The organism is Labrys sp. (in: a-proteobacteria) (genome assembly GCF_047605565.1).
In the GTDB taxonomy this organism is placed as follows: Bacteria; Pseudomonadota; Alphaproteobacteria; order Rhizobiales; family Labraceae; genus Labrys; species Labrys neptuniae.
Genome location: NZ_JASGFM010000051.1, coordinates 1 through 44667, shown reverse-complemented (window position 1 = coordinate 44667; position 44667 = coordinate 1). Strand labels below are relative to the sequence as shown.

Sequence of the window (44667 nt, the reverse complement as noted above, 5' to 3'; positions counted from 1 at the left end):
TCAGTTGGTAGAGCATGCGACTGAAAATCGCAGTGTCGGTGGTTCGATTCCGCCCTCAGGCACCATCAGCCCTTCCGCTGATTTCCAAATTCTTCGAAATCGTCGAAAAAATCAACGCTTTGACACCAAAGCGCGCGTTGTTATGGGCTTAGTCTATCCGCTCGCAGATGTGAAAGTCTGCAAGGATCTGCGCGCTGCGACGTTCTCCAGGGTCACGGCGAGGCTCCAGTCGAAACGAATAGCCTGATAGTCGCGCGGGCCAAAGAGCGCCTCCACAACCGAACATTAACCCCATGCCGCGAACACTGTGCCGGAAGGCATAACGGTGGGGACTGATATGGACTTACGCGACACGGCGAACGTGATTGATGCGCGCCAGGCGTTTCTCGATGCGGAGTTCGATTTCATCTGCCGCCTCCCGCCAGGATATGCTGCCCCGACCTCGGGCGGCTCGCCACCGGCAGATCTGTCCGCCTTTCGCCAAGCCAAGGCCGCTGCGAGCCAATCAAGCGTTGAAACGATCACACCGCCCCGATCGCAACAAATCTAGCTGGTCACACGACACAAGCAGTTGTGACCATAGCCTATCCGCACCCACGATCCTCTCATCGCCGGCCCGTTTTCGGCCCATGCCCCGCGCGACGCGACGGAATCCCGGACCGCCCCACTCCCGCGCATTTCCGTCATGGAAGCGTTCAACAAAGCCCCGGTCAGAAAGAACTCTGCCCTTCTGATCGGGGAGCGAAGTTTGGTTAAAGCGTTTTTCGATTTGGTTGAACCACCAAGAATCGTAAAAACGCGTCGTATCAAAGAGTTAGAGCAAAAAAGCGTTCACGCTTGAACGCGCTTTGCTCTGGGGGTCATCGGCCCGGGCGCGTGGGCCATGGGCGGATCCATGCGCTCGGGCCTAACCGACAATCCGATAAAAGCCGAGGATTGCTCTTCGCAGGCCTCGCGGACGCCAGCCTGTCGTCTGCTTAGCACGGGATCAGGGCAAGAGTTTGAAACGCCCGGGTCCGCCCCCTCTGAGCTGCCCCCCTGCCCCGTCGCGGCTATTGCCAGGTCCAACGATTGTTCAGACCCTGGCCACGTTCCAGCGTTGGATTGTCTCCCCATTTGCGCTCGGCCCAGGTTTCGTAGAGGGCCAGGTCGAGCGCATTGTCCTGCAGGATCTTCTGACGCAGTGCCTCGCCAATATCCTGGCTGCGCAGCGCATTGGTGGGCGCGGCATTCTCATGGGGCAGTTTCTCGAACTTCCAGCCGATATCCTGGGTCATCTGCTCCATCACCGCATCGCAATTGCGATAATCGCCGACGAACCAGAACGTCTCGAACTGCCTGGACAGGAACTCGAACCTCTGGCGCTGGCTCATCTTGCGGATGCCCAGGGAGGACAAGCCGAAATAATGCCTGAAATAAAAGCGGCTGATACGGTTGTGCTTGTTGGTCGGGTACCATTGCTCGAAGGACATGCCCACGATCCGATGTCTCTCGGGCGTCTTCTGCAGGAAATTATAAAGCGAGACATAGAAGGACACCGGTTCCCGGAGCAGGCCGACCTCCCGGATGACGCGGCCCTCGAACCCCCGGGCGGCCGTGCGCGGCAATCTGTGGCCGAACAGGATGCGGATTTCGTCGCGGTCGGCTTGGGGCACGCGGTTCACGGGATCGAGCCAAGGCCGTTGCTCGGGCTTGGAATAGATCACGGCGGAACCGCGCGGCGGGACATCGTGCAGGAGATAGTCCCTGACGCTCAGGCCGGCGCACTTCAGGATATGCGGAAAGAGATAGACGGTGGTGTTGCTGCTCATCAAGTCTCGCCAGGCTCAACCTCCTGCCGGCACCGGCCGGAAGAGTTGACCCCCTCACCCCTCATTTCTTGGCCAGGGGAACATTCGTACCGCATTGACCATGGTGTCATTCGATCTTCTGGCTGCCCCTGCCCGACAATCACTAGACCGACAAGCCATCAGCAGTCACTACAAGGATCGACTACATATAGTAAGTCGGCGGCGAGGCAACGGGCCTGTTCGCGAGGGCACGCGTGATTGCAACCAATCGTGTATGCCTCTGCAAGGGCGACAGGCCTGGAAACGACACCGGCCCGTCCTCGCGAACGGGCCGTTCGATCGCGGTACCCCTCGCCTCAGACCTTCCGGCGCCGGCGATACTGGTCGATCACCACGGCACCCACGATGATGGCGCCGAGCACGATCTGCTGCAGGGAGGCGGGAACGCCGAGGAAGGTGAAGCCTGAGGTCACCACCGAGAGGATGAGGAGGCCGATCACCGTGGAGGTGATGCGCCCCACGCCGCCGGAGAGCGAGGTGCCGCCGATCACCACCGCTGCGATGGCCTGCAGCTCATAGCCGAGGCCTGCGCCGGCCTGGCCCGAGCCGGCACGGGCGATCTGCACCACGCCGGCCAGCCCCGAAAGCAGGCCGGCAAAACCATAGACCTTGACCAGGTGCCACTTCACGTCGATGCCCGAAACGCGAGCGGCCTGCATGTTAGAGCCGATGGCATAGGTGAACTTGCCGTAGCGCGTGTAGCACATGGCGATATGGAAGATCAGCGCCACCACCAGGAAGATCACCGTCGGCACGTCGATGGAGAAGCCGAAGAGTTCCACGGGCGAGCCGATGACGCGGAAGGAAGGCGTGAAAGTGCTGACGGGCTGGCCATTGGTGTACCAGGTGGCGAAGCCGCGCGCCGAGACCATCATGCCGAGCGTGGCGATGAAGGGCGGCACATTGGCGTAGGCGATCAACGCGCCGTTGATGACGCCGGCAAGCAGCCCCGTCGCCAGGCCCGCCAGCACGGGAATGATGAAAGGCAGGTCGGTGAGGTGAGGATAGACCACGGAGCGCGCCGTGCTCACCTGCGCAAGCGAGGCGGCGATCATGGCGGTGGCACCCACCACGGAGCCGGAGGACAGGTCGACGCCGCTGGTGATGATGGTCTGCGCCACGCCCACCGCGATGATGCCGATCACCGCCACCTGCAGGAAGATGATGCTCAGGCGCCCCGCATTGAAGAAGAAGCTCTGGCTCTTCAGCGGCCAGCCGATGAGCTCGAATATCGCCACGATGACGGCGAGAACCGCCAGGATGCTCAGTTCCTGCGGCAGCCGGCGATGCGGCTTGACGCTGGATATCTGCGGCGATTTGCCGGCAGCCTCATTCGCGGACATGGGATCCTCCAATTCTATCGCTAAGCGCCTCACGGCGCATCGTATCGGGGTTCTTCCAATTCCAGGGCCTCGCGCCTCAGCGCGCGGCCAGTTCCATGATCTTGACCTGGTCCGCCTCGGCGCGGTCGAGGATGCCGGTGGCATGGCCGGCATGCATGACGAGGATGCGGTCGCTCATGCCCAGCACTTCGGGCAGTTCCGAGGAGATCATGATCACAGCCACGCCCTCGCCCGCCAGCTTGCTGATGAGGCGGTGGATTTCGGCCTTGGCGCCGACATCGATGCCGCGCGTCGGCTCGTCGAGGATGAGGATGCGCGGATTGGTCAGGAGCCAGCGGCCGATCAGCACCTTCTGCTGGTTGCCGCCCGACAGGTTCTCGATGCGCTCATGCAAGTTCGGCGTCTTGACGCGCAGCGCCGCGCTCATCTCGGTGCAGGCCGGCGTCACCTCGCCCGCGGCGACGAAGCCGGCCTTGACGTAGCGCTGCGTCAGCACCGCCATCTGCATGTTCTCGAGAATATCGAGGATGAGAAAGCAGCCCGTATCCTTGCGGTCCTCGGTGAGAAACGCCATGCCCTGGCGCATGGCGACCGCAGGCGAGGAGATGGAGACGGGCTTGCCGAAGACCTCGATCGTACCGGAGGAGGCCGGCGTCACGCCGAACAGGGTCTCCGCCACATTGGAGCGCCCTGCCCCGACCAGCCCGGCGAAACCAAGGATCTCGCCGGAACGCAGGTCGAAGGAGACATCGTGGAAGACGCCATCCAGCGTCAGGTTCTTCACGGACAGGACCACGTCACCGATCGGCACCGTCTCCTTGGGGAACATCTGGGTGATCTCGCGGCCGACCATGCGGCGGATGATCTCGTCGCGCGTGAGATTGGCGGCTAGGTCCGTGCCGATATATTTGCCATCGCGGAAGATCGAGACTTCGTCGGCGATCTCGAAGAGCTCGTTCATCTTGTGCGTGATGTAGACGATGCCCTTACCCTGGGCCTTGAGATCGTGGATGATCTCGAACAAATGCGCGACTTCCGTCTCGGTCAGCGCCGACGTCGGCTCGTCCATGATCAACACGTCGGAATTGTAGGAAATCGCCTTGGCGATCTCGACCATCTGGCGGTTGGCCACCGAGAGCGAGCCGACGGGCACGGTGGGGTCGATCTTGATCTTGAGCTGCTCGAACAGCTTGGCGGTGCGGCGGTTGAGCTCGCCATGGTCGACGAAACCCAGTCGGGTCAGAGGCTCGCGCCGGATCCAGACGTTCTCCGCCACCGTCATGTACTGCATCAGGTTGAGTTCCTGATGGATCATGGCGACGCCTTGCTGGAGCGCATCGAGAGGCCCGGAGAACTGCACCTCCTGCCCGCGCAACTTCATCACGCCGCCGTCGCGCTGATAGACGCCGGCAATGATCTTCATCAGCGTCGACTTGCCGGCGCCGTTCTCGCCCATCAGGGCATGCACCGTGCCGGGACGCAATTTGAAGGAAACATTGTCGAGCGCCAGCACGCCGGGAAAGCCCTTGCGTACGCCCTCCACCTCGATGAGACAGGCAGAGTCCGAGGTACCGCGGCTCGGCGCCGCCGATTGCACTACAGCCATCCTTGTTCTCCCTCATGCCGGCGCCGGGGCTGGCGACGTGTTTCATCGGTCCGGAACCGAGGTCCGGACATTGTCGCGTCTGGCGAGAAGATCGTGAGCGCCTCCGGCCCTTCAGCCGGAGGGCTCTTATGCAGTCCGATCAGTTCTTCTTGAGGTAGTTGTCGATATTGGCCGGGGTCACCAGCTCGAAAGGCACCCAGACCATGGCGTCGACCTTCTCGCCCTTGGCAAGCTTCAGGGCCGTATCGACGGCACCCTGGCCCTGGCCGGCGGCGTTCTGGAACACGGTGACCTGCAGGTCGCCATCCTTCATGGCGCCGAGGCCGTCCTGCGTGGCGTCCACGCCGCCGACAAGGGTCTTGCCGCCAGCAAGGCCGGCCTGCTTGAGCGCCTGGATGGCGCCGATCGCCATTTCGTCATTGTTGGAGATCACGGCAGCCGGCTTGATGCCCGAGGTCAGCCAGTTGGTCATCAGGTCGATCGCCTGGGTGCGGTCCCAGTTGGCCGTCTGCTTCTGCAGGATCTTCATGCCCGTGCAGGGCTCCTTGGCGATCACGTCCTCGACGTCCTGCGTGCGCTGGCGGGCGGCCTGGTTCGACAATTCGCCCATGATCACCACGATATCGCCCTTGCCACCGAGAAGCTTGCAGATCTCCTTGGTTTCGAGCGTACCGGAATCAACCTCGTTCGAACCGACGAAGGCGACCTTTTCGGGCAGCTTCTCTTCGGAGGGCATGCGATTGACATAGACGAGCGGGATGCCGGCATCGGTGGCGAGCTTGGTCATCTGCGGGGTAGCATCGGTGTCGACCGGGTTGACGATGATGGCGTCGACCTTCTGGGCGATGAAGTTCTGGATCTGGCTGAGCTGCTTGTTGACGTCGTTCTGCCCGTCCTCGATCTGAAGGTTCACGCCGGACTTGGTCTTGGCATAGTCGGTCATGCCATTGCGCAGCACGGTGAGGAAGTTGTCGTCGAACTTGGCCATGCTGACGCCGATATTCTCGGCATAGGCCGTGCCGCACAGCAAGACCGTTGCGGCGAGCGCGAAAAGGGTCCGTTTCATCGTGTCTCCTCCCTGGGTCGGATGTCCGGCAGCACCCGTCATTTTCCGGATAATTCCCTTTCGGGGAATTGGTCGATCGTTCAAGCGTTTGCGGTTCGCCGGGATGGCCCGCAATCACAAAGACGCGTAGAAACAAAGAGCTGGAAAAGCGCGTCCACGGATGAACGCGCTTTGCCCTAGGAAACCAAGCCTGCCGCAATCAGCGCCATGCTCGCGGCAAGGCGAGCCTGGACCTGTTTGGCGTCCATCTGCTGGATGCTTTCGGCGAAAGGCTCGAAGGAGAGCGCACCGGCATAACCGCCAGCGCGCAACGCCTCGATCTGAGCGACATTGCCCAGACGATCATCCGCTCCCACGAGACCGCGATGGCTGTCCCGCATCTCCCCCACTGCCACGGACGCATCGTCCACGCCGGAGATATGAACCAGCCCTGTGCGGTCCGGGAACAACGCCGCCTCGCCCGCGAGATGATGATGGAAGGTATCATGCACCAATTTGAAGGTCCGCGCACCATCGACAGCATCGATGGCGGCAACGGCTTCCGACTTCAGGCGCAGGGAGCAGATCTCGAAACCCAAGGGCTCGACGAGGCCGGTCAGCCCGCGCCGAGACAGGATTGGCCCGAGTGCCTGCAACGCCTCGATCAACCGGGGCAGGCGCTCGTGATCGCCGCGCCCCTCGCCGTCGTTGCGCGGCACCAGCACGAGAGCCTTGGCGCCCGCACCGGCCGCATAATCGGCGAGTTCTTCGGCTTCCGACGCGCGTGCCGCGCCCCAATCGTTGAAACGCTGCAAGGCATTGATCGACAGGATTTCGACGCCGGCGCGCTGCGCCTCCTCCCTCACCGAGGCTGCCGGCGTTCCGTCGAGGATGGCGTTGCCGGTGAGGTCGTTGCGGATCTCGACCCTGTCGATCCCCAGATTGCGGGCAAGTGCGAAGAATTCGGCAGGCCGCAGCTTCGGTGCGGTCATATGGTTGAGAGCGAAGGGTTCGGCTCCGCTTGTCATGAAACACTCCTTGCAGGCGCAAGCGCCCTATTTCCAACCTCGCCGGCGCCGTTTGCGGCGCCATGTGCTCCGATACCGATCATCAAAAATAGAATGATTGGACCGTTTTTGAACTTAATTGGAATTAATATTCTATTTTTGCACTGCGCTGTCAAGTGCGCATTTCAGTCGCGCGCGGCCGCCAACGGGCCCGAGCGCGCGCCTTGCAAGATCAAGCAAGCACCGGCCTTCTCAGATATTTTCGGGAAGATAGAGATTGAAAGGCAGGAAGGTCTGTCCGGTTCCTTCCACGCTGCCGGCGAGGCAGGCCTGGGCCATGACGCGGACGAGCTCCACGGGCAGTTGCGGCAGCGGTGTCGCAATGACGAAGGAAATCACCTCTTCGCTCAAGGCAAGGCGCGAATCCGGTGTCAGTTCCGGGCAGACAGCCACCAGCCCCTTCGCCTTTTCCTCCCGCAAGGCGGCTATCACTCCCTCCATGCCGCCTCCGGCCACATAGAGACCGGCCAGGTCCGGATAGCGCCTGATGAGCCCGAAAGTCGCTTCATAGGCTATGCTCGACTCTTCCAGATTGACACGGCTGTCCAGCACCTCGAAATCCGGGGCATGTTCGCGGAAATAGCTGCGCAGCCCGATCTCGCGCAGTTCATGGCCATGGAAACGGTGACTGCCGAGAATGATGCCGATCTTGCCGGGCTGGCGAGCGGTGCGGGCGATGAGCCAGCCCGCGGTGCGCCCGGCCTTGCGGTTGTCGAGACCGACATAACCGGCGCGGTGTTCGGCGGCAAAATCGGACAGCAGCGCAAAGACGGGCACGTTGCGGGCCTTCAGTTCCGCCACCGCCACGGTAATCAGGGGATGGTCCACGGATACGACAGCAAGAGCCTGGCACCTCTCGCCGAGACTATGCATCCGCTCGGCCACGGCTGCCGGCGAGGTATCGCCATGGTGCTCGATCACAGCGGAGATGCGGAAGCCGGGCGCCGAAGCTGCGGCCTCCGCAATGGATTGAGCCAGCAGGCTGTAGAAAGGGGACGCGGATTTGAGCAACAGGAAACCCAAGCGCAGATGCGGCACTTCGCGATCGAGGCGTTGCTGGATCAGCCCGGCGGCGTAGTAGCCAAGCGTCTTGGCCGCCTCGGCTACGCGTCGGGCCGTTTCCGGCCGAACCGGAAGCCGGCCGTTCAGAACGCGGTCGACCGTTGCGGGGCTGACGCCCGCCTCCTTCGCGACATCCTGGATCGTCGGCCTGGCCATGGTGGCTCTGATGGAATTACATCATGATGATAGTTGTTTTGACGTGTTTTGATAGAAACTGTCAACGCCCCATTGAGCCCCGAACCGGTGCGACATAGCATCCGGATCAAGGATGAGGCCTGATCGGAACCAGGCCATAGCGTTTTGCGATTTGACGGTGTCAGCAGGAATCACAAAGACGCATCCAAACAAAGAGTTAGAGCAAATAGGCGTTCACACTTGAACGCGTTTTGCTCTAGATATAGGGAGCTCGCGATGAGGCCGACCCGGCGCGACTACAGTCTGATCGGGCGTGATGCCCAGGCCGCCGTCGAGAGCGGCCTCGCCGCTGCCGAATGGTATCGCTGCGACATTCCCCGCAAGCGCATGAAGGAGCTCATGCAGCGCAAGGACGGCCCGGCGATCCGAGACACCGCGCTTTGGCTGGCCGGGTTGCTCGCCAGCGGCCTCGCCGCCGGGCTGCTCTGGGGAAGCTGGTGGTGCCTGCCGTTCTTTGCGCTCTATGGCATTCTCTATGGTTCGGCCTCGGACTCGCGCTGGCACGAATGCGGGCACGGCACTGCTTTCCGTACGCGCTGGATGAACGACGTCGTCTATCACATCGCCTGCTTCATGATCATGCGCGAGCCGACGATCTGGCGCTGGAGCCACACGCGCCATCACACCGATACCATCATCGTGGGCCGCGACCCCGAGATCGCGGCAATGCGGCCGCCGGCAATCCTGCGCCTCATCTCCAATATCTTCGCGATCGCCTCGACCTGGGCCGCCCTCAAGGGTCTCGTGCTGCATGCCACCGGCCGGCTCAGTGAGGAGGAAGAGACCTTCGTGCCGGAGATGGAACGCAGCAAGGTCTATCTGGTCGCACGCATCTGGCTTGCCATTCTCGCCGCCACCATCGCCCTCTCGCTGGCGCTGCAGTCCTGGCTGCCGATGATGTTCGTGGGCGTCCTGCCCACCATGTATGGCGGCTGGCTGACCCTCTATTTCGGGCTGACACAGCATGCGGGCCTGGCCGAGAACGTGCTCGACCATCGTCTGAACTCCCGCACCGTCTACATGAACCCGTTCTTCCGCTTCGTGTATTGGAACATGAACTATCATGTCGAGCACCATATGTTCCCGATGGTGCCCTATCACGCACTGCCGGAACTGCATAAGGCCATGCTCGCCGACACACCGACGCCCTATCGCAGCACGATCCAGGCCTATCGGGAGATCATCCCGGCCCTGCGCCGCCAGATGAAGGATCCTGAATATTTCGTGCGCCGGATGCTGCCCGCGAGCGCCCGCCCCTATCGCCCCGATCTGCATGGCGAAGTGGTCATGCCCGACGATCCGCGCGCCCGCTTTGCCGGCCAGCATCACTGACAGACACAAGACGCAAAACCACATCGGGAGGAAAAAATGAGCAACTGGATCGATGCCTGCGATGCCGACGACATCGAGCAGGAAGACGTCCTGCGTTTCGATCATGCCGGTCGCACCTATGCACTCTATCGCAGCCCGGACGATGAATATTTCGCGACCGACGGGCTGTGCACCCACGAGCAGATCCACCTCGCCGACGGCCTGGTGATGGATGACATCATCGAATGCCCCAAGCATAATGGCCGCTTCAACTACAAGACCGGCGAGGCCAAGGGCGCTCCCGTGTGCATCAATTTGAAGACCTATGCCGTCCGGCTCGCCGACGGCAAGGTCCAGATCCAGCTGGGGTGATCCGATGCAGCCGGGCATGGTCATCGTCGGCGCCGGCGAGGCAGGCGCCAGAGCCGCCTTCGCTCTTCGCGAAAAGGGTTGGGCCGGCGCCATCACCCTGATCGGGGACGAGGTCCACGCCCCCTATGAGCGCCCGCCCCTGTCGAAGGCGACGCTGCTGGACGAAGCCGGTCCTTCCCCGCGTTATATCGTGGCGGAGGAGCGGTTCGAGGCCGAGGCCATCACCCACCTGGCCAAGCGCAGCGTGGTGGCGATCGATCGGGACCAGCGGCTGGTGCGGCTCGATGACGGCAATGCCCTTGCCTATGACAAGCTGCTGCTGGCCACCGGCGCGGCACCACGCCGGCTGCCACTGCCCGGCGCGAACCGGCCGGGATGCGTGACGCTGCGGCGCTTCGAGGATGCCCTGCATCTGAGGGAGCGCTTTCGCCCGGGCGCGGAGATCGCCATCATCGGCGGAGGCTTCATCGGATTGGAACTCGCGGCGAGCGCTCGCCAGCGCGGTGCGGCGGTGACCATCATCGAGGCCCTTCCGCGCCTGCTCAGCCGGGGGGTGCCGGCCGCTATCGCGGAAGTGGTGCAGGAGCGCCATCGCGCCGCCGGCTGTACCCTGCTGTGCGGCGAAGGCATCACCGCCATCGAGGAGGAACCCGATGGCCTCGCCGTCCGCCTCACCAGCGGCAAGCTGGTGCTCGCAGACCTCGTCGTTCTCGGCGTCGGCGCATCGCCCAGCACGGCGTTGGCGGAGGCCGCAGGCCTTGCCGTCGACAATGGCATCGCCGTCGATGCCAGGCTGCGCACGAGCGACGAAGCCATCTTCGCCGCCGGCGATTGCTGCTCCTTTCCCCTGCCCGTCTATGGCGGACGCCGGGTGCGCCTGGAATCCTGGCGTAATGCCCAGGAACAGGGTGCCCACGCCGCAAGCGCCATGCTGGGGGAGGACATCGCTTTCGACGCCGTTCCCTGGTTCTGGTCGGATCAGTATGACCTCTCCCTGCAGGTCGCCGGACTGGTGGACGAGGGGCGCCACACCATTCGCCGGGACGGGGCAGAAGGATCGTTCATCCTCTGCCATCTCGACGAGGACGGGCGTCTAGTCGCCGCCAGTGGCATCGGCGCCGGCAATACGATCGCCCGCGATATCCGGCTGTGCGAAATGCTGATCGCCAAGCGCGCTCATCCGGACAGGGGCAGGCTCGCAGACCCCAACACCCGCCTCAAATCCCTTCTCTCAGCCTAAGCCACCTTTGCGCCTCGACGACTCGATCGAGCCGCGGGGCACCCTGGAGACCGTCATGGCTCGCCTTCGCCCGACCGTTGCCGACCTGCTCGCCCTTCGCGGCAAGAAGCAGATCGCCAAACTGAGAGTCACCACGCTCGAGGAGGCGGAAGCCGCCGAACGCGCCGGCATCGGCATGCTCTCGGTTCCGCCCGCGCTGATCGCCGAGCCTGCTTTCCGCGACGCGGCACCGACGACCTTTGCAGTGACCGGGCTGGAATATGGCAACTACGTCACGGCAGAGGATTACCTGCGGGCCGCCTTCCTCGCCCGGCAGCAGAGTTCGGATGCCGTCTATTGCGCCGCCAGCCTAGCCACCATCCGGCGACTTCGCGACGAGAAGGCATCCCGGTGGTGAGCCATGTCGGCCTGATCCCCTCGCATCGGACCTGGACGGGCGGCTTCAAGGCGGTGGGCAAGACGTTCGAAACCGCCTGGCAGGTCTGGCAGCAGGCCAAGGCCCTCGAAGAGGCAGGCGCCTTCGCAGCGGAGATCGAAGTGGTGCCCGTGGAGGTCGCCACCGCGATCAGCCGGCGCACCAGCCTGTTCATGATCTCCATGGGCGCCGGCGGAGGGTGCGACGCACAATATCTGTTCGCCGATGACGTTCTAGGCGCCCATGGCGGGCATTATCCCCGTCACGCCAAGGTCTATCGCAATTTCCGTGGCGAATATGACCGCCTGCAGAAGGAACGCATTGCGGCCTTTTCCGAATACAATGCCGACGTCACCAATGGCGCTTTCCCGGCCCCGAACCAGGTCGTCGGTATTGCGGGCGATGAGTTCGCACGCTTCCTGAAGGCGCTCGATGCCGCCTGATCATCCCGGATGATCAGGCGATCGGCGGGGCCGACGCAATATCCTTGTCGAAGCAGCGATCGATCACGCGCTGGAGGTTCGCGGCGTGGCGGAAGCTGGGTTCGGCATTCTCGCCGCTCTGAACGGCCGCGATGAAGCGCTGGTAGTTGGTCTTCACTGGATCCGCATGCAGATCGCGCCAGGCCTGGCTGTGGATCCCGTCCCCGGTGCAGATGCGCAGGCTCGTATAGGGACCGTGATTGATCTCGATCGCGCCCTTGGTGCCGAACACGCTGAGCTTGAGCGTATTGGCATAGCCGGTCATGAAACGACTGGTGTGGATCACGCCCAGCGCCCCGTTCTCGAAGCGCACCGACATCACCGCGCTGTCATTGGCATCGAGCGGATAGTCGCCGATGCGGTCGCCGGGCGCCTTGTGGAAGGTCGCGAGCTGCGCCTGAAGCGCGACCGGCGTCATGCTCACCGCATAGCTGGCGAAATCCAGGATGTGGATGCCGACATCCCCCAGCACGCCCTTCGAACCATGCTCCTCGGACAGGCGCCAGAGCCAGCGCGGCTCGGTCGACCAGTCGCCCCAATGGTTGCCCACCAGCCAGCTCTGGCGATAGGAGGCCTCGACATGGCGAACCTCGCCGATCTCGCCGCGCGCGATGATGCCATGGGCCGCCTGCAGGGCCGGCACGTCACGATAGGACAGGTTGACCATGGCGATCAGACCGGCGGCCTCGGCCGCCGTCGCCATCTCATCGGCCTGTGGGAAGGTCTCGGCCAGCGGCTTCTCGCACAGGACATGCTTGCCGGCCAGGATCAGCTTCATCGTGGTGGGATGATGGAACCTGTCAGGCGTGACATTGGCGACGGCATCGAAGCCGCCCCAGGCGATGGCCTCGTCGAGATCGCCGAAGGAATGGGGAATGCCATGCTCGTCGCTGAACTGACGGGCCCTTGCCTCGTCGATGTCGACGCCCGCCACCACTTCGGCGTCGGGAGAAGCCTGGAAGTGCCGGGCGTGGTTGGCCGCCATATTGCCGGTGCCGAGCACGAGAATGCGGATCTTGGACATGAGGTGATCCTGGGATCGCAGGCTTCCAGCCTGCTTTTGGCTAAGCAGAACTTCCCGATGTGTCCGTTCGCGGGCAACATCGAAAAACCGTGCAAGTGTTTGAGATCTTGAAGATTCCGCCTGATCGAACCCTTGATTCGATCAGGCGGACTCCACTCAGGATCGGGAAAGTGACAATGCGGGAAGGGACGCCTGCAATCCCAGGACTAACGGAAGCCCTCTTCGCCATCCTGGTGGAGTCGCGGCCCTTTCACTTCCAGGGGGACCGGCGCCTTGTCATGCGGCGTGTTGGGGGCTTCGTTGACCCGCTTCCAAGCCGTTGCCGGATTGTAGGCCCACTTCACCGCGTTGCCGAGCACCTTGCGCACGGTGGCGTTGTGATAGGTCGGATAGGCCTCGTGGCCCGGGCGGAAATAGAAGATCTTGCCGGCACCGCGCTGATAGGTCAGTCCAGAACGGAAGACTTCACCACCTTCGAACCAGGAGATGAACAGCGTCTCCATCGGCTCGGGCACGGTAAAGGGCTCGCCATACATCTCCTCGTGCTCGATCTCGAAATATTCGGGCAGGCCTACGGCGATCGGATGGTTCTTGTTGAGCACCCACAGCCGCTCGACCTCGCCGGCCTCCCGCCAGGACAGGGCGCAGGGCGTGCCCATGAGTTGCTTGAAGATCTTGGAGAAATGGCCCGAATGCAGCACGATCAGGCCCATACCCTCCCAGACTCGCTCCTGCACGCGCTGGACGATCTCGTCCTTGACCTCGCCATGGGCGGTGTGGCCCCACCACAAGAGCACGTCGGTATTCTTCAGCTTCTCGACGGTCAGGCCATGCTCGGGCTCGTCGAGCGTCGCCGTGCCGACACTGATGCCACCGGCCTCCTCGAGTGCCGCCGCGACCTCGCCATGGATGCCCTTGGGATAGAGCTGGCGCACCAGGGCGTTGGTCTGCTCATGCCGGTTCTCGTTCCAGACGAGTGCGCGGATAGTCATCTCGGATTTCCTTTGCCGTGGACGGCGATTCAAAGCGCTTTAACAAAAATCTCTGCCACATCCGACGGGGCGATTGAAGCGGGTTGTGGACCTATTTTTTGGCCCGGCGAAAACCGCCGGAACCAATCCTTGTGGCACCCCAGGCGCCCCGTGACGAAAAGCCTTCCAGGTGCCTCGCCAAATGCGACGATGCAGGCCCCGTTCAGGCCGGCAGTCGCCGCAGAGCCGAACCATCCGCCTTGAAGACATGGGAAAGATCGCCGGGCACGCCGATATTCACCTTGGTCGCGGCAACCACCGGGGCGTCCCCGGCGTGACGCAGTGTCACCAGCCTGCCATCCGCCGTGCGCACATAGAGGAAGTGGCTTTCGCCCAGTTCCTCGACCACCTCGACATCGCCGGTGAACGAGGCCTCCCCGCCCGTCTCCTGCAGATGTTCGGGCCGGATTCCGAGCTTCACCTTGTCGCCGGCGCGCACGCCGTTGCCGTCGACCTTGGCGACCACGCTGCCCCCGCCCGGCAAAGCGACCTTCACACCGGAAGCGTCGGCAGCCTGGACTTCGGTATCGATGAAATTCATCTGCGGCGAGCCGATGAACCCGGCGACGAACAGATTATGCGGGTTGTGATAGAGCTCCAGCGGCGCGCCCACCTGCTCGACATTGCCGGCGTTCAGCACCACGATCTTGTCGGCCAGAGTCATGGCCTCCACCTGGTCATGGGTGACGTAGACCATGGTGGCGCCCATCTGCTTGTGCAGCTTGGCGATGGAAATGCGCATCTGCACGCGCAGCGCGGCATCGAGGTTGGAGAGCGGCTCGTCGAACAGGAAGACCTTGGGGTTGCGCACGATGGCGCGGCCGATGGCGACGCGCTGGCGCTGGCCGCCGGACAGTTGCTTGGGCAAGCGCTCCAGCAGCGGCGTCAGTTCCAGGATCTTCGCCGCCTCGCGCACCTTCTGGTCGATGGTCTGCGTATCGGTTTTCGCCAGTTCCAGGCCGAAGGCCATGTTCTGGTAGACGTTCATGTGCGGATAGAGCGCATAGGACTGGAACACCATCGAGATGCCGCGATCCTTGGGTGTCTTCTCGTTCACACGCTGCCCATCGATCAGGAGGTCGCCGGAGGTGATGTCCTCGAGGCCTGCGATCAGGCGCAGCAAGGTTGACTTGCCGCAACCCGACGGGCCGACGAAGACCACGAAATCCTTGTCCTCGATGTCCAGGTTGACGCCGTGCACGGTTTCGATCCGGCCGAAGGCCTTGCGGATGTTCTTGAGTGTGACACTGGCCATGTTGCTTAACCCTTCACGGCGCCGGCGGTGAGACCCGCCACGATCTTGCGTTGGAAGATGAGGACGAGAACGATGAGGGGCAGCGTCACGATGACCGATCCGGCCATGATGTTGCCCCAGGGCAGTTCCTGCTGGCTGGCGCCGCTCATCGAGGCGATCGCCACCGGTACGGTGCGGTTGTCGGGCGAGAAGGTCAGTGCGAACAGGAATTCGTTCCAGGCCGCGATGAAGGCGAGCAGGCCCGTCGTCACCATGGCCGGCCACATCAGCGGCATGAAGACGCGGCGCACCACCGTCCAGGGGCTGGCGCCGTCGACGAAGGCGGCCTCCTCCAGTTCCCGCGGCAGCTCTTTCATGAAGGTGGTGAGCACCCAGACGGTGAAGGGCAGCGTCAGTATCAGGTTGGAGAGCACCAGCGCCGGCATGGTGTTGTAGAGGCCGAAGGCGCGCACCACCTCATACATGCCCGAAAGCACCGCCACCTGCGGGAACATCGACACGGCGAGGATAGTCATCAGCAGGAGGCCCCTGCCCTTGAAATGCACCCGCCCCAGCGCATAGGCGGCCGTCACGCCCAGAAAGAGCGAGATCAGCACCACCGTGACGGCGACGACGATCGAGTTCCAGATGTTCCAGGCGAAGGGCTGCTGCTCGAACACGCCGACATAGTTGGAAAAATCCAGGCTGTCGGGCAGCAGCGAGGTCGAAAACAGCGCCTGTCCCGTCCGCATCGAGGTCAGGATGGCGTAGTAGAACGGGAAGACGGCGTAGAGGACGATGACGACGACCAGCGCCCAGAACCCGATGGGTTTGAGGATCTTGCTCATCTCGTTCCGTCCTCCGAAACACGCACCTTGCCCACGGTCATGGCCAGCACGGTGATGAGGCCGATCACCAGGAACAGCAGCGTCGCCGCCGCCGAACCGAGGCCCGTCTTGGCGAAATCGACCAGTTGCAGCCGGGCAAAGCCCGACATCGAGATGGTGTCGCGGCTGCCCGAGGTCAGCACATAGATCAGGTCGAAGATGCGCAGGGCATCGAGGGCGCGGAAGACCACCGCCACCATCAGGGCCGGACGGATCAGCGGCAGCGTCACCTTGAAGAACACCTTGACGGGGTGAATGCCGTCGACCTTGGCCGCCTCATAGCAATCGGAGGGCATCATCTGCAGCGCCGCCAGGATCAAGAGGGCCATGAAGGGCGTCGTCTTCCAGACGTCCACCATGATCACGGCCCACATCGCAGTCTGCGAATTGGCGGTCCAGGCGACCGGCTCGGAGATGATGTGCAGGCTGAGCAGGATGTGATTGAGGATGCCGAACTGGTCGTTGAGCATCCATAGCCACATCTTGGCCGAGACGATGGTGGGAATAGCCCAGGGAATCAGCACGGCGGCACGCACGATGGCGCGTCCCTTGAAATTGGCGTTCAGCACCAGCGCCACGATGGTGCCGAGCACCGTCTCCAGCGCGACCGAGACCAGCGAGAACCACACGGTGTTCCAGACCGAAAGCCACCAGACCTTGTTGGCGAGCAGGCCGATCCAGCGCCCATCGACATTGGCGAGATAGTTCGAAAAGCCGACGAGCTTGTAATTGCCCGGATTGGAGAGCTTGGCATCGGTAAAGCCAAACCAGATGGTACGCAGAAGCGGCCATCCGGCGACGATTGCCAGGACCACCAGCATGGGCAGCAGGAACAGCCATGCCGACCGAACCCGGGTCCTTGTCAGTTCTGATTGACTTGCCATCGGGGACTCCCAGAAGGAGGCAGGAAGAGTTGGCCGGCATCTCAGCCGCCACCCCAGTCACAATGCGGGAAATCCATACGCGGCCGGCCGCCGGCGAGGCCCCCGAAGCGCTTTGCGACTTGAGCGAGTCACCCCGCATCGCACAGACGCTCTCGCCAATCCGTCGGATTGGCTTGGAGACAAGGAGCTCGAGCAAACAGCCGTCCGGTCGTGAACGCGCTCTGCTCCCGGGATCAGGAACCAGGCTTCGGTCGATCAAGTCGCGAAGGATGAGAGAACGGCGGAAAGAGCGCCGCGAACCGGGGGGTTCGCGGCGCAGTCGGGGAGGATCCTACCAGCCCGAGCCCTTGATATTGGCGAGTTCGCCGTCAAGGTCCTCAAGGGCCTGTTCCGCCTTCGCCTTGCCGGACAACACGCTGGCAACCGCGTTCCAGAAGGCGTTCGAAACTTCGTTGTAATTCGCGCCGGTGATCTTGGAGGGACGGGCCACCGCGCTGGTGAAGGTCGCCTTCAAATCGCCGAAGAAGGGCACGGCCTTGAGCACGTCCGGGTCCTCATAGAGGCTGGCGATGGTCGGGTTGTAGCTGCCCTCGATGGCGCGGCGCTTCTGCTCTTCCTTGGAGGTCAGATAGACGGCGAGGTCGGCAGCAAGATCGGCCTTCTTGGAATATTTGGAGACGGCGAGCTGCCAGCCGCCGAGCGTGCCGGTATTCTTGCCGTCAGCACCGCCCTTGGGCAGGGCTACGACGCCGATCTTGCCCTTGACCGGGCTGTCCGCGCCATTGCCCAGCGACCAGGCATACGGCCAGTTGCGCATGAAGGCCGCATTGCCGGACTGGAACACGCCGCGCGCTTCCTCCTCGCCGTAATTGAGCACGCCGTCCGGCGAGATCTTGCCGATCCAGGAGGAAGCCAGCGTCACCGCCTCGGCCGCCTTGGGATTGTTGATGGTAATCTTGCCCTCGGCATCGACGATGGTGCCGCCGCCAAAGGAGTCGATCCACTCCAGCGCGTCGCAGGTCAGTCCCTCATAGGCCTTGCCCTGGAACACGAAGCCCCAGAACTTGTCGTTGCCGCCCTTGCGCTCGCCTTCCTGGACCTTGGCCGCGGCCTCTGTCATTTCCTGCCAGGTGGTCGGCGGCTTCAGCCCGTTCTTCTCCAGGAGATCCTTGCGATAATAGAGCACGCCGGCATCGGTGAACCACGGCATGGCGACGAGCTTGCCGCCCACGGTGTTGTTGTCGATGATCGCCGGGAAATGCTCCTTCTCGGCTCCCTTGGTGTAGGGCGCCAGATCGATGAAGTGATTGGCGAGAATGCCGGGCCAGATCACGTCGATCTGGAAGACGTCGATGTCGCTTGCGCCGGCCGACAGCAGTTGCTGATAGAGCGCCAGCCTTTCATTGGTATCGTTGGGTGTCGAGACGATCTTGACGGTATTGCCGGTCTTCTTGGCCCAGGCTTCCGCACCGCTCTTGCACAGCGCCAACTCCTGGCCGACTGCGCCGCAGGAAATCGCAACCTCGGTAGCGCTGGCAAAACTCGTGAGAGCGATAGAGGCAGTCGCGGCCAAGGCCCAACGCATGAACATGCGGTCTTCCTCCCTTTTATGCGCCATAGCTGCCTCCTCTATGGCAGGTCAGCATAGGCAACCGACATTTCCTCGTTCGAAGTCCCTTTTAGCAGAGCTTCTATAATCTACTTCAAAGCGCTTTGAATTCTAATTCCGACAAAAGTTTGCCTTTGTCAAGGCGACCTCGTGGCAAAACTGCGTAACAACTAAGGCGCAGGAACAGTTCCCCCAAAAGTAGCATCTTTCATTGAAACAATTTGATTGAAAATCAGAGCCGTTGATGCCTTTTGAGCGATTGAGTGAGAAACTTGTGAATTTCCTGGTAAATGTGGCGGCTGCGCTACCTATTTGACGGAAAAGAATTAAGCTGACTCAGAAAAAATAATAGAAAGCGTTAGTCCAAAGCGCTTTAATGAACAAATGCATTCTGGTCGCTGCTTGCGGTCGGGAGACTACCAGGAAGGGCATGCAGTATCGCGAGATATTTGCCGTGCCCGACGAGCGTTTCTCCCCGATCCCTGGCATGACAAGCTTGCCTCTGTTCATCGAGAGAAACGAGAAGGCCTGGAAGGAACGTTGCGGTGAACTTGAAGGAACTGTCACAGCATCTGGGCCTATCCCAGACGACTGTCAGCCGCGCGCTCAACGGCTTTCCGGAAGTTGGCGAGGCGACCCGCAAGCGTGTGCTGGAGGCGGCCGAGACCTTCCAATACCGCCCCAACGCCAGCGCCCGCAAACTCGCCACCGGCCGTGCGGGAGCGATCGGCATCGTGTTCTCGTCCGAGCGCAACATGCTGCTCGATCCGATCTTCACCGATTTTCTCGCCGGCGTCGCCACCCAGTGCTCTCGATCCGACAATGACGTGCTGGTCTCTTCCGCCCAGGGCGACGAGGCGGGCACTTATCGGCGCCTTGCCCGCGTGCGCTCGGTGGACGCCCTGTTGCTGTCCTCACCGACGATCGACGATCCGCGCATCGCGATGCTGCAACGGCTGGGCATGCCCCTGGTCGTGCATGGGCGCACGCAGACCGGCCTCAATTATCCCTATCTCGACATCGACAATGAAGGAGCCTTCCACAAGGCCACCACCTTGCTGATCGATCTGGGCCATCGCCGGATCGGGCTGCTCAACGAAAATCTGCGCTTCACCTTCGCCACGCATCGCTCGCAAGGCTGGCGCCGGGCGCTGACAGCTCGGGGCCTCGCCGCCCCTCCGGAACTCGAAGGCGGCGCCCGCATGACGGAAGAGAACGGCTATCGCATGGCGCGAGGCCTGTTCGAGCTATCAGACCCACCGACCGCCCTGCTCTGCTCGTCGATCTTCCTCGCTCTGGGGGCCATGCGGGCCGCCCGGGAAACAGGCCGGATCGTCGGAAAGAATCTGTCGCTGATCGCCCATGACGACGGCCTCGACGCCATCAGGCCGGAAACGCTGACGCCGGCCCTCACCACCACCTTCTCTTCCATCCATGCCGCCGGCGTCCGTGTCGCCGAGATCGCCATGGCCCTGGCCAACGGTGCCGATCCCACCGCCGCCGCGGAGATCTGGCCGGTCGATCTCGTCTTCCGCGGCTCTACTGTGCCCCCCGCACCCTGATTACTCGGCTGGCGCCGACACGGTGGCGCGATCGCGATAGAAGACGAACAATCCGCTGCCGATGATGATGCAATTGCCGATGAGGATCGGCAGTGTCGGCACATCGCGCCAGACGATCCAGCCCATCAGCGTCGCCCATACCATGGCCGAATATTGGAACGGAGCGAGCATCGCAGCCGGCGCCATGGCCAAGGCACGCGTGATGCAGATGAAGCAGACCATGGCAACGATGCCGACGAGGAACATCAGGACAAGATCGAACCAGCCCGGCGTGGCCCAGGCAAACGGTATCGTCGCCGCGCCGATGACACCCGCACCGGCAAACTGCCAGACCACGAGGGGAAGCCAATGCGTGCGCCGCAGGCGTCGCGTCACGGTAACCGCCAAGCCAAACATGATGGCGCCGACGAGAGCAATGGGCGAGGCCGAGGAGAACAGTTCCGCCGAGGGCTGCAGCGCCACCAGAACGCCGATGAAGCCCACGATCACAGCGCCCCAACGGAACGGCTCAACCCTTTCGCCGAGCAGCGGAACCGACAAGGCGGTAATGATCAGGGGTGCCGCCATGTAGAACGTCATGACATCGGCGAGCGGCATGCTGCGCGTGGCGAAATAGAAGCAGAAGGTATCGCCGGCCATGCACAGGATCCGCACGACCTGGAGCCGCCACTGGCCGAAATCGAAGAGATCGACCTTCAGGTGCCAGACCATCGGCACGAGGACGATGGCGGCGCCGACGGAGCGCAGCAGCAGCAACTGACCGACGGAATAGTCGGCGACCAGCCATTTGCCGAGGGCATCGTTCAAGGCGAAGAGGAACACGCCGATGAGATAGAGCGCGATGCCCATGCCGACACTTGTGGTCCCGATGCCGGCCCGGCGGAGGGTAGTCATTTCGGTCTCGTTTCCTGCCGGAGCGCCACGCGTTCAGCCATGAACGCGTTGTGCTCCAACTCCTTGGTTCAAGGCGTCTTTGCGGGTCTTGCCGAGTCCGTCAATTCGCAAAGCGTTCCAGGCGCGTGGCATGGTGTCTGATGCGGTCCGGGCGTCCGCCGGGCATCGCCCTCACCCAGCGGATCGCCATTTGTCGTACCAATATCGGCGGGCGGCGGAAAGAGGCAATCTTGCGCAGCATGCAGGGGCATCAGGCCGCAGCCATCTTCGCCGCCATGTCCGAAGCGAGCAGGCCGTCGAGCGCGACCTTGATCAGCGGGCGGCGCACACGCAGGGCGTTGAGGGCTGCGACCGGCCATTCGACATAGCAGGCACCCGGTTCGACCGTCACGGTGGCCGAAGCGGGCTGGCGGCGCAGGAAGCCGGCCTCGCCGATAAAGGACTGCGGCCCGACAACCAAGCTGCGCCCAGCCTTCATCACATGGGAGCTGCCGTCGAGCACATAATAGACCTTCTCGACCGTTTCCCCCTCGCGCAAGAGCGTGTGGTTGCCCTCGCTGCGTCGCCAATGACCGATCTTCATCAAGGAGCGGAACTCGCCCGGCGACAGGCCGCCGAGGGCGGCGAACAGCCGGCGCTCTTCGGCACTGAGACGAAACTGGGTGCGAGCAAAGACCAGCCTGGCCATCATCAGCAGATTCACGCCCAGATTGACCGCCGTCCAGAACAGCGCATCCCACAGCATGATCTCGGGCACGACCAGATAATAGAGGATGTAGAGCAGGGTCGAAACGACCAAGAGGGCGCGCAAGACCAGTTGGTCGCGACAGGTCAGCGCCGCGACGGCAATGAGGGCGGCGGCATGGATCAGGCCGAGCCGGACGATTTCGAAGAACATTTCAGCACCAGGACGGAAAGATCGGCTGGCGCATCACGTCGCCAACCACGGCGTCGACATGGTGCGTTTGCCGTCCAATTGCTGTGCGCCCTTGCACGGGTCAGCCGCTATGACCGAGGCCAGGCGCAACCAGCGCCTGGGCAAGGCCTGTCCTACGCCAAGCCGTGATCTGACTGCCCTGAGGCATTGGAGGGCACCTCCTCGCCACAACCCAGTTGAACCTCTTCCCATCCGGGATGCCGGCCTACAGCGTTCGGCCTTGCGTCGGCCGACATCCGTCTGGAGCGATCTCATCTCCCCATGCGTGCACCACCGACACAAGCGCGCAATGTCCCTGCAATAATAATCAGAAGTATAGATTTGTTGCCGGCTGCATTTTTTACCCAATGCCCTGCTCAGTTAGCACACAAATCTCTCTAACTCACCCCCAGGAAGAACACAATGTCGCCATTTTTTGTGATAGCAAGGGAGATAATCAAAGATATATTTAAAAATTTTGACAATATTATCTCATTTATTCTAATAATCCTGATGATAATTACGGCATTTTGGGCATCAATTTATGAGAAAATTAGTACGGACCGCTCCATCGCCCTTGCATCGCTGTCGATCCTGTTCGCGCTGCTGCTGTCCTACTATCGATTGAAGGAGCATGTCCGGCACAACCCAGGATCCTCCCTGCGCTACCTGCTTCCGCGCTTCCTTTTTGCACGGGCGAAGGGAGGCAGCCGGGCCGGCAGATGGTTTGCCAGGGCGCTGCTCTGGAGCATTTCAGCCGTGACGATCTATGTCGGAGTGCTGCTCTATTGGGGCAATTTCGGCACAGTGATTCGCGGACAGGTCTATCGTTCTGCCCAACTCGGCAGCGCCACGATGTCGATCAACGTCCAGCGCTACGGCATCAGGGCCATCATCAATCTGCGCGGCAGCAATCCGGGCCAGGACTGGTACGACCGGGAGGTGGCCGATGCGAAGGCACTCGGCATTCATCACATCGATTTCCGGATGTCGGCCAAGCGAGAACTAAGCCGGGAACAAGCCGAGCAGCTCATCGCCCTGATGGCACAGGCACCGAAGCCGTTGCTGATTCATTGCGCGTCCGGCGCCGATCGCACCGGCCTTGCCGCCGCTCTCTACGTCGCTGCGATCGCCAAGGCCGGCCGCGAAAAGGCGCATGCCCAGTTATCGCCCTTCTTCGGGCACCTGTCCCTGCCCTTCCTGCCAGGCTATGCGATGGACAGGACCTGGGAGGAGTTCGCCCAATGGCTGAACAAGGCCGGACACGAACCGCGCCCCGCGCTGGCCACGGCGAGCGGGGGCACCACCGACCGGCGCTGACTGGCAGCCACGGGACCAGCAAATTCCTGCGTGGAGGTCTGGTGGGCCCGGAGGGACTTGAACCCCCAACCAGACCGTTATGAGCGGCCGGCTCTAACCATTGAGCTACAGGCCCGGCTGTGCCAGACGCCGCATCTATAGGCAGAGTCTCGCCCAGGTTCAATCGGCATCCGCAATTGCGATGACCGCCGCAAGCCCGTCATCATCCCGCCGCCTTCGATTGCAAGGTTCCGACCGCAATTTTCTTCACTGGAGTTCACCGATGCTACCGTCTTTCGTCGCCCGCCCCGCCCTCGCCGCCCTGCTGCTGGCCGGAGCGCTCGGCGCCGCTCAAGCCGAGGATTTCAAGCGCGTGGTCGCCATCAACGGGGAGGCGACGGTCGGCGCCAAGCCTGACCTGGCCTATGTCAGCATCGGCGTACAGAGTGCGGGCAAGGTGGCACGCGACGTGCTGACCGCCAATTCCAAGGCAACCGGTGAGGTCCTCGCCGCACTCAAGGCAGCCGGCATCGATGCCAAGGACTTGCAGACCTCGGGCTTCAGCGTGCAGCCGGCGAGCCCCCAGAACAGCAAGTTCTCGTCAAGTTCCGAGGATGGCCCGACCATTGCAGGCTACACCGTCTCCAACACCGTAAACGTGACGCTACGCGACCTGCCCAAGCTCGGCGACATCCTCGACAAGGCTGTCAGCGCCGGCGCCAACAGCATCGAGGGCATCCAGTTCATCGTCTCCAACCAGTCGGTGCTGCTGGATGGCGCCCGCAAGACCGCCCTGGACGATGCGAGGCGCAAGGCCGAGATCTATGCCAAGGCCTCCGGCCTGCGCCTGGGCAAGCTGGTGGATCTGAGCGAGAATACCGGCCCGATCGGCGGCGGTCTCTATCGCGCCAAGGCGGTGCAGGATTCGGTGCCGATCGAGTCCGGCGAGAGCACGCTGAACGTCACCGTATCCGCGCGTTTTGAGCTGGAAGACTGATCCCTCATACCTCCTCCCAGTATCGGACAAGATTCCACGGGCCGGCAGTGCATCTGCTGCAATGCTGGCCCGGCAGATTTTCCGCACACGCAAGTTTGTTTCACGCAGCAAGGTCGATTGGGTAACAAAGATGCTTGCTTGACTGTTCTCCCCGGTTTAGGACGGCGTAACCGCTGTTAATCGGAAAGCTTATCGTGCGCGCACGCCTTGATGCTGTTGACTGGAAAATCCTGCAGGAACTACAGGCCGATGGCCGCATGACCAATGTGGAACTGGCCAAGCGCGTCGGCATTTCAGCGCCTCCCTGCCTGCGGCGCGTGCGGGCCCTCGAAGATGCCGGCGTGATCAAGGGCTATCGTACCCTGCTCGACGAGGCCTCGCTCGGCTACGAGATCACCATCTTCGCCATGGTCAACCTGACTTCGCAGGCGGGGGCGGATCTGCAGTCCTTCGAAACCTATGTGAAGAATCAGCCCTTGGTGCGCGAATGCTGGATGCTGTCCGGTGACGTCGACTTCGTGCTCAAATGCGTGGCGAAGGACTTGCGCTCCTTCCAAGCCTTCGTGGCCGAGCTGACGGCCGGGCCAGCCGTGCGCAACGTCAAGACGGCGCTGACTCTGCGTTCCATCAAGGACGATCCGATCGTCCCCCTCGAACTCGACGTGAGCGAAGGGGCCTAAACCAGCTTACTCAGCAGCCAATGTGCGTAGCTGGACGCCAGCCAATCATAGCGGCGCGGCGTCGGGTCGGGCACTTCAGGAGCGGCATCCACCGAGCTCGTGGTGGCAAAGAGCGGGAAGCTCTTGATCACGCCGCCCGATGACGACAAGAGCGTGACACGGCCATCGAGCGTGTCGACGCTGTCGAAGCTGATCAGGCCGCCATCCGAATCCACGGGAAAACTGATGTCGGTAAGCGCCACCGACAATGTCGCGCCGCCCTTTGCACCGGGCTGGTAGCGCGAGCCGAGCTGCCGGACGAGATTGCGCTGCAGAAAAGGCGGCATGCGCTGGAGCCAGAGATTGCCGCTCCCGCTGACCTGCACCCGGCGGATGACCGGAATGGCCGGATTGTCGGCGTAGGAAGTGGCGCAACCGGTGAGCAGCAGACCGGCAACCATGGCCAGGAAGCTTCTGCGCCCGACACGTCCCGAAGTCATGATAGCCTCCTGCTCACGATATTCACTGTCTATAGAATGCGTCGCGCCGCCAATCGAAGCAAATTCGCGCGACCACACAGCAAAACGCCGCATCCGGTGGGATGCGGCGCATTGTGTCGACAGGGTCTGAGATCGGCAGGCGGCTCAGCGCCAGGCGACGTTGGCGATCTCATAGGCCTTGGGGCCCTTGGGCGTGTTGACCTCGACGGAAACGCCGATCTTCTTGCCCACCAGTGCGCGGGCAAGCGGCGAGCCGATCGAGATCTTGCCGGAGCGCACATCGGCTTCGCTCTCGCCGACGATCTGATAGGTCTTCTCTTCCTCGGTGTCCTCGTCGATCAGCGTGACATGAGCCCCGAATTTGACGGTGTCGCCGGACAGCTTGGTAATGTCGATTACCTCGGCGCGCGACAGGATGTCCTCGAGCTCGGCGACGCGGCCTTCATTGTGGCCTTGGGCTTCCTTGGCCGCATGATATTCGGCGTTCTCGGAAAGGTCGCCATGGGAACGGGCCTCGGAAATCGCCGCAATGATGCGCGGCCGTTCGATCTGCTGCCGTTCCCTCAATTCTGCCTCGAGCGCGGCATGGCCTGCCGGCGTCATCGGGATCTTGTCCATAGCTTCGTCTTCTCTTTCCAAACGCAAAAAAGATACGCGCCGGACGGACTTCCCCGGCGCGGCTGACATATCGAATTTGCAATATTACGGTACCCTCGCCCCGATGGGCGAAGGCGCCTCCTTCAGAAGTAGGATTGCAGCGCCCGCACTTCCAGATCTCCGCCCTTATTGGCCTTGATCCCCTGCGCAGCCGCCACCGCTCCGAAGAGAGTGGTGTAATATGGGACTTTATGCAAGAGGGCGGCGCGTCGCAAGGAACGCGAATCCGCCAGCGCCTGGGCTCCCTCCGTGGTGTTGAACACGAGCTGGACGCTGCCATTCTTGATGGCGTCCACGATGTGCGGACGCCCTTCCAAGACCTTGTTGATCCGCGTGGCCTCGACGCCGTGGCCGGCCAGGAACTGCTGCGTACCATCGGTGGCGACGATCGTGAAACCCAGATCGGCAAGCAGCCGCATCGAATCGAGAATGCGCGGCTTGTCGCTCTCCTTCACCGACACGAACACCGTGCCGCCGGAGGGAACGGTGACACCGGCGCCGAGCTGGCTCTTGGCGAAGGCCACGGCATAGTCCCGGTCGAGACCGATGACCTCGCCGGTCGAACGCATCTCGGGTCCCAGCACGGTGTCGACTCCCGGGAAGCGCGCGAAGGGATGCACGACTTCCTTGACCGCGATGTGATCGAGCTTCTTCGCCGTCAGGTTGAAGGAAGCCAGGCTCTCGCCGGCCATGACGCGAGCGGCAATCTTGGCGATCGGCTCGCCGATCACCTTGGCCACGAAGGGCACCGTGCGCGAGGCGCGCGGATTGACTTCGAGCACGTAGATCAAGCCGTCCTTGATGGCGTATTGCACATTCATCAGGCCGCCGACATCGAGGGCCAGGGCCATCGCCTTGGACTGGCGCTCCAATTCGGCCAGGATCTCGGGGCTCAGCGAGCGCGGCGGCAGCGAGCAGGCCGAATCGCCGGAATGGATGCCGGCTTCCTCGATATGCTCCATGATGCCGGCGACGAAGACGTCCTTGCCATCGGCCAGGACGTCGACATCGACCTCGACGGCATCGGAGAGATAGCGGTCGAACAGCAGCGGGTTCTTGCCCAGCAGCGTATTGATCTGGCCGGTCTTGTCGTTGGGATAACGCGTCTTGATCTCGGGCGGCACCATCTGCGGCAAGGTACCGAGCAGATAGTCGTCGAAGGCGACCTCGTCGCGGATGATCGCCATGGCGCGCCCGCCCAGCACATAGGAGGGGCGCACCACCAGCGGCAGGCCGAGATCGGCAACGACCAGGCGGGCCTGCTCGACCGAATAGGCGATGCCGTTCTTGGGCTGGCGCAGGCCGAGCTTGTCGAGCAGGCGCTTGAAGCGGTCGCGGTCCTCGGCGAGGTCGATGGCGTCGGGCGTGGTGCCGAGGATGGGAATGCCGGCCTCCTCCAGGGCAGCCGCCAGCTTCAGCGGCGTCTGGCCGCCGAACTGCACGATGACGCCGTGCAGCGTGCCCTTCGCGCGTTCGCGGTCGAGGATCTCGATCACGTCCTCGGCGGTCAGCGGCTCGAAATACAGCCGGTCCGAGGTGTCGTAGTCGGTGGAGACCGTCTCCGGGTTGCAGTTGACCATGATGGTCTCGAACCCGTCCTCGCGCAGCGCCAGCGCGGCGTGCACGCAGCAATAGTCGAACTCGATGCCCTGGCCGATGCGATTGGGACCGCCGCCGAGGATGACGACCTTCTTACGGTCGGACGGGTCGGCCTCGTCGGCCGGCGCGCCGACGAAGGGCGGCGCATAGGTCGAATACATATAGGCGGTGGGCGAGGCGAATTCGGCGGCGCAGGTGTCGATGCGCTTGAAGACGGGGTGCACCTCGAGTTCGGCGCGCCGGTTCTTGACCGTTCCTTCCGGAACGCCTGCGAGCGCATCGAGGCGCCGATCGGCAAAGCCCATCGCCTTGAGGGAGCGCAGGGCGCCCGGCGTCTTGGGCAGGCCGATCTCGCGCACCTTCTGCTCGGTCTCGACGATGCCGCGGATCTGGGCCAGGAACCAGGGGTCGACCTTGCACACGCCGTGGATCTCGGTGTCGGACAGGCCAAGGCGCATGGCCTGGGCGATGTTGAGCAGGCGGTCAGGCGTCGGCTTGCCGAGCGCAGCGCGGATGGCATTCTTGTCGTCGCCCTGGCCAAGGCCCTCGATCTCGATCTCATCGAGGCCGTTGAGGCCGGTTTCGAGCGAGCGCAGCGCCTTTTGCAGGCTTTCCTGGAAGGTGCGGCCGATGGCCATCGCCTCGCCGACCGACTTCATCGCGGTGGAGAGGATCGGCTCGGCGCCCGGGAACTTCTCGAAGGCGAAGCGCGGGATCTTGGTGACGACGTAGTCGATCGTCGGCTCGAAGGAGGCCGGGGTCGCGCCACCGGTGATGTCGTTCTCGATCTCGTCGAGCGTATAGCCGACGGCGAGCTTGGCAGCGACCTTGGCGATCGGGAAACCCGTGGCCTTGGAAGCCAGCGCCGAGGAACGGGACACGCGCGGATTCATCTCGATGACGACGAGGCGGCCCGTGGCCGGATCGACGGCGAACTGCACGTTGGAGCCGCCGGTCTCGACCCCGATCTCGCGCAGCACCGCGATCGAGGCGTTGCGCATGATCTGGTATTCCTTGTCCGTCAGCGTCAGCGCCGGCGCGACGGTGATGGAATCGCCGGTATGCACACCCATCGGATCGATATTCTCGATCGAGCAGACGATGATGGCATTGTCCGCCTTGTCGCGGACGACCTCCATCTCGAATTCCTTCCAGCCGAGCACGCTCTCCTCGACCAGGACCTGGGTGGTCGGCGAGGCGTCGAGGCCGCGCTCGATGATGTCGATGAATTCGGCCTTGTTGTAGGCGATGCCGCCGCCCGTGCCGCCCAGCGTGAAGGAGGGCCGGATGATCGCGGGCAGGCCGATATAGTCCAGCGCCTCCAACGCCTCGGAGAGGCTGTGGGCCAGGCGCGAACGCGGCGTCTCCAGGCCGATCTTGGTCATCGCCTCGCGGAAGCGCTCGCGATCCTCGGCCTTGTCGATGGCGTCGGCGTCGGCACCGATCATCTCGACGCCGAACTTCTCCAAGACGCCCATCTCGGCAAGCTTCAGCGCGGTGTTGAGTGCCGTCTGGCCACCCATGGTCGGCAAGAGCGCGTCGGGGCGCTCCTTTTCGATGATCTTGGCGACGATCTCGGGCGTGATAGGCTCGACATAGGTCGCATCCGCCAGGTCCGGATCGGTCATGATCGTGGCCGGGTTGGAATTGACCAGGATGACGCGATAGCCCTCCTCGCGCAGGGCCTTGACGGCTTGCGTACCCGAATAGTCGAATTCGCAGGCTTGGCCGATGACGATCGGGCCGGCGCCGATGATCAGGATGGAGGAAATATCGCTACGTTTTGGCATCGCTCGTCCGATTTGGGAGGGCCGGCATGAAAAAGCCGCGGAGGGAACTCCACGGCCAAGAATTCATGGCTCCAGCCTGACTCAATCGGCCCGAACGCGGTTCGGACCGATTGAGTCAGGCTGCGGCGGATCGAGCGGACCGACTAAACCATTTTGGCGTCTTGCGAAAGGGGCCGTTTGCGGACTGTTGCGGAAAGTGACGGTTGCAAGAGGAAATCCAAGGTTCGACCCGCCCTTACAGCGGCTTTTGCGACGTGCATTTCGCCGTCTGGCCGCTCGGCATGCGCAGGATATAGACATACAGCTTGTCGCGCGGACCGAAGTCCATGACATAGCTATCGATCACCTTGCCCCCGCGCTGGGTCAGGGAGTGGCAGGATTCTTCCGCCTGCGCCGCCGGAGGCATCCCCAGCACCACTGCGGCAAGGAGTAGGCGAATCAAGGTCCAGGCCATCGGCCCTCCTTTCGGGATGGGATCGTGTTCGGGATCATAAGCGATGATGACGCGACGTCATTCTGAAAAACGGCCCCATTTCGCCATCATCCCCCTCACACCGGTGACTGCCACGTTCCAGTTGTGGAGATTTTGCATGATCGGGCCGCGATTTACCCTGCTTGCCTGCTCCCTGGCATTGGTGGCCTGCCGTCCCGCAGGATGACCCGCCTTGGACCGGTCCAGCATGACAGGCGTGCTTCTCGACGAAGGCTGTCCTGTCGCTGGAGCACAGATCCGGGTGACCAATTCGCATCGGCCAAGCCGCTCGTCATTCACCAGCACCGACCAGCAGGGACGCTTCTCGCTCAGAACCGGCGAAGCCAGGGCAACCGGTCAAGGCACTGAACTGCAGGTAAGGCCGAGGTAGATCCTGGGGAGCGCGGTCGCCTTGCAGGAGGTGGAGAGCGGATACGATGTCCTGCCCTCAGCGCGCCTGCGCCAACACGAAGCGCCGGAAGGCCGCCACTTTGGCCAACGCCAGGGCGCCCGGCGGATAGGCAAGATAGTAGCCATACCCCAATGTGACCTGCCGATCGAACAGCGCTACCAGGCGTCCCTGGCGGATCAGGCCTTCGACCACGCTGCCGACGACCAAGCCCACCCCCTGCCCTGCGAGCGCCAGTTCGATCAGCACGTTCTCGTCGTCGAAGGTCGGTCCGGACTGCGCCAAAGCCGGATCGAGATGCGCAACAGCCAGCCATTCCCGCCAATCGCTGCGGTCCTGGTCATGCAGCAATCGCGCCCGGGCAAGGTCCGCCGGCTCGACGAGACGCAAGCGCTCGACATAATCCGGCGCAGCCACCGGTAGCGTGACGGAGGGACCGATCAAGTCCGCCGTCAGGCCAGGCCATTTGCCGAGGCCGCCCCGGATGGCAAGGTCGATCCCCTCGGCCACGATATCCAGCGGCGTCTCGGTATGACGCACCGAAACCTCGATGTCCGGGTGGAGCTCGGCAAAACGCGGCAGGCGCGGTGCCAGCCAGCGGGCGCCGAAGGAGGGTGTGGTGGTGATCGAGAGCAGGCTCTGCGCGCGCCTGATGCCGGCAACCGCCCGCTCGAGTTCACCGAAGGCCGCGACGGCGGCCGGCAGCAATTGCTGTCCGGCGGCGGTGAGTTGCAGACTGCGGGTGGTACGCTGGAACAGCTTCGCGCCGAGTTGGTCTTCAAGCACCCGGATCTGATGCGACACGGCGGCCTGGGTGACGTTGAGCGTCTGAGCGGCGCGCGTGAAGCTGAGCGCCCTGCCCGCCACGGCAAACACGCGCAAAGCCGGAAGGGAGGGCAGCGTCTCCATGCATTTCACTCACAAGTAAAACTCATGAGTGAGGCACTATATTCAAGCCGAACTCGTTTGTCGAATGCCAGAATTTTCCGGACAATAAGCGCTATTCCACCGGATTTTCACAACCGGCGAGGAGGCGTTCATCATGATTGATTCTTATCTGACTGCAGGCCTGACTAGGGGCCTTAGCCTTGCTCTGTCGCCACAAACAACGCTGCATGGTGAGGGCCGGCTGGCCCATCGAGAAGCAAGCGAACCGCCCAGGCGAACGAAAGCCCCGCTCATGGCGCGCCTCCCCAGGTTCATGACCTTGGCCCGCGCCGAACCGCTGCCGTCATGCCCGGACACCGCGAAGGCCGCCAGCCTTCACGGCTGAAGGCCGGCCGTCGATAATGGCCGGCCGGGAGCGTCGAGGAGAAAAGAAGAGGGTCTTACCGGCAGCTCTTCCAGCGGCCGAGATCCATGTGGAAATGGTCCTCATGGTAGCCATCCGAGCCAGGGCCTAGCACGACCTGGAACACGCCGCAGGTCACGCCATGCACCTGCTTCAGGAAGGCAGCCTTGGCGCCCCCGCCCTTGAAATCATGGCGGACAGTGATTTCCTTGCCACTGGCCGTGATATAGCCGGAAATATCGATGGCATTGCCCTTGGCGTGCTCGGAGAGCTTGGCGCCACGAATATTGTTCATGCCACGGCAGACATAGGACGCAGCAACCTTGATGGCGACGACATTCTCGCCGAGATATTGCTTGGCGGCGGCCTGCATGCCCGCTTCCCAGCGCACCAGCCCATTGACCATGGCGTAGTCGACGGTCGCGGCCGGCACCAGTGTGGTGCGGCTGCTCGGCCCCAGCGCCATCAGGCGATAGGGCTGTGCAACACTGCAGGCCCCCTTCACAATTGCCGCTTCCGGCACGGCGCGCGCCAGGTTGCTGATGGCGATGCCCGCCCCCGGCATGCCGCCGAGCATGGCGACTTTGGTCTCCGGCGGCGGCGCATTGACGCCTGGATTGGTGGTCATGCGGTCATCGATACCACCGGGCCGGCGTACGGGCAGCGGCACGAAGGCATGTGACAAGGTCCCTGGCGGCAAGGCTGCGTCGGGCTTGGCATTCGGCGTGGCATCGGCCTGGGTCGATGCTCCATCGGGCTCCGGCCCTGCCATGTCGATATCGGTATCCGGACGCTCCGGCGGCAAGGGCGTGTCGGCGGCATAGGCCGACACCACGGGAGAGTCATTCGGGCGCGGACGCTCCGGCGGAGTGGGTACGCCGCCATGCACGATGAGGTCCGGCAGGCCCTCCAACCCGGTCGAAGCCCGGATGGCCCGCATCTGATTGGGCTTGGGCCTGAGGGGCGGCAACGGCTTGGCGTTCGCCGCGGCGATGCTCTTCTGAAAGTAATCCGGCAGAGGAACCAGAGCCCCGTCTGCCGATTGCGCCGACGCAGTGGCGCAAGAAACCACCAGGAAGAGACAGGCGACGCTTGCTCGCATGCACACTGCTCCGATTGCGATCAGGCGTTGTGTTGCGCAACTGCGGCAACACCATGGCGAGACGCCATGTTTTCGACAAACCGCTTAAAGAGGTAGTGGCTATCCTGTGGACCAGGTGACGCCTCGGGATGGTGCTGCACCGAGAACACCGGCTTGCCTGTGACGGCGATGCCGCAATTGGAACCGTCGAACAGCGAGGCATGGGTTTCGATCACGCCGGCCGGCAGGCTGTCGCGATCCAGCGCAAAGCCGTGGTTCATCGAGACGATCTCGACCTTGCCGGTGGTGAAATCCTTGACCGGGTGGTTGGCCCCGTGATGACCCTGCTTCATCTTGGCCGTGCGGGCACCGAGCGCGAGGCCGAGCATTTGGTGGCCGAGGCAGATGCCGAAGATCGGAATGTCCTTTTCGAGCAGCGTCTTGATCGCCGGCACCGCATATTCGCCGGTGGCGGCCGGATCGCCCGGGCCGTTGGAGAGAAAAATGCCATCCGGCTGCAGAGCGATGATCTCCTCGGCCGGGGTGGTGGCCGGAACCACGGTGACGGCGCAGCCGGCCGCGGCCAGCAGGCGCAGGATGTTGCGCTTCACGCCATAATCGATGGCGACGACTTTGTATTGCGGAGCGTCCTGCTTGCCGAAGCCCTGCGACCATTCCCAGGTGGTCTGGTCCCAGTCGAAACGCTGGGCCGTGGTCACCGGCGGCACCAGGTCGAGACCGTCCATCGAGGGCAGGCCGGCGGCCTCGCGCTTCAGGGCTTCGACGTCGAAATTACCGTCGGGATCGAAGGCAAGCACGGCATTGGGCATGCCGCCCTCGCGGATACGGGCCGTCAGCGCCCTGGTATCGATGCCGGCAATGCCGGCGATGTTGCGGGCCTTGAGCCAGGCATCGAGATGGCGACTGGCGCGGTAATTGGCAGGCTCGGTGATCGGCGCATGCAGCACCACGCCCCTCACCCCGGAGGAAGAGGCCATGTTGACCGTCTCGATGTCCTCGTCATTGACGCCGACATTGCCGATATGGGGGAAGGTGAAGGTGATGATCTGCCCGGCATAGGACGGGTCGGTGAGGATTTCCTCATAGCCGGTCATCGCGGTGTTGAAGCACAATTCACCCGCCGCCTTCGTCACGGCGCCGAGCCCGGTGCCCTCGATCACGGTGCCGTCTGCGAGGACCAGGAGCGCGGTTGCCTTGGGTTCCGCCCAGCCATTTTCCATCTGTCTAGTCCTTGCGCTCGCTTGTGTGACGGTCATTTTCATCTTAAGTGCCGGATGAATGGCGGCGGCATACTCGGCTCCGCCCGGCAGTCGCGGCGGAAAGTAGGGGGCGGACGGCTTGCCGTCAACCCTTGGACACACTCGAAATCATCAGCATTTTCAATGATTTGAGGTGATACCACCAAATATTTCGCTGCCACGTGCCGCTCGGTGAACAATTTTGATTCCAAGAAAGGTAGGGCATCATGTCTCTGCGTGACGATTTCACCACCGCCGTCAAGGACGCCATGAAGAGCGGCGACAAGGCTCGCCTGTCGGTCGTGCGTATGATCCAGGCCGGGCTGAAGGATCGTGACATCGCCGCTCGTGGCGGCGAGCATGACGGCAAGATCCCGGAAGCCGAGATCCTGTCGATGCTGCAGAAGATGATCAAGCAGGCCCACGAAACGCTGGAGACCGCCGTAAAGGCCGGCCGCGACGAAATGGCGGCAGCCAGCAAGGCCGAGATCGAGACGCTCTCCTCCTTCCTGCCCAAGCAGATGGACGTGGCCGAGACCAAGGCCGCCATCGCCGCCGTCGTGGGCGAAATCGGCGCTGCCGGCGTCAAGGACATGGGCAAGGTCATGGCCGTGCTCAAGGAGCGCTTCGCCGGCCAGATGGATTTCGGCAAGACCAGTCCGCTGGTCAAGGAAGCGCTCGGCGGTTAAGGACGTCGAAACTCTGGACTTTTCCGAGACCGATGCGCCCGCTAGATTGCCGGCCGCTGCAACGATGAGGCCGGCATGGCGCCTTCACCACGCTTCCTGGTTCGGTTTTCGGTGATCCTGCTTGCCCTGGCCGGCTTGGCGTCCTGCGCCGACCGGCCCGGTGCGTTGATGCTGCATCCGGTCTCGGCATCGGCCGGTATCGGCACGCCCGTCAACATCCTGGTCGCCACCACCCGCCAGCGCTCCGAGACCGACAAGCGCGACTTCACCGCCAAGCGCAATTTCGGGCTGAGCTATGAGGCCTACACGATCTCGGTGCCACCCAACCATGCCGTCGGCAATATCGAATGGCCGAAGAAACCTCCCGGCAATCCGGCCGTCAACTTCGTGGTGACCAACTCGGCTCCCCTCGACCAGGCTCGCTTCGATGCGGCGGTGGTGAAGGACACCAAGGGCACCGGCGAAGTCATCGTCTTCGTGCACGGCTATAACACCAACTACCAGGAAGCCGTCTATCGGGTTGCCCAACTCGAGAAGGACAGCGGCTTCCCCGGTGCCGTGGTCGCCTTCGCCTGGCCCTCGCTCGGGACCTTGACCGGCTATGTCGCCGATCGCGAGAGCACCACCTATTCGCGCGATTATCTGGAGACCACCCTGAACGGCCTCGCCCGCACGCCAGGGGTGCGGCGCATCCACATCATCGCACATTCGATGGGCAACTGGCTGGCCGTGGAAACCCTCCGCCAAGCCAGGATCCGCGGCAACTCGGCCTTCCTGCCCAAGCTCGGCGAAGTCTTCCTGATGTCGCCGGATATCGACATCGACGTCTTCCGCACCCAGCTCGACACCATCGGCAAGCTGAATCAACCCATCACCGTCGCGATTTCGCGCGATGACCGGGCCCTCGGCTTTTCGCAGCGGCTGGCGGGCGACGTACCGCGCGTCGGCAATGTCCTGATCGACAACAAGAAGGCCCAGGAGGCCATTGCCCATTACGGCCTGCGGGTCATCGACATGTCGGACGCCAAGAGCCTGGATTCGATGAATCACAGCAAGTTCGTCGGGCTGCTGCCTTCCCTGAATCAGATGGCCAAGAATGATGCGGCGGCTGCGCGCGGCAATCCGATCTCCCGAACCGGGCTGTTCGTCGTCAACACGGCCGGCACCCTGCTCCAAACCCCCTTGCGTCTGGGCGAAGCCATCGTCGGGCAGTGAGATTCAAGATTTTCGGAAGCTGGCGGCGGTGGCCGAGATGCCCTGTTCGAGCGGCATCGGCCGGAAGCCGAAATAGCGCTCGAAACTGCTGCCATCGACCAGGAACGGACGGTCGTGCTGATAGGACGTCTCGGTCCACTCCCCGAGAAAGGGCACGAACCGGCCCATCACTTTCTGCAGCCAGCCCGGAAGCGCCTGCAAGCGCGGCTTCACGCCGAGCGCGGCGGCGGCCATGCCGATCACCGCGCGCGGGGTGCGCGCCGGAGCGCAGGGCATGATCCAGGCCCGGCCATAGGCGTCATCCGCCGCATCGGCGAGCAGGATCGCCGCCGTAGCGACATCCGGCGCATAGGCGAAGGCGTGCGGCTCGTCTGCGGCGATGCCCAGCTGTGCGGCGCGGCCGGCGGCCAGACGACCGATGGCCTCCTGGCCGAGTACCGACAACACCACACCGGGACCGTAGAAATCGGTCACCCGCAAGGCCGCGGTCTTCACCGCGCTCATTGCCTGCCACTGTCGTGTAATGGCGGCGCGCACCCTGCCCTTGCGGCCCGGGGCATCGAGGGGGGTGTTCTCGTGGAGCGGCCCGCGCTGGGGACCGTGCATATAGAGGTCGTCGACAAAGACCAGACGCGCGCCGTTCGCCTCGCAGGCTGCCAGCATATTGGTCATCAGCCGGGGCCAGTCCCTCTCCCAGATGGCCGCGTCATAGGCGAGGCCGATGGTGCAGATCAGCACATCGCGCCCCCGAAGCGCGGCAGTCAGGCTGGCTCGGTCGAGAGCATCGCAGGCTCGAAACCGTGCGCCGGACGGCAGATTGGCGGGCTCGCGTCGCTGGGCGACAAGCGCCTCGCGTCCCGCATCCGACAGCTGGCGTGCAACGGCGCGGCCGATGGGCCCGTAGCCCAGGATCATGATCTTGGCAGGCATGGTGCGTTCTCCTTGATGAGGAGATGCTAGCAACGGCTATACCATAATTCCAATGCATGCTTTATATCCAATATATGCGTGACATGCATTTGAAGGCGATCGATCTCAACCTGCTGACAGCCCTCGGCGCCCTGCTCTCCCAGCGCAGCGTCAGCCGCGCGGCGCGCGAGATCGGGCTCAGCCAGCCGGCGATGAGCCGGGCGCTCGATCGCCTGCGCCATTTGTTCGGCGACGAACTGATGCTACGCTCGGGCGCGGGCATGGTACTGACGGCACGTGCCGAAGCCTTGGCGCCGCAAGTGCAGGAACTCCTGGCCGATATCCGCGCCCTCGTCACCGAACCGCTTTTCGATCCTTCCACCGAGCGCCGCACGCTTCGGATCGCGGCGGTCGATTCGCTGACAACCCTGCTCTTTCCCGGCGTGATGGCGCGGTTGCTCCGGGAAGCCCCCCATATCGACCTGCGGGCCGTGCCGATCGGCACGGATATCGCCCATCGCCTGCAAAGCGGTGACATCGACATGACCTTCGCCCTGGCCAATTACCCGCTCGCGGCCGGGACCCACAGCGAGATGCTGATGGACGATCGCCTCGCGCTGATCATGCGACGCGATCATCCCGCCGCGCGGAACGGGCCGCCCAGCCTAGCCGCCTATGCCGCCCTCACCCATGTCACCGTCTCTGTCTTCGGCGACGGCAGCACCGAGGCGGATGCGGCGTTGGCCGCGGCGGGCCTGGAACGGCGCATCGGTCTGACCACGCCGCATTTCACCTCGGCCCTGCTGGCCGTTGCCCGCACCGACATGGTGACCGTGCTTTCCCGCGCCTTCGCCCGGCAATTCGCGGAAGCCTTCGGTCTCGTTCTGCTCGAGCCCCCGCTCGAGCCAGCCGATCTGAAGGTCACCATGGTCTGGCACGCATCCCGCAAGCATGATCGCCTGCTCGCCTGGCTGCGGGGAATATTCAAAGAGGTTGCCGCCGACATGGCGGCATAAACCTTGCTGAAGGCTCCGGCTTCCAACCAGGGGCTGCGAAATACAACCCATGGACGTTTTTCAGCATCATGGCGTAACGGATGCGTGCACGCCGAGAACGCATCCTGTCTAGAAGAGGGCCGCCCCGATCCAGACTTGGCGAGAACGGCTCTCCAAGCCTCTGACTTTTTCTTGATTACCTAGAATTATTTTGAATTCTATAAATAAATTTTATGCATATACACAGATATTACAAATATTTATTTCAAAGAATAAGTATTTCATAAAATTGTCATAAAACTATATGTGGCTTTTTAGAGACACTTCCTAGTTATAAATACGTCACACCAATCAAAAGTTGTATTTTCAATTGTGAATCTTTTGAAGATTCCGCAAAGACGCCTCGGTTCCCGTTCGGCGGGTGCCTGGCCGTCGTCTCGCCTTTCGAGCGAATTGACCGGGCCCCGACGCCGGAACGAGCCAGCCCGATGCACTCAATCCAATTTGCTCAGTGAGCCTTCAGATGACGATGAAATCTCTCCTCCTCGGCGCCGCGGCCAGCCTTGCCGCCCTTGCCACCGCCCAGGCCGCCGACCTCCCCATGACCAAGGGGGAAGCCGTCGAATATGTGAAGGTCTGCTCCGCCTTCGGCCCCGGCTTCTTCTACATCCCCGGCAGCGACACCTGCCTCAAGATCGGCGGCGAGATTCGCGCCGACTATCGCTTCTACAATCAGAGCGGTGATAGCCGGACGGCCGAGAACGGCTACAAGCAGACTCGCAACAACCACACCAGCGCCTTCAATACCGAGGCTCGTATCTCCTTCGACGCTCGCACTCAGACCGAATATGGCCTGCTGCGCTCCTTCTTCCAGCTCCGCGCGAACAGCCGCCCGATCCCGAGCAATTGGAACGTCAACAGCGACACCTCCGGCAACACCTTCTCGATCAAATACGCCTATCTGCAGTTCGGTGGTTTGACGGCTGGTTACGCGCATTCTTACTTCGGCTTCTACGACTTCGAATATGGCAACACCTTGTGGGGTCCCTATTACGCCCAGTCGAATATCGTAAATCTTCTGGCCTATACCGCCGACTTCGGCGGTGGTTTCTCGGCGACGCTCTCGATCGAAGATGGTCGCGACCATCGTCAGAACGCATTCCGCAGCACCATGCAAGGCGGGCAGCAAGTGCCCGACGTCGTCGGCCAAGTCCGTTTCAAGCAGGACTGGGGTTCGATTGCCGTCCAGGCTGCCGCTCATCAATATCGTTCGGCGACGGCCGTCGATTCCAACGGCGTGCCTGTCCCCCCGACGAATGCCAACTATATCCCGCGCGAAAACAATTGGGGCTATGCGGTCGGCGCCAGCTTGCTGCTTAACATCCCTGCCCTCGACAAAGGCCATCTGGTGATCGAAGGCCAGTATGCCGACGGTGCTCTCGACTATCTCGGCATTTCCTCGACCAAGACCAAGGGTCAGGACTATTTCATCAATTCGAATGGCAGCTTCGATGGCGGCAAAGGTTGGTCGGTGACCGCCGAACTCGGCGGCAACTTCACACCACAATGGGGGTTCAACCTGGTCGGTGGTTATATCGACACCACCTATGACAAGTTCAGCGCTCTCGGCGGCGACCTCGGCGTGAAGGAATATTCGCTGACGGGTAATCTCACCTACACCATCGTCAAGGGCCTGACGATCACGGGTGAAGTCACATACACTCACCAGGACATCGACAATACGGTGTGGACGACGGGAACCGCCCCCAACACCGTTTCGCGAGTGGCCGACGCCAAATCCAATTTCTGGACCGGCGGCGTGCGCATCAAGCGCACCTTCTGATCCAGCCTGTCGCGTTCAACTGTTGCAAGAAGGGCCCGGCGCGAGCCGGGCCCTTTCGCTTTGCTGGCTCCGAACAGCGGTCGCTACACCAGGACATCGTCCTACTTGCGGATACCCCAAGGGACTGCTTCAGTGCTGCAATTGTAAATTCCTTGGCCGAATTCGATCTCAACGTCAGCTCAAGAGAGTCAACTTGATGTCCGAAACCTCCTCTGAGACGTCGAACTCCAAAACCGCGATAGACCTGGCCTGCAGTAGCGTTCGTCTCCGCGGCAAGCTGACCGGCCATAACGAAACCTGGTCTGATCTCAAGATCATGACCTTGGCGAAAGAACAGAAGATGCGCCCCGGAGGCCGGGCGCAGCAATATCTCGACCATTACCTGCAAGGCTCGGGAACGCCTATGCCGTTTTCAGTGCGGACTTTGCTGAATGAAGATCCGGGCGTGCGCGGCTGCATCTTTCGCGAAGTCAATGCCAGCATTATGACCGCCGAGGTCCGGAAGCAAGGCAGCGTGGGCCTGACGGGTTCCGTTGCCGTCAAGCAGTTCTATTTCCAGAACATCGACTGGCAATACGCCACCGGTGCCCTCAACGTTCAGTGGCAATGCATGGGCGAGGAAGTCCGCAACGGAACCCGTGTCCTGCTCGTCGACGTCTGGTGCCAAAACCTCTATCGCTGGCATCCCGGCGCCGGGCGCGCCACCGACTGCGTGCATCGAGCCGCCGTCAATCTGCAGGCGCCTCAGCCCGAAACGCGCCTGGTGCTGCAACCGGTCCACGTTCCCGGCGCACCCTCCTATGCCCAGAGCTGGTTCAGGACGGAGACGACCAACTACCAGAAGGCCAAGGACTTCCTGATGGTGGCGCCACGCGAACGCATCCTCGTGCCCAGGACATCCGGAAAGGCGATGAGCTGAGCGACGGCGCTGGAAATGGCTGCTTTTGTGTTCGGGGTGGGCTTCGCTCAGATCGGCACACGCAGCGAGCAACTTTCGGTCCTCCCTTCCGGCTCGGCGCAAGGGCGTGGCCTGAGGACAATGGGGAAAGATTCGACTCACGCCTTCCGTGCTAGATTAGGGGTCTTGCGTCGGTCGCCATCGTCCTCACATAAGAGCCCATGAAATACCCGCCTTCCCTGCTCGACGAGATCCGTGCCCGGCTGCCCGTGTCGGAGGTGGTCGGCAGGCGCGTCAAGCTCAAGAAGCAGGGCCGGGAATGGCGCGGCCTTTCGCCCTTCAACGCCGAGAAGACGCCGTCCTTCTATGTCAACGACCAGAAGGGCTTCTATCACTGCTTCTCCTCGGGCAAGCATGGCGACATTTTCCGCTTCCTGAGCGAGGTCGAGGGCATTTCCTTCCCCGAAGCGGTGGAGCGTTGCGCCAACGATGCGGGCGTCACCCTGCCCAAGATGACGGTGGAGGATGTCCGCCGCGAGGAACAGCGCGCCTCGCTGCATGAGGTGATGGAGCTTGCCGCCACCTTCTTCCAGTCCCGCCTGCAGGCGCGGGAAGGCGCCGCTGCCCGTGGCTATCTCGCCGATCGCGGCCTGACGCCGGCGATCCAGGCCGAATTCGGGATCGGTTACTCGCCGAACGAGAAATTCGCCCTGCGCGATCATCTCGCCGGCAAGGGTGTCGACCGCGATGCCATGATCGAAGCGGGCCTGCTCATCCATGGCGAGGACATCCAGGTCCCCTATGATCGCTTCCGCGACCGCATCATGTTCCCCATCCATGACGTGCGCGGCAAGGTGATCGCCTTCGGCGGCCGCGCCATGGACAAGGAGGCATCCGCCAAATATCTCAACTCGCCCGAGACATCGCTCTTCCATAAGGGCGCCTGCCTCTACAACCATCACCGTGCCCGCAAGGCCGCCCATGAGAAGGGCGGCGTCATCGCGGTCGAAGGTTATGTCGACGTCATCATGATGAGCGTGGCGGGCTTCGGGCATACGGTCGCCCCGCTCGGCACGGCCCTCACCGAAGACCAGCTCAACCTGCTCTGGCGCATGAGCGAGGAACCGGTGCTGTGCTTCGATGGCGACAAGGCCGGCCGGCGCGCCGCCTACCGCGCCGTCGACGTGGCGCTGCCGCAGATCGGACCGGGCAAGACCTTGAAATTCGCGCTGCTGCCGGGCGGGCAGGATCCGGACGAACTGGTACGCAGTTCGGGTGCCACGGCCGTTTCGGAAGTCCTGCAGGGTGTCCTTCCCCTATCCGACATTCTCTGGGAGCGGGAAACACAGAGTGGTGACTTTTCGACGCCGGAGCGGCGGGCCGCACTCGAACGCAAGCTGATGGATGCGTTGGCGCCGATCCGCGACGAAACGGTGCGCAAGCATTATCGCGCGGACATGGACAACCGCCTGCGCAGCTTCTTTGCCCCGGCCCGGGCCGCCCAATCCGGTTTTGCAGGCGGCCCGCAACGGGCGTGGCGCCAGGGCGGCGGCCGGCGCGAAACATCGCAGGCCACGCATCTGGTGACACCCGCGGTGAGGGAAAGTGCACGCATGCGGGGTGGGCATGGCAGCATTCCCGCGCGCGAGGCCCTCATCCTGGCCGTCGTGGTCGCTCATCCCTATTTGCTCGACGACCATTGCGAATTGCTGGCAGGGCTCGAATTCGAGAATGTCGAGGCGAGCCGCCTGCGCCAGGCTTTGGTCGACTGCGTGGCGCACGGCCTGCGCGAATCAGTTGCGCTCGAAGCAGAGCTGATGCTGCAGGGATTCGAACGTTTGCTTGCCCATATCGCCGCTTTGAGCGGTCCAACCCACTTTTGGGTGCGACGGGACGCCGCGTTTCCCGACGTTCGGGACGGATTCGTGCATGCAGTGGCCTTGCATCATAAGAATCGTACGCTACATAAGGAACTCAGGCTCGCCCAGGCGGCCATGGATCAGGACTTCACCGAAGAGAATTGGGCTCGGCTCACCGACATCAAGGCACAGATCGCCGCGATGGAAGGAACCGAGGCAACGATCGAGGGGTTTGGAGCTTCGTCCGGGCGGACTTCGCGAGCCGTGTAGGAGCTGTCAGGGTTAACGGCGGATTAGCCATTACCCCGGTAGTGATAGCGCCAGTTCCTGGAACTGGATTTCGATTCTGGCAGTTGCTGCAAGGCGTTGCATGGGCGAATCGAAGGTCTTTCCCAGGGCGCTGGAGCAAGGCGGCGACAAGTCGGGTGGCTCCGGGTACCGGATGCTGCCCTTTTTGGTGTTGGCGAACGGTCCGGGTAGGCGGGAACTTCCCGCGAAGTGCAGGGTTTTGGGCCAGGGTTCCCACCCGATACCAAGATCGGGTGCCAAGGCCTTGAAGTTGTTCGGAATTGCTCGGACGCGCCGGCAGGCGAATCTGAGAATTTCCATATCGGGTTTGGCACAGGGTGCGCGGATGCGCCAGTGCTTGCGGACCAAAATCTGTGGTCCCGGAGAATTGGCAATCGCCGGGCTCGGACCGGCAGGGACGTATTGCAGGATTTCAGAGCTCTACCCGGCGGGGCGAGCTGCGAAATCCTGCTTTGAGCGAGTGAGGGAAAGCAACGATGGCGAAAAAGGAAGCTGACAAGGAAGAAACGCCGGACACCGAAGCGCCGAGCCAGGACAGCCCCTTGCTCGACCTGTCGGATGCCGCGGTTCGCGCCTTGATCAAGCGCGCCAAGAAGCGTGGCTACGTCACGCATGAAGAGATCAACAACGTCCTGCCTTCCGATCAGGTCGACGGTGACCAGATCGAGGACGTGCTCGCCATGTTCTCCGAAATGGGGATCAATGTGGTCGAGAACGAAGAGAACGAGGAGAACGAGGAGGCTGCCCAGGCCGAGGAGGAGGAAGCCGAAGGCGGCGACCTCGTCGAGGCCACTACCTCTTCGCGCGCGATCGCTTCCACCACCACGGCCAAGGAACCGACCGACCGCACCGACGATCCCGTGCGCATGTATCTGCGCGAGATGGGAACGGTGGAGCTCTTGTCCCGCGAAGGCGAAATCGCCATCGCCAAGCGCATCGAGGCCGGCCGCGAGGCGATGATCGCGGGGCTTTGCGAAAGCCCCCTCACCTTCCAGGCCATCATCATCTGGCGCGACGAGCTCAATGACGGCAAGATTCTCTTGCGCGACATCATCGACCTCGAAGCGACCTATGCCGGCCCCGACGGCAAGAACCCGCCGGCAGTGGCGGGTGAAGGCGAGGCCGAGGCCGGCGAGGCCGAGCAGCAGCAGATGGACGACGACGCCTTGCCGCCGATGGACGGTGACATGGACGAAGACGACATGGAGAACAACGTGTCGCTCTCGGCCATGGAAGCCGAGCTCAAGCCCAAGGTGCTCGAGACCTTCGATCGCATCGCCGACGACTACAAGAAGCTGCGTCGCCTGCAGGACGTGAATGTCGAGAGCCGGCTGCAGAACCGCTCGCTCTCGCCGTCGCAGGACCGCAAATACAAGAAGCTGAAGGAAGAGATCGTCGTCAACGTCAAGAGCCTCTCGCTGAACCAGGCGCGTATCGATGCCCTGGTCGAGCAGCTCTACGACATCAACAAGCGCCTGATCAGCTATGAAGGCCGCCTGATGCGCCTGGCCGAGAGCTATCGCGTCGACCGGACGGACTTCCTGAAGACCTATCAGGGCTCGGAGCTCGATCCCAAGTGGATCCTGCGCGTTTCCAAGCTCGGCTCCAAGGGCTGGAAGGAGTTCGTGGCCCACGAGCTCGAGACCATCAAGACGATGCGCGAGGACATCCACAACCTCGCCACCGAGACCGGGCTCGAGATCACCGAGTTCCGCAAGATCGTGCATATGGTGCAGAAGGGCGAGCGCGAAGCCCGCCAGGCGAAGAAGGAAATGGTGGAGGCCAATCTGCGCCTCGTCATCTCCATCGCCAAGAAATACACCAATCGCGGCCTGCAGTTCCTCGACCTGATCCAGGAAGGCAATATCGGCCTGATGAAGGCGGTCGACAAGTTCGAGTACCGCCGCG

The 44667-nt window shown here is 62.7% G+C and carries 37 protein-coding genes, 1 tRNA gene and 1 pseudogene; 16 read left to right on the top strand and 23 right to left on the bottom strand.

Annotation, left to right across the window (positions count from 1 at the left end):
• The first annotated feature begins 337 nt into the window (after positions 1-337).
• Complete coding sequence (locus tag QM672_RS29235) at positions 338-550, top strand: hypothetical protein (RefSeq protein WP_311934406.1); 213 nt, start codon at positions 338-340, stop codon at positions 548-550.
• Positions 551-1052: 502 nt separating this feature from the next.
• On the opposite strand, the gene QM672_RS29230 is transcribed toward QM672_RS29235, so the two are convergent.
• The 6 genes from QM672_RS29230 to QM672_RS29205 form a co-directional block, all read right to left on the bottom strand.
• The gene (locus tag QM672_RS29230) at positions 1053-1811 is read right to left on the bottom strand and encodes a hypothetical protein (protein ID WP_311934405.1); all 759 of its coding nucleotides are present in this window, start codon (positions 1809-1811) and stop codon (positions 1053-1055) included.
• 335 nt (positions 1812-2146) lie between these two features.
• Positions 2147-3193: an ABC transporter permease gene (locus tag QM672_RS29225; RefSeq protein WP_105865301.1), complete on the bottom strand. Its 1047-nt coding sequence runs from the start codon at positions 3191-3193 to the stop codon at positions 2147-2149.
• A 76-nt stretch (positions 3194-3269) separates the two neighbouring features.
• Positions 3270-4799, bottom strand: a complete 1530-nt coding sequence (locus tag QM672_RS29220) for a sugar ABC transporter ATP-binding protein (RefSeq protein ID WP_415086822.1) — start codon at positions 4797-4799, stop codon at positions 3270-3272.
• A 139-nt stretch (positions 4800-4938) separates the two neighbouring features.
• Entirely contained in the window at positions 4939-5865 is a 927-nt protein-coding gene (locus QM672_RS29215) for a sugar ABC transporter substrate-binding protein (protein WP_311934402.1), read from the bottom strand.
• Between the two features lie 176 nt (positions 5866-6041).
• Positions 6042-6872, bottom strand: coding sequence for a TIM barrel protein (locus QM672_RS29210; RefSeq protein ID WP_367625713.1), 831 nt, complete (start codon positions 6870-6872; stop codon positions 6042-6044).
• Between the two features lie 231 nt (positions 6873-7103).
• Positions 7104-8129, bottom strand: a complete 1026-nt coding sequence (locus QM672_RS29205; protein ID WP_367625712.1) for a LacI family DNA-binding transcriptional regulator — start codon at positions 8127-8129, stop codon at positions 7104-7106.
• A 255-nt stretch (positions 8130-8384) separates the two neighbouring features.
• Here QM672_RS29205 and QM672_RS29200 point away from each other — a divergent pair, with 255 nt between their 5' ends.
• From QM672_RS29200 to QM672_RS29185, 4 genes and pseudogenes are all read left to right on the top strand, one after another.
• The gene (locus tag QM672_RS29200) at positions 8385-9500 is read left to right on the top strand and encodes a fatty acid desaturase family protein (protein ID WP_415086819.1); all 1116 of its coding nucleotides are present in this window, start codon (positions 8385-8387) and stop codon (positions 9498-9500) included.
• 36 nt (positions 9501-9536) lie between these two features.
• Complete coding sequence (locus QM672_RS29195; protein WP_367625710.1) at positions 9537-9851, top strand: MocE family 2Fe-2S type ferredoxin; 315 nt, start codon at positions 9537-9539, stop codon at positions 9849-9851.
• 4 nt (positions 9852-9855) lie between these two features.
• Entirely contained in the window at positions 9856-11091 is a 1236-nt protein-coding gene (locus tag QM672_RS29190; RefSeq protein ID WP_415086817.1) for an NAD(P)/FAD-dependent oxidoreductase, read from the top strand.
• A gap of 55 nt (positions 11092-11146) precedes the next feature.
• Positions 11147-11949: pseudogene (locus tag QM672_RS29185) on the top strand (3-methyl-2-oxobutanoate hydroxymethyltransferase).
• A 13-nt stretch (positions 11950-11962) separates the two neighbouring features.
• Here QM672_RS29185 and QM672_RS29180 read toward each other — a convergent pair.
• The 6 genes from QM672_RS29180 to QM672_RS29155 form a co-directional block, all read right to left on the bottom strand.
• Entirely contained in the window at positions 11963-13012 is a 1050-nt protein-coding gene (locus tag QM672_RS29180; RefSeq protein ID WP_245196656.1) for a Gfo/Idh/MocA family protein, read from the bottom strand.
• A 206-nt stretch (positions 13013-13218) separates the two neighbouring features.
• Positions 13219-14004 carry a ThuA domain-containing protein gene (locus tag QM672_RS29175; RefSeq protein WP_415086815.1) on the bottom strand — a complete coding sequence of 262 codons (786 nt, stop codon included), beginning with the start codon at positions 14002-14004 and terminating at the stop codon, positions 13219-13221.
• 202 nt (positions 14005-14206) lie between these two features.
• A complete protein-coding gene (locus QM672_RS29170) occupies positions 14207-15298 on the bottom strand; it encodes an ABC transporter ATP-binding protein (RefSeq protein ID WP_415086813.1) in 1092 nt (363 codons plus the stop codon).
• Between the two features lie 5 nt (positions 15299-15303).
• Positions 15304-16125: a carbohydrate ABC transporter permease gene (locus QM672_RS29165; RefSeq protein WP_311934393.1), complete on the bottom strand. Its 822-nt coding sequence runs from the start codon at positions 16123-16125 to the stop codon at positions 15304-15306.
• Complete coding sequence (locus tag QM672_RS29160) at positions 16122-17048, bottom strand: sugar ABC transporter permease (RefSeq protein WP_311934392.1); 927 nt, start codon at positions 17046-17048, stop codon at positions 16122-16124. Before QM672_RS29160 ends, QM672_RS29165 begins: the two co-directional genes overlap by 4 nt.
• A 331-nt stretch (positions 17049-17379) precedes the next feature.
• Complete coding sequence (locus QM672_RS29155; RefSeq protein ID WP_311934391.1) at positions 17380-18639, bottom strand: ABC transporter substrate-binding protein; 1260 nt, start codon at positions 18637-18639, stop codon at positions 17380-17382.
• A 563-nt stretch (positions 18640-19202) separates the two neighbouring features.
• On the opposite strand from QM672_RS29155, the gene QM672_RS29150 reads away from it, so the two are divergent.
• On the top strand, positions 19203-20219 hold the full coding sequence (locus QM672_RS29150; protein ID WP_311934390.1) for a substrate-binding domain-containing protein: 1017 nt from the start codon (positions 19203-19205) through the stop codon (positions 20217-20219).
• Here the strand turns inward: QM672_RS29150 and QM672_RS29145 are convergent, their stop codons facing one another.
• Together QM672_RS29145 and QM672_RS29140 are read right to left on the bottom strand one after the other, a co-directional pair.
• On the bottom strand, positions 20220-21113 hold the full coding sequence (locus QM672_RS29145; protein ID WP_367625706.1) for a DMT family transporter: 894 nt from the start codon (positions 21111-21113) through the stop codon (positions 20220-20222). It abuts the gene before it with no gap.
• A gap of 250 nt (positions 21114-21363) precedes the next feature.
• On the bottom strand, positions 21364-22011 hold the full coding sequence (locus QM672_RS29140; RefSeq protein ID WP_415086809.1) for a cyclic nucleotide-binding domain-containing protein: 648 nt from the start codon (positions 22009-22011) through the stop codon (positions 21364-21366).
• Positions 22012-22452: 441 nt separating this feature from the next.
• Between QM672_RS29140 and QM672_RS29135 the strand changes: the two genes are divergently transcribed.
• Positions 22453-23349, top strand: coding sequence for a tyrosine-protein phosphatase (locus QM672_RS29135; RefSeq protein ID WP_415086807.1), 897 nt, complete (start codon positions 22453-22455; stop codon positions 23347-23349).
• A gap of 39 nt (positions 23350-23388) precedes the next feature.
• On the opposite strand, the gene QM672_RS29130 is transcribed toward QM672_RS29135, so the two are convergent.
• Positions 23389-23464: transfer RNA gene (locus QM672_RS29130), tRNA-Ile, on the bottom strand.
• Between the two features lie 147 nt (positions 23465-23611).
• On the opposite strand from QM672_RS29130, the gene QM672_RS29125 reads away from it, so the two are divergent.
• Together QM672_RS29125 and QM672_RS29120 are read left to right on the top strand one after the other, a co-directional pair.
• Positions 23612-24325 (top strand): SIMPL domain-containing protein, encoded by a 714-nt coding sequence (locus QM672_RS29125; RefSeq protein ID WP_311934386.1) that lies wholly within the window; start codon positions 23612-23614, stop codon positions 24323-24325.
• A 194-nt stretch (positions 24326-24519) separates the two neighbouring features.
• Complete coding sequence (locus tag QM672_RS29120) at positions 24520-25005, top strand: Lrp/AsnC family transcriptional regulator (protein ID WP_082979703.1); 486 nt, start codon at positions 24520-24522, stop codon at positions 25003-25005.
• Here the strand turns inward: QM672_RS29120 and QM672_RS29115 are convergent.
• The 7 genes from QM672_RS29115 to carA all read right to left on the bottom strand — a co-directional run bounded on the left by QM672_RS29115 (position 25002) and on the right by carA (position 34024).
• Entirely contained in the window at positions 25002-25484 is a 483-nt protein-coding gene (locus QM672_RS29115) for a hypothetical protein (protein WP_415086804.1), read from the bottom strand. The two genes, QM672_RS29120 and QM672_RS29115, sit on opposite strands and share 4 nt — an antisense overlap.
• 144 nt (positions 25485-25628) lie before the next feature.
• Complete coding sequence (gene greA, locus QM672_RS29110) at positions 25629-26102, bottom strand: transcription elongation factor GreA (RefSeq protein ID WP_311934384.1); 474 nt, start codon at positions 26100-26102, stop codon at positions 25629-25631.
• A 122-nt stretch (positions 26103-26224) separates the two neighbouring features.
• Positions 26225-29530: a carbamoyl-phosphate synthase large subunit gene (carB, locus tag QM672_RS29105; protein ID WP_415086802.1), complete on the bottom strand. Its 3306-nt coding sequence runs from the start codon at positions 29528-29530 to the stop codon at positions 26225-26227.
• A gap of 235 nt (positions 29531-29765) precedes the next feature.
• Positions 29766-29984 carry a hypothetical protein gene (locus tag QM672_RS29100; RefSeq protein ID WP_415086800.1) on the bottom strand — a complete coding sequence of 73 codons (219 nt, stop codon included), beginning with the start codon at positions 29982-29984 and terminating at the stop codon, positions 29766-29768.
• A 466-nt stretch (positions 29985-30450) separates the two neighbouring features.
• On the bottom strand, positions 30451-31320 hold the full coding sequence (locus QM672_RS29095; protein WP_367625699.1) for a LysR substrate-binding domain-containing protein: 870 nt from the start codon (positions 31318-31320) through the stop codon (positions 30451-30453).
• 419 nt (positions 31321-31739) lie between these two features.
• Positions 31740-32804, bottom strand: a complete 1065-nt coding sequence (locus tag QM672_RS29090) for an extensin family protein (protein WP_415086798.1) — start codon at positions 32802-32804, stop codon at positions 31740-31742.
• A gap of 20 nt (positions 32805-32824) precedes the next feature.
• Positions 32825-34024, bottom strand: coding sequence for a glutamine-hydrolyzing carbamoyl-phosphate synthase small subunit (gene carA / locus QM672_RS29085; protein ID WP_311934377.1), 1200 nt, complete (start codon positions 34022-34024; stop codon positions 32825-32827).
• Positions 34025-34269: 245 nt separating this feature from the next.
• Here carA and QM672_RS29080 point away from each other — a divergent pair, with 245 nt between their 5' ends.
• Positions 34270-34731, top strand: coding sequence for a GatB/YqeY domain-containing protein (locus QM672_RS29080; protein ID WP_311934376.1), 462 nt, complete (start codon positions 34270-34272; stop codon positions 34729-34731).
• Positions 34732-34806: 75 nt separating this feature from the next.
• Positions 34807-35946 (top strand): alpha/beta hydrolase, encoded by a 1140-nt coding sequence (locus tag QM672_RS29075; RefSeq protein WP_415086795.1) that lies wholly within the window; start codon positions 34807-34809, stop codon positions 35944-35946.
• A gap of 3 nt (positions 35947-35949) precedes the next feature.
• Here QM672_RS29075 and QM672_RS29070 read toward each other — a convergent pair whose 3' ends face one another.
• A complete protein-coding gene (locus tag QM672_RS29070) occupies positions 35950-36876 on the bottom strand; it encodes an NAD-dependent epimerase/dehydratase family protein (protein ID WP_415086793.1) in 927 nt (308 codons plus the stop codon).
• 56 nt (positions 36877-36932) lie between these two features.
• On the opposite strand from QM672_RS29070, the gene QM672_RS29065 reads away from it, so the two are divergent.
• The 5 genes from QM672_RS29065 to QM672_RS29045 form a co-directional block, all read left to right on the top strand.
• The gene (locus QM672_RS29065) at positions 36933-37871 is read left to right on the top strand and encodes a LysR family transcriptional regulator (RefSeq protein ID WP_415086791.1); all 939 of its coding nucleotides are present in this window, start codon (positions 36933-36935) and stop codon (positions 37869-37871) included.
• A 502-nt stretch (positions 37872-38373) separates the two neighbouring features.
• Complete coding sequence (locus tag QM672_RS29060) at positions 38374-39693, top strand: porin (RefSeq protein ID WP_311934368.1); 1320 nt, start codon at positions 38374-38376, stop codon at positions 39691-39693.
• A gap of 196 nt (positions 39694-39889) precedes the next feature.
• Entirely contained in the window at positions 39890-40612 is a 723-nt protein-coding gene (locus tag QM672_RS29055; RefSeq protein ID WP_415086789.1) for a hypothetical protein, read from the top strand.
• Positions 40613-40812: 200 nt separating this feature from the next.
• On the top strand, positions 40813-42720 hold the full coding sequence (dnaG, locus tag QM672_RS29050; RefSeq protein WP_415086787.1) for a DNA primase: 1908 nt from the start codon (positions 40813-40815) through the stop codon (positions 42718-42720).
• A gap of 515 nt (positions 42721-43235) precedes the next feature.
• A partial coding sequence (locus QM672_RS29045; protein WP_415086785.1) for a sigma-70 family RNA polymerase sigma factor occupies positions 43236-44667 on the top strand: 1432 nt, incomplete at its 3' end.

Bases quoted from the DNA above. Each gene is read 5' to 3' on its own strand.
- QM672_RS29235 (WP_311934406.1), top strand. From the start codon at position 338: ATGGACTTACGCGACACGGCGAACGTGATTGATGCGCGCCAGGCGTTT.
- QM672_RS29230 (WP_311934405.1), bottom strand. From the start codon at position 1,811: ATGAGCAGCAACACCACCGTCTATCTCTTTCCGCATATCCTGAAGTGC.
- QM672_RS29225 (WP_105865301.1), bottom strand. From the start codon at position 3,193: ATGTCCGCGAATGAGGCTGCCGGCAAATCGCCGCAGATATCCAGCGTC.
- QM672_RS29220 (WP_415086822.1), bottom strand. From the start codon at position 4,799: ATGGCTGTAGTGCAATCGGCGGCGCCGAGCCGCGGTACCTCGGACTCT.
- QM672_RS29215 (WP_311934402.1), bottom strand. From the start codon at position 5,865: ATGAAACGGACCCTTTTCGCGCTCGCCGCAACGGTCTTGCTGTGCGGC.
- QM672_RS29210 (WP_367625713.1), bottom strand. From the start codon at position 6,872: ATGACAAGCGGAGCCGAACCCTTCGCTCTCAACCATATGACCGCACCG.
- QM672_RS29205 (WP_367625712.1), bottom strand. From the start codon at position 8,129: ATGGCCAGGCCGACGATCCAGGATGTCGCGAAGGAGGCGGGCGTCAGC.
- QM672_RS29200 (WP_415086819.1), top strand. From the start codon at position 8,385: ATGAGGCCGACCCGGCGCGACTACAGTCTGATCGGGCGTGATGCCCAG.
- QM672_RS29195 (WP_367625710.1), top strand. From the start codon at position 9,537: ATGAGCAACTGGATCGATGCCTGCGATGCCGACGACATCGAGCAGGAA.
- QM672_RS29190 (WP_415086817.1), top strand. From the start codon at position 9,856: ATGCAGCCGGGCATGGTCATCGTCGGCGCCGGCGAGGCAGGCGCCAGA.
- QM672_RS29180 (WP_245196656.1), bottom strand. From the start codon at position 13,012: ATGTCCAAGATCCGCATTCTCGTGCTCGGCACCGGCAATATGGCGGCC.
- QM672_RS29175 (WP_415086815.1), bottom strand. From the start codon at position 14,004: ATGACTATCCGCGCACTCGTCTGGAACGAGAACCGGCATGAGCAGACC.
- QM672_RS29170 (WP_415086813.1), bottom strand. From the start codon at position 15,298: ATGGCCAGTGTCACACTCAAGAACATCCGCAAGGCCTTCGGCCGGATC.
- QM672_RS29165 (WP_311934393.1), bottom strand. From the start codon at position 16,125: ATGAGCAAGATCCTCAAACCCATCGGGTTCTGGGCGCTGGTCGTCGTC.
- QM672_RS29160 (WP_311934392.1), bottom strand. From the start codon at position 17,048: ATGGCAAGTCAATCAGAACTGACAAGGACCCGGGTTCGGTCGGCATGG.
- QM672_RS29155 (WP_311934391.1), bottom strand. From the start codon at position 18,639: ATGTTCATGCGTTGGGCCTTGGCCGCGACTGCCTCTATCGCTCTCACG.
- QM672_RS29145 (WP_367625706.1), bottom strand. From the start codon at position 21,113: ATGACTACCCTCCGCCGGGCCGGCATCGGGACCACAAGTGTCGGCATG.
- QM672_RS29140 (WP_415086809.1), bottom strand. From the start codon at position 22,011: ATGTTCTTCGAAATCGTCCGGCTCGGCCTGATCCATGCCGCCGCCCTC.
- QM672_RS29135 (WP_415086807.1), top strand. From the start codon at position 22,453: ATGTCGCCATTTTTTGTGATAGCAAGGGAGATAATCAAAGATATATTT.
- QM672_RS29125 (WP_311934386.1), top strand. From the start codon at position 23,612: ATGCTACCGTCTTTCGTCGCCCGCCCCGCCCTCGCCGCCCTGCTGCTG.
- QM672_RS29115 (WP_415086804.1), bottom strand. From the start codon at position 25,484: ATGACTTCGGGACGTGTCGGGCGCAGAAGCTTCCTGGCCATGGTTGCC.
- greA (WP_311934384.1), bottom strand. From the start codon at position 26,102: ATGGACAAGATCCCGATGACGCCGGCAGGCCATGCCGCGCTCGAGGCA.
- carB (WP_415086802.1), bottom strand. From the start codon at position 29,530: ATGCCAAAACGTAGCGATATTTCCTCCATCCTGATCATCGGCGCCGGC.
- QM672_RS29100 (WP_415086800.1), bottom strand. From the start codon at position 29,984: ATGGCCTGGACCTTGATTCGCCTACTCCTTGCCGCAGTGGTGCTGGGG.
- QM672_RS29095 (WP_367625699.1), bottom strand. From the start codon at position 31,320: ATGGAGACGCTGCCCTCCCTTCCGGCTTTGCGCGTGTTTGCCGTGGCG.
- QM672_RS29090 (WP_415086798.1), bottom strand. From the start codon at position 32,804: ATGCGAGCAAGCGTCGCCTGTCTCTTCCTGGTGGTTTCTTGCGCCACT.
- carA (WP_311934377.1), bottom strand. From the start codon at position 34,024: ATGGAAAATGGCTGGGCGGAACCCAAGGCAACCGCGCTCCTGGTCCTC.
- QM672_RS29080 (WP_311934376.1), top strand. From the start codon at position 34,270: ATGTCTCTGCGTGACGATTTCACCACCGCCGTCAAGGACGCCATGAAG.
- QM672_RS29075 (WP_415086795.1), top strand. From the start codon at position 34,807: ATGGCGCCTTCACCACGCTTCCTGGTTCGGTTTTCGGTGATCCTGCTT.
- QM672_RS29070 (WP_415086793.1), bottom strand. From the start codon at position 36,876: ATGCCTGCCAAGATCATGATCCTGGGCTACGGGCCCATCGGCCGCGCC.
- QM672_RS29065 (WP_415086791.1), top strand. From the start codon at position 36,933: ATGCTTTATATCCAATATATGCGTGACATGCATTTGAAGGCGATCGAT.
- QM672_RS29060 (WP_311934368.1), top strand. From the start codon at position 38,374: ATGACGATGAAATCTCTCCTCCTCGGCGCCGCGGCCAGCCTTGCCGCC.
- QM672_RS29055 (WP_415086789.1), top strand. From the start codon at position 39,890: ATGTCCGAAACCTCCTCTGAGACGTCGAACTCCAAAACCGCGATAGAC.
- dnaG (WP_415086787.1), top strand. From the start codon at position 40,813: ATGAAATACCCGCCTTCCCTGCTCGACGAGATCCGTGCCCGGCTGCCC.